This is a genomic window from Tropicimonas sp. (genome assembly GCF_047971885.1).
GTDB lineage: Bacteria > Pseudomonadota > Alphaproteobacteria > Rhodobacterales > Rhodobacteraceae > Tropicimonas.
The window spans coordinates 1-45,045 of record NZ_JBKEAE010000199.1; the positions used below are offsets into that span (position 1 = coordinate 1).

A 45,045-nucleotide genomic window follows, 5' to 3' on the forward strand; every position below is an offset into this window, starting at 1 on the left:
GATTGTCGGCGGCGAAGATCCGGTGGCAGGCAAGCGGAATCTCCAGCCCGATGCCAAGCGCCGTACCGGGCAGCGCCGCCGCGATCGGCTTGCCGCCGGCGTTGGTCCCGGGGGCCATCCCGGCGCGCTCGATCTTCCGCAGCAGACGGTGGGTCGCCATGATGCCGTCGAAAAGACCCCGGGCCGGATCGTTGCCGGCGCTGTCGCGCATCTGCGCGATCACGTTGAGGTCCATACCGCCGGCGAAGCTGCCCGGCTTGCCACTGGTGATGACCGCGCCCCGGATCGACTCGTCGCCAAGCACCCTGTCGATCAGCGCATCGAGGTCGCTGAACCCCTGAAGGCTCATCACGTTCATCGACCTGCCTTCGGTATCCCAGGTAATGACGGCAACACCGTCGGCGCCCACTTCCATGGAAAAATCGCTCATCCCGCGTTCTCCTTGATCCCTGCGCCCCTCGGGGCGGTCCTGTCGGTTGTGCGGTCAGACCCGCTCGATGATCGTCGCCGCACCCATACCCGAGGCGACGCAGAGCGTGGCAAGGCCAACGCCCTTGCCGGTCCGCTCAAGCTCGTCCAGCAGCGTGCCGAGAATGATGGCGCCGCTGGCGCCCAGCGGGTGCCCCATGGCAATTGCGCCGCCGTTCACATTGACCCGCTCGGGCGAAACGCCAAACGCCTGCAGGAAGCGCAGGACCACGGCGGAAAACGCCTCGTTGACTTCGAAAAGGTCGATATCACCGATCGACATCCCGCTTTCGCCAAGGATTTTCTCGGTCACCGGAACCGGGCCGGTCAGCATGATCGTCGGATCGGTGCCGATCTTGGCAGTGGCCCGGATGCGCGCACGCGGCCTCAGGCCGTTGCGGTCGCCAAAGGCTTTCGAGCCCACCAGAACCGCCGCCGCGCCGTCGACGATGCCCGAGGAATTGCCCGCGTGGTGGATATGGCGGATTTCCTCGAGGTGAGGATATTTCATGATCGCCACCTTGTCGAAGCCGGGCATCACCCTGCCCATCTGCTCGAAGCTGGGTGCAAGCGCCGCAAGCGCCTGCATGTCGGTGCCCGGCCGCATCGCCTCGTCGCGGTCGAGGATGGTCAGCCCGTTGCGGTCGAGCACCGGAACGACCGACCCGGCGAACCGCCCCTCGTCCCACGCGACGCCGGCCCGGCGCTGGCTTTCGACTGCCAGCGCATCGGCCTGTTCGCGGGTAAAACCGTATTCGGTGGCGATCAGGTCGGCCGAAATGCCCTGCGGGACAAAACAGGTCTCCATGGCGATGGAGGGGTCCACGGCAACCGCCGCGCCGTCCGATCCCATGGGGACGCGGCTCATCATCTCGACCCCGCCGGCGATGTAGCCGTCACCCGCGCCACCGCGCACCTGATTGGCGGCAAGGTTCACCGCCTCGAGCCCGCTGGCGCAGAAGCGGTTGATCGAAAGGCCGGGGATACGCTCGTCCAGATCCGAGGCCAGCACCGCGGTCCGGGCGAGGCAGCCGCCCTGTTCCTTCACCTGAGTGGCATTGCCCCAGATCACATCCTCGACAGCGTGGCCCCGCAGCCCGTTGCGCTCGCGGACGGCGTTCAGCATCTGCGCCGAAAGCCGCGCTGCCGTCACCTCGTGCAGCGATCCGTCCGGGCGGCCCTTGCCGCGCGGGCTGCGCACGGCGTCGTAGATATAGGCGTCGGTCATGGCGTTCCTCTCTCAGGCCCGGTCGGCGGGCGAGCCGGGCATCAGGTCGTAGGGATGTTTCCAGCCCGGCACGGCGGCGATACGGCCGAGCCAGGTGTCGATATTTGGCCATTCCCCGCGGTCGAAACCGAAGGGTTCGGGGTAGAAGAGATAGCCGCAGCAGGAAAGATCGGCGTTTGTGATCGCGTCGCCGACGATCCAGTCGCGTCCCGCAAGATGGCGGTCGAGCACCGCATAGGCGGCGGCCAGCCGGCCCTGCAACCAGCCGGTTACCGCCGGCTGGCGTTTGCCGGGCGGCAGGAAGTTCATCATGAACCGGCAGGCCCCGGCCTGCGAACTGAGCTTGTGGTTGTCCCACAGCACCCAGCGCAGCACCTCGCGCGCCTCGTCCGGCGTTTCGCCGCCGAAGCGGCCGGTCCGTTCGGTGACATAGCTCTGGATCACGCCCGATTGGGTCAGCCTGAGATTGCCGTCCACCAGCACCGGCGCCTCGCCCATCGCGTTCACGTCGCGCAGATAGGCCGGGCTGCGGGTTTCGCCGTTGAAGAAATCGACATGGACCGGCGCCCAGTCCATCCCCGAGAGCTGCAGCGCGAGCGCCGCCTTGTAGGAATTGCCCGATTCCCCGAAGCAATGGAGTTTCACCGACATCGCGCGCCCTAGTCGGACAGTTCCCGCATGGTACTCTGCGGCAGCACCAGACCGGCCAGATCGGGATAGACCTCGCCGACGAGTTGCAGGTGCTGGGGCGTTTCGAGGCGGATCAGATACCATTGCCCGCCATCCTCGACGGCAAGGGTGGTTCCGGTCGCCTCGATCCTCCGGCCGTCGGCCTTCATCACCGTGCGGCTGGGGATCAGCGCATAGTCGCGGCCGGCCGCGCTCGTCCCCGTCTCGGCGGCGCCGAGATCATAGCTCGCCTCCTCGAAGCTGATCTGCGTCATGACCTGCTCCATCTGCGAAACGACCAGTTGCTCCACCTCCTCGACGCTCATGCCCGACTGCCCGGCCATGTTTTCCAGAAACGCCGGCGGCATGACATCGAACACCCCCTGGTAATTGCCGCTCTGCGTATCGGACAGCATCCTGTCGTAGGCCGTGGCGATCGCGGCGCTGTCGGTATCGTCGAAGGCCAGCGAGGGCGCACCGGTCAGCGCCAGCGCCGCCGCAAGGGTAAGAGCAGTTTTCATCGGAATCGTCTCCTGTGCTGTAACCGCATCATACACGGTCTGAAGGAACCTGCGGAGGGGTTGCGCGGATCAGAACCGGTCCGCCGGCAGCGCCATCACAGGTGCGTCACCGCTGCGGATGCGGGCGAGGTGCAGCGCGGTGGCAGGCAGTTGCCGGGCCATGTAATAGCGCCCGGTCACCAGCTTGGCCTCGTGGAAGGCCGCATCCCCGGTACCGGAGGCCAGCGCCGCGGCCGACGCCCCGGCCATCCGCGCCCACATCAACCCGAGACAGACATGGCCGAAAAGGTGCATGAAGTCGTAAGAACCCGCCAGCGCCGCATTGGGGTTTTTCGCGCCGTTTTCCATGAAGAACATGCTGGCCGCCTGCAAATCCTTGCTGGCCGCCTTCAGCGGTTCGAGGAAGGCCTCCCTGAGCACCGCATCGCCCTCGTTCTCGGCGATGAAGCGCTTGACGAGATCGAAAAAGGCCATGATCGGCTTGCCGCCTTCCGCCGCCAGCTTGCGCCCGACGAGATCGAGCGCCTGAACCCCGTTCGCGCCTTCGTAGATCTGGGTTATCCGGGCGTCGCGCACGAACTGCGACATGCCGGTTTCCTCGATATAGCCGTGACCGCCAAAGATCTGCTGGGCGGCAACCGTCGCGTCGAAGCCCTTGTCGGTCAGGAAGCCCTTCAGCACCGGGATGAGCAGCGAGATCAGCCCCTCGGCCGCCGCGTCGTCGCAGCGCCGCGACCGGTCGATCAGCGACGCGCCCCACAGCAGGAAGGCCCGCGCCCCCTCGATAAAGCTCCGCTGGTCCATCAGGGCCCGCCGGACATCGGGATGGACGATGATCGAATCGGCCGGGCCGCCGGGGTTTTCGGCGCCGGTCACCGCCCGGCCCTGAAGCCGCTCGCGCGCATAATCCGCCGCGTTCTGACAGGCCGCCTCGGCCTGCGCCAGCCCCTGCATGGCAACCCCCAGCCGGGCCTCGTTCATCATGGTGAACATGGCCCGCATGCCCTTGTGCTCCTGCCCCAGCAGATAACCCTCGGCACCGTCGTAATTCATCACGCAGGTGGCATTGGCATGGATGCCCATCTTCTTCTCGACCTTGCCGACCGAGACGTTGTTGCGCGCGCCAAGGCTGCCGTCCTCGTTCACCAGCACCTTGGGCACGATGAAGAGGCTGACGCCCTTGATCCCCTCGGGCGCACCCGAGATCCGCGCGAGAACAAGGTGGACGACATTCCCGGCGAGATCGTGATCGCCGGCGGAAATGAATATCTTCTCGCCGGTGATCCGGTAGGTCCCGTCATCCTGCGGCACCGCCCTGGTGCGCATCAGGCCCAGATCGGTGCCGCTTTGCGGCTCGGTCAGGTTCATGGTGCCGGTCCACTCGCACGAGACCATTCTGGGCAGCCATTTCGCCTTTTGCGCATCGGTTCCGTGGGCATGGATCGCCGAATAGGCCCCGTGGGTGAGACCCTGATACATGGTGAAGGACTGGTTGGCGCCGGAGAACAGCTCTCCCACCGCGGTGCCCAGCAGCACGGGCATGCCCTGCCCGCCGTAATCCGGATCGCAGTCGAGAGCGGGCCAGCCGCCCGCCTTAATCTGTTCGAAGGCTTCCCTGAAGCCTTCGGGCGTGCGCACCACACCGTTCTCGAAGCGGACGCCCCGGCTGTCGCCCTCGAGATTGAGCGGCGCCAGAACGCCAGAGGCGATCTTGCCGGCCTCCTCGAGCACGGCTGCCGTGAATTCGGCGTCCAGTTCCTCGTATCCGGGAATGTCCTGCTCCGAGGCACCGAGCACCTGGTGCAGGACGAATTGAATGTCGTTCACGGGCGCCGTGTATGTCGGCATGCGCTCCTCCCTGAAGTGTCGTTTCTACTCCGCTGCCGACGTGGAACTCAGCGACGAGAGCATCTTTTCGCCCCAGGCCAGTTGCGACCTGAGTTCGTCGATTGCCTCGTCCAGTTCGTCGCGCTGACGTTCCATGTCGGCCAGCCGCTGGGTTCCCATTTCGTGGGATTTCGAAATCTGGGTCGCCTGCTGATCGCCGATGTCATAGAGGTCGAGCAGCTGCCGTATCTCTTCGAGACTGAAGCCGAAGCGCTTGCCGCGCAGGATCAGTTTCAGCCGGGCGCGGTCGCGGCGGGTGAACAGCCGCCTGGTGCCCTTGCGAATCGGAAACAGCAGCTCCTTCGCCTCGTAAAAGCGCAGGGTGCGGGGGGTCACCTCGAAGGAGTCGCACATCTCCCGGATCGTCATGAGTTCTTCGGTCGTAGCCATTTTCAGTCTTTCGTGCACTCGCATATCCGACCCCGGTCTGCACCTGGGCCATTACTAGGTTAAAATTGACGCGAACGTAAACGTAACGCTGCGTCGCGGGAAAACGCCCTGGGGATCCGGCCCTCCGGGGCATTCTCGGAGCAGGCAAAATTGCCTGTCGGGAACGGCTCGCTCCGCCCCCTCGTCGCGGCGCACCATGGTGCGACCGCAGATAAAATTCACGTCACGCAAGTGTGTTGACCGTTTCGTCCCTCAGTTTCTCAAGCTCCTGAATGGTCTGATCCAGTTCCATCCTGCGTCGGCGTAATTCATCCAATTGGCGGTCTGCCAATTCAATCCATGCTTCGAGTTGCGGTCCTGTTCCCTCCTCTTCGTATATGAGCAGCCACTGGCGAATTTCCTCGAGGCTGAACCCGAAACGCCGGCCGCGCAGGATCAGTGTCATCCGCGCCACCTCGCGCGCTGTGTACCACCTGCTCCGTCCTTCCTTCTCGGGTTGCAACAGTTCGATATATTCGTAGTAACGCAGCGTGCGCGGTGTTACATCGAATCTTGCACACATCTCCTTGAAGCTCAGCCGGTCGTCAGACACCACTCGCCCTCCGGAAAATCGGTTTACCGTCACGTAAATCTGTGGCGCGGCTCATTCAATGCCAAGTGTAGCAGTATTGTATGCTTGCCGCGCGATTGAGGGAAATGGATAACAAGTCGCAGACAGGCGGGAAACGCAAATGACAGATATGGAAACAATTGCCCGGCAATTGATAGAAGCGTTGCCATTTTCGAACGCATTGGGAATGCGGCTGGAAGCGGTTGGCGAGGGCTGCGCGACCATCTCGATGCCGTGGGATGCGCGATTCGTCGGCGATCCGCGCAGCGGGGTGATTCACGGTGGCGCCGTCTCGGCGCTGCTCGACACCTGCTCGGGCGCGGCGGTGGCGGCCCACCCGGACGGCACCGGCATTACCGCGACCATCGACCTGCGAATCGATTACATGCGCCCGGCAACCCCCGGGCGGGCGCTGCGCGGCGAAGCCGTCTGCTACCACGCCACACGAACGGTCGCCTTCGTGCGCGCCACCGCGACCGATGGGGAAACGGCAACCCCGGTCGCAACCGCCAAGGGCGCCTTCACCTTCGAAAAGAGGAAAACCGACCGATGAGCCTGCGCCGCCCGGAACCCGTTCAGGTCATCAAGGAGCGGCGCGACCGCGCATTGAGCGCGCTGGTCGGCGGAATACCCTACGTCACCTTTCTCGGCATCGTCTTCGATCGCAGGGGAGACGAGCTTACCGCGATCCTTCCGCACGACGAAAAGCACATCGGCAACCCGGCCCTGCCGGCGCTGCATGGCGGGGCTACCGCATCGTTTCTCGAGGTGACGGCGATTGTCGGGCTGGGCTGGTCGATCCTGTGGGAAGAGATCGAAAGCGGCAGGACCGATCCGGCGACAATCACGCCCGGGTCTATCCCGCGCCTGCCCAAGACGATCGATTTCACCGTCGACTACCTGCGCGTGGGTCTGCCGCGCGACGCCTATGCCCGTGCGCAGGTCAACCGTTCGGGTCGCCGCTATGCCAGCGTGCATGTCGAAGCCTGGCAGGACAACCGCGCCCGCCCCTTCGCCCAGGCGACCGGACATTTCCTGATGCCCGCACATGGCTGAGATTGCGGCGGCGCCCGCGCTGACCCATCGCCGCATCCTCGCCATCGCCGGGCCGATAGTCCTGTCGAACGCGACGGTGCCGATCCTCGGCATCGTCGATACCGGCGTGGTCGGGCAACTGGGCGAAGCCGCGCCCATCGGCGCGGTCGGCATCGGCGCCATCGTTCTCAGCGCGATCTACTGGGTCTTCGGCTTCCTGCGCATGGGCACCACCGGGCTGGTCGGGCAGGCGCGCGGCGCCGGCGATCAGGCCGAGGTCTCGGCGATGCTGGCGCGCGCGCTGATGATCGCGGCTGCCGGCGGCATCACGCTGATCGCGCTGCAAGGCCCGCTTTTCGCCGGGGCCTTCGCGCTGGCGCCGGCTTCGGAGGAGGTCGAATCGCTGGCACGCCGCTACATGTCGATCCGTATCTGGTCGGCACCCGCACCGATCGCCATCTACGGGCTGACCGGCTGGCTGATCGCGCAGGAACGCACGCGTGCCGTTCTGGCGATCCAGCTTGCGATGAACGGCATCAACATCGCGCTCGACCTGCTGTTCGTTCTCGGCTTCGGCTGGGGGGTCGAAGGGGTGGCGCTGGCGACGTTCATCGCCGAATGGTCGGGGGTCGCGCTGGCACTCTGGCTCTGCCGCGACGCTTTTGCCAACCCGGCCTGGAACGACCGTGCGCGCGTCTTCGACAGGGCCCGTCTGGCGCACATGGCGGCGGTCAATACCGATATCCTGATCCGGTCGCTGCTGCTTCAGGCGATCTTCGTCTCCTTCCTGTTTTTCGGCGCCGATTTCGGCGATATCACGCTGGCCGCCGATCAGGTGCTGCTGCAGTTTCTCGAGGTCACGGCATTTGCCATGGACGGCTTCGCCTTCGCCGCCGAGGCGCTGGTGGCCCAGGCGATGGGCGCGCGCCGGCGCGACCTGCTGCGCCGCGCCGCGATCATGACCAGCCAGTGGGGGCTGGGCTGCGGGATCGTACTGGCGCTGGCATTCGCGCTCGCCGGCGGCGCGATCATCGATCTGATGACCACCGCGCCGGAGGTGCGGAGCGTCGCGCGGAGCTACCTGCCATGGATGGTCGCCGCCCCGCTGGCCGGTGCCGCGCCGTGGATGCTCGACGGCATCTTCATCGGCGCTACCCGCACCCGCGACATGCGCAACATGATGGTGCTGTCGGCGCTCACCTATGCGCTGGCACTGGCGCTGCTGATGCCGGCTTTCGGCAACAACGGTCTCTGGGCGGCGCTGATCGTGTCGTTTGTCGCCCGGGGCGTCACGCTCGGCGCGTGTTACCCGGCGCTGGAACGCGCCACGACGGCGCGTTGACAGCCCGCACCCCGGGGACTAGGCCAATCGCGCCCTTTGATCTGCCGGAGACCAGCCATGACCGTTCAGGACAACACCGCCGAACTCCGCCTGACGTCGCTTTCCCACGGCGGCGGCTGCGGCTGCAAGATCGCGCCGGCGGTGCTGTCGGGTATCCTGAAGCGTACCACCGGCATGGCGCTGCCGGCGGAAATCCTCGTCGGCAGCGAAACCGCCGACGATGCCGCCGTCTACCGGCTGAACGACCGGCAGGCGCTGGTCGCCACCACCGATTTCTTCATGCCCATCGTCGACGATCCGTTCGATTTCGGCCGCATTGCCGCCACCAACGCCATCAGCGACGTCTACGCGATGGGCGCCACGCCGATCATGGCCCTGGCGCTGGTCGGGATGCCGATAAACGTGCTTTCCGAGGAAACGATCGCACGGATCCTCGAAGGCGGCAGCACCGCGGCGCGGGCAGCGGGCATTCCCGTGGTCGGCGGCCACTCGATCGATTCGGTCGAGGCGATCTACGGTCTTGTCGCGCTTGGTCTGGTCCACCCCGATCTGGTGAAGAAGAACGCCGGCGCCCGGCCCGGCGACGTTCTGGTGCAGGGCAAGCCGCTGGGCGCCGGGGTCATGTCGGCGGCGCTCAAGAAGGGCGAACTGGACGATGCCGGCTATGCCGCGATGATCGCGATGACCACCAAACTCAACACTCCCGGCCCCGAGCTTGCCGCGCTCGACGGCGTGCACGCCCTGACCGACGTAACTGGGTTCGGACTGGCCGGGCATGTGCTGGAAATGGCGCGCGGCGCCGGCTGCGACGCCCGCATCGACTGGTCCGCCGTTCCCTTCCTGCCCGGCGTGCGGGAACTGGCCGGACGGGGCTTCGTCACCGGTGCCTCGGGCCGCAACTGGGCCAGCTACGGAACCGAGGTCGGCCTGCCGGCAGGCTTTTCCGATCTCGACCGCGCCCTACTGACCGACCCGCAAACCAGCGGCGGGCTGATGGTCGCCTGTACACCCGGCGCCACCGATCAGGTTCTGGCGGTCTTCCGGCGCCACGGCTTCGGGCAGGCGGCAATTGTCGGCGAAATCGCTGCCACCGAGACATCCCCGCGCCTGCTGGTGGAATAGTCTTTTCCTTGGTCGCCGGCCCGCCCGAGCCCGGCGATATCGTTACGCGCAGGCGCGGGCCGGGCGGCCCGTCAGAGCCAGTCGCGCAGATGCGGGATCAGCGGGATATCGGCCGGCGGCATGGGATAGTCGCGCAGGTCGCCGGCGCGCACCCATTTCAACGCCTGCCCCTCCCTGGGGCGCGGTGTTCCCTGCCACTTGCGGCAGGCGAAAAGCGGCATCAGCAGGTGGAAATCGTCGTATCCGTGGCTGGCAAAGGTCAGCGGGGCGAGGCACGACGCCCAGGTGTCGATGCCAAGCTCCTCGTGCAACTCGCGGATCAGCGCCGCCTCGGGCGTTTCGCCCGGCTCGATCTTGCCGCCGGGAAATTCCCACAGGCCGGCCATCGACTTGCCGGCCGGGCGCTGCGTCAGCAGTACCCGCCCATCCACATCGACCAGCGCCACCGCCGAGACGAGAACGACCCTCAAGAGCGGTAATCCGCGTTGATCGAGATGTAGCCGTGGGTCAGATCGCAGGTCCACGCGGTAAAGGCCGCCGCACCGAGCCCCAGATCGACCGAAATCCGCAATTCGGGCAGCTTCATATAGGCCGCCCCCGCCGCCTCGCGGTAGCTTTCCGCCACCCAGCCGTTTTCGGCGACCAGAATGTCGCCGAAGCGAATCGACAGGCGGTCGCGGTCGGCGGCGGCACCGGATTTGCCCACCGCCATGACGACACGGCCCCAGTTCGGATCCTCGCCGGCGATGGCGGTCTTGACCAGCGGCGAATTGGCGATCGCCATGGCGACCCGTCTGGCGTCGGCATCGCTTTCGGCACCGGTCACGCATACCTCGACGAATTTCGTCGCGCCCTCGCCGTCCCGGACCACCTGCTGCGCAAGATCGCGCATCACCCCGTGCAGCGCCCCGGTGAACGCCCTGCCGGTGGCATCGGCAAGATCGTTCACCTCCGCGCCGCCGCAGCCGGTGGCGGCCAGCATCAGCGAATCCGATGTCGAGGTGTCGCCATCGACGGTGATGGCGTTGAAGGTCGTTCCGGTCAGATCGGAGAGCACCCCCTGCAACAGCGGCGCGGCGATCTTCGCGTCGGTGAAGATATAGACCAGCATCGTCGCCATGTCCGGCGCGATCATTCCCGACCCCTTGGCGATGCCGGCGATGCGGATCGCGCCGGCGGGGGTTTCGACAACCGCCCCCGCCCCCTTGGGGAAGGTATCGGTGGTCATGATGGCCGCCGCCGCGCCGCTGATCGCATCCGCCCGCAACCCGGCAACCAGTTCGCCCACCCTGGCGGTGATCCGGTCGTGCGGAAGCCGCTCGCCGATCACGCCGGTCGAGGCGGTGAAGACACGGGAAGCCGGCACCCCGGCGGCAGCCGACACCGCCTCGCAGATCGCCGCGACCGAACCGTCGCCGGCCCTGCCGGTAAAGGCGTTGGAATTGCCCGAATTGACGATGATCGCCGCGCCTGCCCCGGGGTCTGCCGCTGCTGCCAGTTTGGCCTGACAGTCGAGCACCGGGGCCGAGCGCGTCGCCGACCGGGTGAAGACCCCGGCGATGCCGCTGCCCGGTGCCAGCCGGACAAGCATCACGTCAGTGCGCCCGGCGTAGCGCACGCCGGCCTGCGCAGATGCGAATTCAGCCCCGGCGATTTCCGGAAGGTCCGGAAAGCGCCCGGGTGCAAGCGGCGAAACGGGAAGCGATCCGGCCATCTGCGTCTCCAGGGCTCAGTTTTCGATCAGGCCGGTATCGGTCAGGACTGACGGGTCGATGTCGAGCGCGGGCTTCTCGACCTCGGTCGCCTCCATCACCCGGGCAAGCTCTGCCTCGATCGCCGTGTTCTGGAGCTCGCCGGCGATCTCAACGCGCACTTCCTCCAGCGACGGTGCCTCGGCGATCCGGCTTTCGTTCAGCCTGATCACATGCCAGCCGAACTGGGTCTGTACCGGCGCCGAGATCTCGCCGTCTTTCAGCTCCATCACCGCGGTCTCGAACTCCGGCACCATCATGCCCTTGCCGAACCAGCCCAGATTGCCGCCGTCGGGGCCGGACGGGCCGGTGGATTTTTCCTTGGCAAGCCCGGCAAAATCGGCGCCGCCCTCCAGTTCGGTCACGATCGCCTTCGCCTCGTCCTCGGTCTCGACGAGGATGTGGGAGGCGTTGAACTCCGTTTCGGGCTCGGCGCCGGCGAAACGGGCCTCGTAGGCGGCAGCGATCGCCTCGTCGGTCACCGCACCCTTCAGCGCCTTGCCCAGCGCCTCGCCCGCCAGCAGGCCCGAGGTCTGGTTCTCGATCGCCAGCCGTGTCGCCTTCGACATCTCGCCGCCGAGCGATTGCGCCATCGCCGTCTGCTGGATCAGCTGGTCGAGAACCCCGTCCCAGAGGATCCCCGGTTCGAGTTGCTGGTATTGCGGCGGCAGCGAGCCGTGGGCGACGATCATGTTGCCCAGGGTGATATCGGTCCCGCCGACGGTGGCGACGACGGTCTCGGCGGTAACCTCCTGCGCCAGCGCCGGAGCGGCACCGGCGAACGCAAGGCAGATCAGCCCGGCCGCCCAGGTTTTATTGGATGTCGACATGTTGATGGCTCCCGTTCGGCCACGAACCCGCGTGGCGTTGACACTCATTGGACGCGCCCTTACATCGCACTTGGTCCGCGAAGGACGAGCGGCGCTTCGTTGATCGCTTGGTAACGCCGCTCGGAGTGTCCGGCAAGGGACCCTCTCTCACGAATTCGTAACGGCGGAGCGCACATGCTGGGAATTGGAACGATCGCACGCAAGGTCTTCGGAACGCCGAACGACCGCAAGATCAAGGCCACGCGTCCCGTCATCGACCAGATCAATGCCCTGGAGCCCGAGTTCGAGGCGATGAGCGACGCGGCGCTGATCGAAAAGACCCACGAATTGCAGACGCGCGCCCGGAACGGCGAGGATCTGGACGCCATGCTGCCCGAAGCCTTTGCCAACTGCCGCGAGGCCGCCAAGCGGGCGCTCGGGCTCAGGGCGTTCGACGTTCAGCTGATGGGCGGCATATTCCTCCACCGGGGCAATATCGCCGAGATGAAGACGGGCGAGGGCAAGACGCTCGTCGCGACTTTCCCGGCCTATCTCAACGCGCTTTCGGGCAAGGGCGTCCATATCGTCACGGTGAACGACTATCTGGCGCGGCGCGATGCCGAATGGATGGGCAAGGTCTATGCCCACCTCGGCCTGACCACCGGGGTGGTCTATCCCCAGCAGCCCGAGGAGGAAAAGCGCACCGCCTATCGCGCCGACGTGACCTATGCCACCAACAACGAACTGGGTTTCGACTATCTGCGCGACAACATGAAATCCGACCTGAAGGACATCAACCAGCGCTACCACAACTTCGCCATCGTCGACGAGGTGGACTCGATCCTGATTGACGAGGCACGCACGCCGCTGATCATCTCGGGGCCGAGCCAGGACCGCTCCGAGCTTTACCGCACTGTCGACAAGATCATCCCCGAACTGCACGACGAGCATTACACGCTGGACGAAAAGACCAAGAACGTCACCTACACCGATGCCGGAAACGAGTTTCTGGAGGAGCGGCTGACACGTTACGGCATCCTGCCCGAGGGCCAGCCGCTCTATGCCCCCGAGAGCACCACCGTCGTGCACCACATCAATCAGGGGCTGAAGGCGCACAAGCTGTTCCAGAAGGACAAGGATTACATCGTCCGCAACGGTGAGGTGATGCTGATCGACGAATTCACCGGCCGGATGATGCACGGGCGGCGGCTGTCCGACGGGCTGCATCAGGCGATCGAGGCCAAGGAAGACTGCGCCATCCAGCCCGAGAACGTGACGCTGGCCAGCGTGACCTTCCAGAACTATTTCCGCCTGTACGACAAGCTTGCCGGCATGACCGGCACCGCGCTGACCGAGGCCGAGGAATTCGAGGACATCTACAAGCTGGGCGTCGTCGAGGTTCCGACCAACCTGCCGGTGGCCCGCGCCGACGATCACGATCAGGTCTATCGCACGGCGAAGGAGAAATTCGGCGCCATCGTCGATGCGATCCGCGCCGCGCACGAACGGGGCCAGCCGGTACTCGTCGGCACGACCTCGATCGAACGCTCCGAGACGCTGAGCCAGCTGCTCACCGAGGCCGGGCTGGCGCATAACGTGCTCAACGCCCGCCAGCACGAGCAGGAGGCGCAGATCGTCGCCGATGCCGGCAAGCTGGGCGCGATCACCATCGCCACCAACATGGCCGGCCGCGGAACCGACATCAAGCTGGGCGGCAACGTCGAGTTCAAGGTGATGGAGGCGCTGGCCGCCAACCCCGAGGCCGACCCCGAAGAGGTGCGCGCCCGGATCGAGGCCGAACACAGGGGCGACGAGGAGGCGGTGAAGGCCGCCGGCGGGCTTTACGTGCTGGCCACCGAACGCCACGAAAGCCGGCGGATCGACAACCAGCTTCGCGGCCGCTCGGGCCGTCAGGGCGACCCGGGGAAATCGTCGTTCTTCCTGTCGCTCGAAGACGACCTGATGCGCATCTTCGGTTCGGAACGGCTCGATTCCATGCTGGGCCGGCTGGGCATGCAGGAGGGCGAGGCCATCGTCCACCCCTGGGTGAACAAGTCGCTCGAACGCGCGCAGGCCAAGGTCGAGGGGCGCAACTTCGACATCCGCAAGCAGCTGCTCAAGTTCGACGACGTGATGAACGACCAGCGCAAGGTGATCTTCGGCCAGCGGCGCGAGATCATGGAAGCCGAGGATCTGTCGGATATCGTGCAGGACATGCGGCATCAGGTGATCGACGATCTGGTCGATCAGTACATGCCGAAAAAGAGCTATGCCGACCAGTGGGAGACCGAAAAGCTCTATGCCGCCGCGATCGAACGGCTGGGCATCGACGTGCCGGTGATCGAATGGGCCGCCGAAGAGGGCGTCGACGACGTGGAAATCCGCGAACGCCTTTACCGGGCGTCCGACGAGTACATGGCGAAGAAGACCGCCGATTTCGGCGCCGAGAACATGCGGATGATCGAAAAGCAGATTTTGCTGCAGACGATCGATGCCAAATGGCGCGAGCACCTGCTGACGCTGGAACACCTGCGCTCGGTTGTCGGCTTCCGCGGCTATGCGCAGCGCGATCCGCTGAACGAATACAAGAACGAGGCCTTCCAGCTGTTCGAGAACCTGCTCGACAGCCTGCGCGAGGACGTGACGGCGAAACTGGCACAGGTCCGCCCGATGACCGAGGAAGAGCAGCGCGCCATGATGGAGCAGATGCTGGCGCAGCAGAACGCGCTCCAGCAACAGCGCGCACGGGCCAACGGCGCTGCGGCATCGGCAGGCGCCGCGGCGACGGCGCCGCTGATCGAGGGTTTCGACGAGAGCGATCCCGCGACCTGGGGCAACCCCGGCCGCAACGATCCCTGCCCCTGCGGTTCGGGCAGGAAGTTCAAGCACTGCCACGGCAGCTTCTGAGCCGGTTGCCCGGCGGAAATCAGGCCCTGCCGGCGAGCCGCCCGAGGATCGATTCCGCCGTGACCTGCCCGACAATGGCGCCCTGACGGGTAACGGCGATCCTGCGCTCGCAGGTGACCTGCCCGATCAGCGCGCGGACCGGTTCGGCCGCATCGACCTGCGCGGCAAAGGCCGCGCCGTTCGCCGGCACCATCACATCTTCCGCCCGCAGCACGCCCAGCGGATTCATGTGGGCGACGAAATCGGCCACATAGTCGCTGGCCGGGGCCGAGATGATGTCGCGCGGGGTGCCGCATTGCACGATCCGCCCACCGTCCATGATCGCGATCTGATCGCCCAGCTTGAACGCCTCGTCCAGATCGTGGCTGACAAAGATGATGGTGCGTTTCAGCTTGTGCTGAAGATCGATCAGTTCGTCCTGAAGCCGGGTGCGGATCAGCGGATCGAGGGCCGAGAACGGCTCGTCCATCAGCAGGATCGGCGCATCGGTGGCAAAGGCGCGGGCAAGCCCCACCCGCTGCTGCATGCCGCCCGAAAGCTCCGCCACCCGGCGGTCGCCCCAGTTCGCCAGCCCGACAAGTTCGAGTTGCGCATCCACCTTCGCGGCCCGCGTCGCGGCATCCTCTCCGCCCAGTTCGAGCCCGAGCCCGACATTCTCCCGCACCGTGCGCCACGGCAGCAACCCGAATTGCTGGAACACCATGGCGATATGATGCAGCCGCATCTGCCGGAGCGTGGATTTGTCGGCATGGGTGATATCGACCATGCCCGCCCCGTCGCTGACCAGAACCCTGCCGCGCGCCACCGGGTTCAGCCCGTTGACCGCGCGCAGAAGGGTGGATTTGCCGGAGCCCGACAGGCCCATCAGGACAAGGATATCGCCCTTGCGCACGCGAAGGCTGCAATCGTGAACGCCCAGTACCTGCCGGGTGTCCTGCTGGATCTCGGCCCGGGACATGCCGGCATCCATCAGCGGCAGCGCCTTTTCGGGATGGCTGCCGAAAACGATCGACACCTTGTCGAATTCGACCGCAACCGTCATCGCCGTTCCACCCTGAGCATCCGGTCGAGCATGATCGCGACCACCACGATGACGAACCCGCTTTCGAAGCCGAGCGCGGTGTTGACCTGATTGAGCGCCCGGACAACCGGTACGCCCAGCCCGTCGGCACCGACCAGCGCCGCGATGACCACCATCGACAGCGACAGCATGATCGTCTGGTTCAGTCCGGCCATGATCTGCGGCAGCGCGAAGGGCAGTTCGACCTTCCACAGCGTCTGGCGCGCGGTGGCGCCAAAGGCCTCCGCCGCCTCGAGCAGCGGTTTCGGGGTTGTCGAGATGCCAAGGTGGGTCAGCCGGATCGGCGCGGGCAGAACGAATATCACCGTGGCGATCAGCCCCGGCACCATGCCGATGCCGAAGAACACGATGGCCGGGATCAGGTAGACGAAGGTCGGCAGGGTCTGCATCAGGTCGAGCACGGGACGCATCCACTGGTAGAGGCGCGGCCGGTGTGCGGCGGCAATGCCGATGGGAACCCCCAGCGCCATGCAGACGAAACACGACGAGATCACCAGCGTCAGGCTTTCGGTCGTTTCCTCCCAGTACCCCTGGTTGATAATGAAGAGAAAGCCAACCAGAACCAGCAGGCAGGGCCGCCAGCTGCGTTGCAGAAGCCAGGTCAGAGCGACGAATCCGCCGATGATAACCAGCGGCGGCGGGGTTTGCAGCACCCAGAGGATCGCGTCGATCATCCGCTCCATGGCGGCGGCGAGCGCATCGAAGAAGAAGCCGCCATGCAGTTGCAGCCAGTCGAAAAGGCTCTTCGCCGTCTTCCCGACCGGCAGCTTGTCTTCGGTCAGCCAGTCCATCGGCACGCCCTCCGGCAATGCTGAATGGCGCCGGAGCCAAAGCCCGGGGCGATCGCGATGTCAAATGGCGACAAGCGGATCAGAGCCCCAGCGCGGAGTTGAGCGCCGCCGCCGCGTCGCCGCCATCGAGGGTGGTCACACCGTCGAGCCAGCCGAGCGCAACATCGGGATGGGCCTTCAGCCAGGCGGCCGCGGCCGCTTCCGGATCTTCGCCACCATCGAGGATCGCGCCCATGATCTCGTTTTCCATCGCCAGCGTGAAGTTCATGTTCTTCAGCAACACGCCCACATTCGGACATTCGTCGACGTAACCGGCGCGGGTATTGGTCAGCACCGTCGCGCCGCCAAAGTCGGGGCCGAAGAAGTCGTCGCCACCGCTCAGGTAGGTAAGCTGGAAATTGGCGTTCATCGGATGCGGGTCCCAACCGAGAAAGACGATCGGTTCGCCGCGCTTGTCGGCCCGGGCGACCTGCGCCAGCATCCCCTGTTCCGAGCTTTCCGCCACCTTGAAACCACCGAGGCCAAAGGCATCCTGCCCGATCATGTCGAGGATCAGCCGGTTCCCGTCGTTGCCCGGCTCGATACCATAGATCGTCGCGTCGAGCGCATCCGACTGCCCGGCGATATCGGCGAAATCGCGGATGCCAAGCTCCGCGCCGGCGGCATTGGTCGCCAGCGTGTACTTGGCGCCTTCCAGGTTCACGCGAACCGTATCGACCGTTCCCGCGTCGCGGTAAGGGGCGATGTCGGCTTCCATGGTCGGCATCCAGTTGCCAAGGAAAACGTCGATATCGTCGTTGGCCATCGAGGTATAGGTCACCGGAACCGACAGCACCTTGACGTCGGTGTCGTAGCCGAGCGCCTTGAGAACCGTCGTCGCCGCCGCCGTCGTTGCCGTGATGTCGGTCCAGCCCACATCCGAGAGCCGCACAGTGCCGCAATCGGCCGCCGCAAGGCCGGCTGAGGCTGCCAGAAAGCCTGCCGTCAGAGTAATCATCCTGTTCATGTAACCACCTTCCCTGTTCGCGCTGTTTTTTGATTGACGAGTCAATCAAAAACCGATTTATCGTTCGCCCAAGCAGAACCATGGAGTGCTCGCATGCCGAAAGTCGGAATGGAGCCGCTTCGTCGTGCCGCTCTGGTGGACGCTACGATAAAGGAAATCGGAGCGAAAGGCTCGCTTGACGTGACCGTGAGCCAGATCGCCCGGCGCGCGGGTGTCTCAAGCGCATTAGCCCACCACTATTTCGGCTCGAAGGAGCAGATGTTCCTTGCCACCATGCGCCATATCATGGCGCGCTACGGCGAAGATGTCCGTATCGCCCTGGCGATGGCGGAAACGCCGCGCCAGCGGGTCGAGGCGGTGATTCACGCAAGCTTCTCGCCCGGCAACTTCGACGACGCGGTGATTGCGGCCTGGCTGCAATTCTACGTTCAGGCGCAGCATTCGGACGACGCGCTGCGCCTGCTGAACATCTATCGCAGGCGGATGCGGTCGAACCTGATCCACGATCTGCGGCCATTGCTGGGCACCGGCGCCGGACGGGTCGCCGACGGCCTGGCCGCAATGGTCGACGGGCTCTACATCCGGCAGGCGTTGCATGGTACCGCCCCCGGTCGCGATACCGCCCAATCCCTGCTGGTCGATTATCTCGACACGCAGATCGCCGCACAAAAGGAGGCCCGATGATCGACCCGCGCCCAAGGGCCAGCCATTTCATCGGCGGCCAGTACGTCGAGGATACGGCCGGCATGCCGATCCCGGTGATCTTTCCGGCAACGGGGGAAGAGATCGCGCGCATCCACGCCGCAACGCCGGCAATCGTCGAAAGCGCGCTCAGGGCAGCCGACGCTGCCCGGGCGGGCTGGGCCGCGCTGAGCGGCACCGAACGCGGCCGCATCCTGCGCCGCGCCGCCGGCATCATCCGCGACCGCAATCGCGAACTGAGCGAGCTTGAGACTTTCGATACCGGCAAGCCGCTTCAGGAAACGCTTGTCGCCGACGCCAGCAGCGGCGCCGATGCGCTGGAGTATTTCGGCGGGCTGGCGGGCAGCCTGACCGGTGAGCATATCGCCATGCCGGATGGCAATTTCGTCTATACGATCCGCGAGCCGCTGGGGCTCTGCGTCGGGATCGGCGCATGGAACTATCCCACCCAGATCGCCTGCTGGAAGGGCGCGCCGGCACTTGCCTGCGGCAACACGATGATCTTCAAACCATCCGAAACGACGCCGCTCTCGGCCCTCAGGGTGGCCGAAATCCTGACCGAGGCCGGGGCGCCGCCGGGCGTTTTCAACGTGGTTCAGGGCATGGGCGAGGTCGGCGCGGCGCTGGTCGGCGATGCGCGTGTCGCCAAGGTTTCGCTGACCGGATCGGTGCCGACCGGGCGGCGCGTCTACGCCGCCGCCGCGGCGGGCATGAAACATGTCACCATGGAGCTTGGCGGCAAGTCGCCGCTGCTGATTTTCGACGACGCCGACGTGGAAAACGCGGTCAGCGGTGCGATCCTCGGGAATTTCTATTCCACCGGGCAGGTCTGTTCGAACGGAACGCGGGTCTTCGCGCAGAAGGGGATTCGCGAGGCGTTCCTGACCCGGCTGAGCGAACGGCTTTCGAATATCGTGCCCGGCGATCCACTGGACGAGAGGACGAATTTCGGACCGATGGTCAGCAAGGAGCAACTCGAGATCGCCGAACGCTACATCGCCGCCGGCATTGCCGAAGGCGCGCGGCTGGTCTGCGGCGGCAAGCGGCTCGACCGGGCGGGTTACTGGCTGACCCCGGCGGTCTTTGCCGATGTGACCGACGATATGACCATCGCGCGGGACGAAATCTTCGGCCCGGTCATGTCGGTGCTCGATTTCGAAACCGAGACCGAGGTCATGGCCCGCGCCAACGCCACCGAATTCGGGCTCGCCGCCGGTGTCTTCACCCGCGATCTGAGCCGGGCGCACCGGGTGGTCGCCGGTTTCGAGGCCGGAACCTGCTATATCAACACATATAACGACGCCCCGGTCGAGGCGCCTTTCGGCGGCTCGAAGATGTCGGGCGTCGGACGCGAGAACTCGAAAGCGGCGATCGGGCACTATTCGCAGCTCAAATCGGTTTTCGTGCGACTGGGCGATCTGGACGCCCCTTTCTGAGCGGAAGAACGGCGATGCGGATGCAGGCGGATTTTGTCATCGTCGGGGCCGGTTCGGCCGGTTGCGCCCTGGCCTGTCGCCTGGGCGAGGCCGGGGCAAGCGTTCTGGTGATCGAACACGGCGGTACCGATGCCGGGCCGTTCATCCAGATGCCCGGTGCGCTCTCCTATCCGATGAACATGCGCCGCTACGACTGGGGCTACCGGACCGAACCCGAACCGCACCTCGGCGGACGGCGGCTGGTCTGTCCGCGCGGCAAGGTGATCGGCGGTTCGTCGAGCGTCAACGGCATGGTCTATGTCCGTGGCCACGCGCGCGATTTCGACACCTGGTCCGAAATGGGCGCCACGGGCTGGAGCTTTGCCGATGTGCTGCCCTATTTCAAACGGATGGAAACATGGCACGACGGCGGCCATGGCGGCGATCCATCCTGGCGCGGCGGCGACGGGCCGCTGCATGTAACGCGGGGCCCGCGCCGCAATCCGCTCTACCACGCCTTTGTCGAGGCGGGGCGGCAGGCCGGCTATCCGCTGACCGGCGATTACAACGGCGCGCAGCAGGAGGGCTTCGGCCCGATGGAACAGACGGTCTGGCGCGGCCGGCGCTGGTCGGCGGCGAACGCCTACCTGCGGCCGGCGCTGAGGCGGCCGAACTGCGGCGTCGTTCGCGGCCTTGCCCGCCGCATCGTGATCGAACAGGGCCGCGCCGCCGGGGTCGAGATCGAGCGGCACGGCACAACCGAGGTGATCGCCGCCGCGCGCGAGGTGATCGTCGCGGCCGGCGCCATCAATTCGCCCAAGCTGCTGATGCTGTCGGGGATCGGCCCTGCGGCGCATCTGGCCGAATACGGCATTTCCGCAGTTGCCGACCGGCCGGGTGTCGGGCGCAACCTGCAGGATCACCTGGAGGTCTATTTCCAGATCGCCTCGAAGCAGAAAATCACGCTGTTCCGCTACTGGAACCTGATATGGAAGGGGATCATCGGGGCGCAATGGCTGTTCACCCATACCGGGCTGGGGGCGTCGAACAACTTCGAAAGCTGCGGCTTCATCCGGTCGGGCGCCGGGGTGGAATATCCTGACATCCAGTATCATTTCCTGCCCATCGCGGTCCGTTACGACGGGCGGGCCGCCGCCGAAGGGCACGGCTTTCAGGCCCACACCGGCCCGATGCGCAGCCCCTCGCGCGGGGCGGTCACGCTGCGATCCGCCGATCCGCACGAGGCACCGGCCATCCTGTTCAACTACATGTCGACCGAACGGGACTGGGCCGATTTCCGCGCCTGCCTGCGGCTGACACGCGAGATCTTCGCCCAGCCCGCCTTCGAGCCATTCGTGAAGTCCGAAATACAGCCCGGCGCGGCACTGCAATCCGATGACGAACTGGACGGTTTCGTGCGTGAACATGCCGAAAGCGCCTATCATCCCTGCGGTACCTGCCGGATGGGCGCGGCCGGCGATCCGATGGCGGTGGTCGACCCCGAGACCCGCGTGATCGGTGTCGACAGGCTGCGGGTGGCGGACAGTTCGGTCTTTCCGCAGATCACCAACGGCAACCTGAACGCTCCGTCCATCATGGTGGGGGAAAAGGCGGCCGATCATGTGCTTGGGCGCGAACCGTTGCCACAGGCGAACGCCGTGCCCTGGATCAATCCCGGCTGGCGAACCGCACAGCGCTGAATGCGGCAGGTCCGCCCACCGGGCGTGAAGGCGTTGCAATTCCACTTCGGCAGGCGCGAAGATGGCACCGGAATCTGGCAAGTCAGGCGCGCCCGGTGGCGGCAGGAGGGAATATCCATGGCTCGTGAATACGATACGCTCGAACGGCGTTCGGCAGACGAACGCGCGGCGGCGCTGGCCCGGGCGCTTCCGGCCCAGATCGCGGCCGCCCGGGCATTGCCGGGATATGAGAAATCGCTCGCCGATGTGGACCCGGCCACCATCACCGATGCCGCCGCGCTTGCCGCGCTGCCGGTTCTGCGCAAGTCGGATCTCGGCGGGGCACAGTCGCAGGACGAACCCTTCGGCGGCTACACGCCGCGCGCGGCAAGCGAATTCGACCAGATTTTCCAGTCCCCCGGCCCGCTTTATGAACCCGGCATGACCGGGCACGACTGGTGGCGGCTGGGGCGGTTCCTGTTCGCCGCCGGGATAGGCAGGGGCGATATCGTGCAGAACTGTTTCGGCTACCACCTCGTTCCGGCGGGGTTGATGTTCGAAAACGGGGCCCGCGCCGTCGGGGCCGCCGTCCTGCCGGGCGGAACCGGACAGACCGACCTTCAGGTGCGCGCCGCCGTCAATGTCGGGTCGACAGCCTATGCCGGCACGCCCGATTTCCTCAAGGTGATTCTCGACCGGGCGGCGGAAATGGGCGAGACGCTGCGGATCGCCCGCGCGGTCGTCTCGGGCGGGGCGCTGTTCCCGTCGCTCCGGCAGGAATATGCGGAGCGTGGCATCGCCTGCCTGCAATGCTACGCGACCGCCGATCTGGGCAACGTGGCCTACGAATCCGAAGCGATGGAGGGGATGATCACCGACGAGGGGGTGATCGTCGAAATCGTCACCCCCGGCACCGGCGATCCCGTCGCTCCGGGCGAGGTCGGCGAGGTTCTGGTGACGACACTCAACTCCGATTACCCGCTGATACGCTTCGCCACCGGGGATCTGAGCGCGGCGATGGAGGGAAACAGCCCCTGCGGCCGGACCAACATGCGTATCCGCGGCTGGATGGGCCGCGCCGACCAGACCGCCAAGGTGCGCGGCATGTTCATTCGCCCCGAACAGGTGGCGCAGCTTGTCGCCCGTCATTCCCACGTTCACCGGGTCCGGGTGATCGTGACCCGCGAGAACGAAATGGACCGGATGCAGGTTCTCATCGAGGCCGAGGGCGGCGACTGGACCGTCTATCCGCATTCCATCCACGAGGTTCTGAAGCTCAGGGCAAACGGAATCGAGGTGGTCGCCCCGGGCACCCTGCCGCGCGACGGGATGGTGATCGAGGATCGCCGCGACTACGGCGGCGACGCTATTTGATAACATGCCCCGCTGCCATAGGTTCCGGTCGGGGAATTCCGGTTGGGAGGAACACAATGGGCAGGTATGCGGCAGCGATTCTGTTTGCCACGAGCATGGGCATGCTGGCGGGCGAGGTGCAGGCCGACAGGGCGCTGGCAATCGGACCACCCCTGCCAGAGGCCGGCTCCACCGAAGCGCTGCGGCAGGCGGGATTCAGCGTCATCACCGCCGATCCCGCCTCGGCGCCCGCGATGCGGGCGGCGCTTTCGCAATTCATGGAGGGTATCGGGCGTGAGCCGCGGATCGTGGTGCATCTGTCGGGCCGCTTCGTGCATGCGCACGGGCGAAGCTGGCTGCTGCAATCCGGTGGCACCGACCCGGTGCCCGACCTTGCAACGATCGAGGATGCGGCGCTGTCGGTCCGGACCGTGCTCGATATCGCCGGGCGGGTGCCCGGCAGCGCCATTGTGGCGCTCGGCGAAAGCACGTCCGAAGAAGAGCCCGGCCCCGGCCTCAGGCCGGGGATCGCGATTTCCGATATCCCGCAGGGGGTGACGGTCCTGTCGGGCAGCGATGGCGATATCGCCCGGTTCGTCGCCGCCGACCTCATGGCCCGGGGCAAGCCGCTGGCAGGGATGGTCGCCGACGCGCGGGAGATCAGGGGCAGGGGGTACCTGCCGCGGCGCATGTCCTTCCTGCCAGCGGACAGCAAGGCACCTGCCGCCGCGCCCGAAGCACAGCCCGCCGAGCGCGCCCTGTGGGAGGCGGCGCTGGCAAGGGACAGTATCGAGGCCTACGGGATGTATCTGGCAACCTATCCGCAGGGCGTCTTCGCGGACGGGGCAAGGGCGGCGATCGCGGCCATCGGGGACGAGCCCGCGCGCGCGGCGCGGCAGGCCGAGGACAGGCTTGGGCTTTCGTCCGGCGACCGCCGGCGCATTCAGGACCAGCTTGCGCTGCTGGGCTTCGAACCGGGCGGGGCGGACGGGGTTTTCGGGCCGGCCAGCCGCGCCGCGATCGCCCGCTTTCAGGCGCGCAACGGCTTTGCCGGAACCGGGTTTCTCGATTCGCTTCAGATCGAACGACTGACGCTGGAGGCCGAAAGGCGCGACAGCGAGGTCTGGGACGCGCTGGGGGCGACGCCCGACGAAGCCGGATTGCGGACCTATCTGGCGCGTTTTCCGCAGGGAAAATTCGCCCCGGTCGCTCAGGAACGGCTGGCGCGGATCGAGGCCGACAGGCAGGCGCTGGCCGGGGCGCAGGATCGTCGCGACTGGGCGGCGGCAGACAGCGCCGGTACCGTCGAAGCCTATAACGCCTATCTTGAAACGCACCCAGACGGCGCCTTCGCCGCCGAGGCGCGGCGACGGATCGACGCCGCCGCCGAACGCAGCCAGCAAAGGGAAGCCGCCCGGGCCGAGGCCAGGGAAACCGAAGCCGCACTTGGCATGGGCGTGACGGCCCGGTCGCTGATCGAGCAACGGCTCGAACAACTCGGCCTTGCGCCCGGAGCGGTCGATGGAACCTTCGATGCCGACACGCGCAAGGCGATCCGCGCCTTCCAGAAATCGCAGGGACTGGCGACGACCGGATTCGTCAGCCGCGATACGCTCATCGCGATGCTGGGCGGTATCGGCCAGATTCCGGGCCAGATTCCGGGCCAGATTCCGGGGCTGACCCTGCCTGACTGAGCCGGAGCGCCGGGGGCGATTCCGCTGCCACAGACCGGGGTCCGGCGCCGTGCGCGCCGGACCCTTCCGTCAGGCCGCCAGCGCCGCCTCGGGGTCGGTGTAATCGTAGCCCAGCGCCTCGGCGACGGCCGCGCAGGTGATCCTGCCGTCCCACACGTTGAGGCCGGCGCGCAGATCGGGGTCGCGGCGCAGCGCCTCCTTCCAGCCCAGATCGGCCATGCGCAGCGCATGGGGCAGGGTGACGTTGTTCAGCGCATAGGTCGACGTGCGCGCCACCGCACCGGGCATGTTGGCGACGCAATAATGCACGATGCCATCGACCTCGTAGGTGGGATCGGCATGGGTGGTGGGGTGCGAGGTTTCGAAACACCCGCCCTGATCGATGGCCACATCGACCAGAACCGCGCCTGTCTTCATCCCGGACAGGTCGGCCCGGCTTACCAGCTTGGGCGCCGCCGCGCCGGGTATCAGCACCGCCCCGATCACCAGGTCGGCGTCCGAGATCAGCTCGCGCACCCGCGTTCCGGTGGAATAGGCGGTCTTGGCACGGCTTTCGAAGTGAATGGCAAGCCGTTCCAGCACATCGGTGCTGCGATCGAGGATCGCCACATCGGCCCCCAGCCCGACCGCCATCTGTGCCGCGTTGAGGCCGACGACACCGCCGCCCAGCACCACCACCTTGGCCGGGGCAACCCCCGGAACGCCGCCCAGCAGCACGCCGCGCCCGCCATGGGCCTTTTCCAGCGCGGTGGCGCCCGCCTGAATCGACATTCGGCCGGCGACCTGGCTCATCGGCTTCAGCAGCGGCAGCGAGCCGCCCGGCCCGGTGACGGTCTCGTAGGCGATGGCGGTGACACCCGAGGCGATCAGCGCCGCGGTCTGTTCAGGGTCGGGCGCGAGGTGAAGATAGGTGTAGAGAAGCTGCCCGGGGCTCAGCATCGCGCATTCCTGCGGCTGCGGCTCCTTGACCTTGACGATCATGTCGGCGGCGGCGAAGACATCGGCCGCAGCGCCCGCGATATCGGCCCCCGCCGCACGGTAGGAATCGTCATCGGCACCGATTCCCAGCCCCGCGCCGGTCTCCACCAGCACGGCATGGCCATGATTCGCAAGTTCCGACACCGATTCCGGTGTCAGCCCGACACGGTATTCGTGGTTCTTGATTTCCCTGGGTACGCCAATCTGCATATGGTTCTCCTCCCTGAGCGTTCGGCACTTTTCACCAGACCGAACTGCCGGGGATTTTATTCTTGCGTGCCAGTCCGGGAAACCCCGATAATTTCCTGCCGACCCCATGGAACCGGAAAGAAATGCTCGACCGATTCGATGCCCAGATCCTGCGCGAGATGCAGCGCGATTCCGCCGTTCCGATCGCGGTGCTGGCCGACCGGATAGGATTGTCGACATCCGCCTGCCACCGGCGGGTGAAGCTGCTCGAGAAAGGCGGCCTGATCGCCGGCTATTCGGCGCGGGTCGATCCGCGTGCGCTGGGGCTCGACCTGGAAGCTTTCGTCGAGATCACGCTGACCTCGCAAAGCCAGGAGGCGCTGGATGCCTTCGAGCGGGCGGTGATGCTCTACGACGAAATTCTCGAATGCATCCTGACCACCGGAACGGCGGATTACATCCTGCGGATCGTGGCCCGGGACGTTGCCGATTACGACAACATCCACCGCAACTGTCTTGCCCGTCTTCCCGGCGTTTCGGGCATGCAGACGAGCTTTGCACTGCGCGCGATCAAGCAGCGGCGCGGCTATCCCGTGCCGGGCTAGCCGGCCAGCATCCACAGCGCGACCAGTGCAAGGATCGTTCCGAACGCGGCGTTCAGCCGGCGCGCGCCGCCCGCATCGCGGAACCGTGCACCCAGCCGGCTGCCGATCACCGTCCAGACGGTAAAGGCGACGAGGTTGTTGAGCGTGAAGACCGTTGTGATCCACAGCACGTCCGCCACCGCGCCACCGCCTGGCGCCGTCAGGAACTGCGAGAACAGCAGCACGATGATGACATAGGCCTTGGGGTTCAGCAAAAGCAGCATCGCACCGTCGACAAATCCCGCCGGCGCCGCCTCGGGTCCGCCCGCGCTTGCGCCCGCGCGCAGGAATCGCCATGCGATCAGGAACACGTAGCCGGCACCGAGCCAGCGGATCGCGACGAGAAAGCCGGGCACCAGGTCGGCCGCAGCGGCAAAGCCGAAGCCGGTTGCGGCGGTCACGGCCCAGGTTGCGGCGTGATAGCCCGCCGAGGCCGGAACGGTCGCCGCCAGCCCGAACCGCGCCCCGTTCGCCGCAAAGAACATGTTCCCTGGGCCGGGACTGTAGGCCAGCGGAAACAGGAACGCGACCAGCGCAAGCGACATTTCGAACATCCGGCAATCCTCCTGCCGCCGACAAGAGCCCGGCACCGCCCTTGTGGTCGACCCGGATCCTGCGCATCCGGCACCCGGATGCCGGAAAACGAAGAAGCCGCGGAAAACCGCGGCCCCCCAGATGTCTGCTTGTGTACGCTGATCAGCCCTGGCGGGCCTTGTAGCGGCGCTGGGTCTTGTTGATGACGTACACGCGGCCCTTGCGGCGCACGATACGGCAATCCCGGTGCCGGTTTTTCAGCGAGCGGAGAGAGTTACGGACTTTCATGTCTTTCCCCTTTGCCTCTTGCTCTGGCGCTGAAGGGCGCCGTTGTTTCGCCGAAGGCCACAATGGCCCTGATCCATGGTGGGCGGTACTGGGATCGAACCAGTGACCCCTACGATGTCAACGTAGTGCTCTACCGCTGAGCTAACCGCCCGGTCTTCCGCCTTGCGCCCAGGTGCGCCCCTTTCGCCAACGAAAAGGACGCAGAGCGATTCCGCGTCAGTGGAGCGCCGTATAAAAGGATCGGCCGGGGTGTTCAAGGACTTTCGGCGCGTGAAATTCTGTCGCTATATGGCAGAAGAAGGAGCGTTCATGGACCACCTGCCCTACAGACTGGAAATGCCCGCGCAGCGCGAATCCTGCGTTGTCTTTTCCTCGCCCCACAGCGGCAGCGCCTATCCGGAGGAATTCCTGCGCACCTCGATGCTTGACGAACGCTCGATCCGCTCCTCCGAGGACGCCTTTGTCGACCGCCTCTTCGCCATCGCCCCGTCGCTTGGCGCGCCGCTGCTCGCCGCCACTGCGCCGCGGGCCTATGTCGACCTGAACCGCGGCGCGGACGAGCTTGATCCGGCGGTGGTCAGGGGGGTTCGGGCCACCGGCCACAATCCGCGCATCTCGTCGGGTCTCGGGGTGATCCCGCGCGTGGTCGCCAACGGGCGCGAGATCTATCGCGGCAAGATCGACCACAAGACGGCACAGGCCCGGCTCGACCATGTATGGTGGCCCTATCACACGGCGCTCCAGGGCCTGCTCGACGGCAGCAGGCAGGCATTTGGCAGGGCAATCCTGATCGATTGCCATTCCATGCCGCACGATGCGGTGCGCGCCCTGCCCGGCACGTCTGGGCACAAGCCGCAGGTTGTGCTGGGCGACCGTTTCGGCGCTGCCTGCGCGCCCGATCACCTCGAACGGATCGAGGCCGCCTTTGCCGGCGCCGGGCTGCGCGTCGCCCGCAACGTGCCCTTCGCCGGCGCCTATATCGCACAGCGCTATGGCCGCCCCTCGCGCGGGCAGCATGTGGTGCAGGTCGAAATCGACCGGGCGCTTTACATGGACGAGGCCGAGATTCGCCCCGGCAGGGATTTCGAGACATTCCGCGGCCTGCTCGGCGGTATCGTGGCCGAGATTGTCGCCATCGGCCGGCCGGCCGCGCTCCCGCTCGCCGCCGAGTGATCCGCCGGCCTGCGGACCTCAGCGCAGGGCGCGCCCCTTGATGATCGCATCGGCGCCGAAGCGTGCGCGAATGGCGTCGGCGGCGCGTTCGGCCCTGGCACGAACCCCTGCCTGCGGATCGAGCAGATCGCCCGAAAGATCGCCACCGGAAGCCGGACAAAGCTCGCTCAGGCCGACACCGATCAGGCGGAACGGCCCCGGATCGCGCACCTGCGCCATCAGGCCGGCCGCCGTGCGGTAGATCCGGTCGGCCATCTGGGTCGCATCGTCGAGCGATATCCGGCGGGTCAGCAGCGCATGGTTGGCCCGCTTCAGTTTCAGCGTCACGACCCGCCCGGCGATGTCCCGCGCCTTGGCGCGGTCCGAGACCTTTTCGGCCAGCCGCCAGATATGGCCGTCGAGGATGTCGGCATCGGCGGTGTCCTCGAAAAAGGTCGTCTCGTTCAAGATCGATTTCATCGGCGCATCGCGCTGCACGCGCCGCCTGTCCTCGCCCCGGGCCAGGTGCCACAGCCGGTCGCCGGACGTGCCGAACCGGGCGTGCAACTCCTTGCGATCCCAGCGCCGCAGGTCGTCGAAGGTGCGAATCCCCGCGCGCTCGAGCGATTCCTGAAAGGCCTGCCCGACCCCCCAGATCAGCCGCACCGGCCGGTCGCGCAGGAAATCCGCCGTCTCGGCCCGGCCGATCACCGAAAAACCGCGCGGCTTGTCGATATCCGAGGCGATCTTGGCAAGAAACTTGTTGTGGCTGAGCCCGATCGAGCCCGAGAGGCGCAGTTCCCTCTCCATCCGCCGGACCAGCCCGGCCAGCATCACCGCCGGCGGCGCATGATGCAGTCGCGCCGTACCGGTCAGGTCCAGAAACGCCTCGTCGAGCGACAGCGGCTCGATGACCGGCGTCAGTTCCTCCATCATCGCCCGGATATGGCGCGAGGCCGCAGCATAGGCCGATCCGCGCGGCCGGATGACCACCGCCCCGGGGCAAAGCTTCAGCGCCCGGAACATCGGCATTGCCGAATGCACGCCGTAGGTGCGGGCGATGTAGCAGGCGGTGGAAACCACCCCGCGTTTCGCCCCGCCGACGATGACGGGCTTGTCGGCAAGCTCGGGATTGTCGCGCTTCTCGACCGATGCGTAGAAGGCATCGCAGTCCATATGCGCAATCGACAGGTCGAACAGCTCGGGATGCGCGATCACCCGCGGCGACCGGCAGGCCGGGCAGCGGGCAGCACCCTCGAAGGCGGTCAGACAGTCACGGCAGAGCGCAGGCATGCCGCCATTCTAGCGCCGGGGGCGGGCGGGAAACAGATGCAACGTACCGGACGGCGGACGGCATGACGCAGCCGGCCATCTCATCAATATCTGCACAACTTCGCAGCTTCGTCTGCACATCCGCCTGCGAGATCTCGCGGCATGATGTTCTTGCCGATACGTCCCGCCCCGCTTCTTTTCGCCGCCGCCTCCGCGACGCTGGCCTGGCATCCGGTGCTCTGGCTTGCCAACAGCTGGACCGACGCGGCTTACGATTCGTCCGGCTTTGTCTTTGCCATCGCCATCGTCGCACTTGTTCTGCGCAGCCTGGCCAGCGGCCCGGCGCGACCGGGCGGGTCCGGGGCGCTGGTCTGCCTGCTGCTGAGCGCGGCCGGCCTGCGCTTTCTGTCGCAGACCCTGGCGATAAATATCGTCGGCGGGGCGGCGCTGGCCGTCGATGTCGCGGCGCTCGCGTTGCTTGCCCGGGTCGACCGGCGGCCGCTGGCCCTGTCGCCCCTGTGGCTCGCGGTGCTGTTCCTGTTCTCGCTTCCGCTAGAGGCAGTCCTGGAGCGTCTGCTGGGTTTCCCGCTGCAGATGATCTCGGCCCGGCTTTCCTGCGGCCTGCTGGGACTGATCCACGACGGCACAAGCTGCGAAGGTATCAGGATCGGAATTGCCGGGCAGGATGTTCTGGTCGACCTGCCCTGTGCCGGCGCTGCGGGGCTGATGCTGCTGATGGCATTTCTCGCCGGGCTGAACGCCGTGCAGCGGCCGGCGCCGGCAACCGCACTTCTCCGGGGCGTGATCGCGCTGGGGCTGGCGGTGGCGGGAAACAGCCTTCGCATTGCCCTGCTTGCGATGGGGTTGGTACACGGTTTCGACGTGATGGCCGAGCCGGCGCATTCGCTGATCGGTCTTGCCACGCTTGCGCTTGCCGCTGCGCCGCTCGCCTTTTTGGGCCGCCCGCATCCGGGCTCTGCCACCCGCGCCGGCTCCCCCTCGTGGCACCTGCCTGCGGCCCTTCACCTGCCGGGCGGGCTCGCATGCCTTGGCCTCGCGCTGTGGATCGTCACACAGCCGGCGCGGCCGGTGGACATCTCGCATCCGGTTGCGCCCGCGCCGCTGCCGGCCTCGCTCGGTGGCCATGCCGGGGTGCCCGTGGCCCTCAGCCGGCTCGAGGAACGCTATTTCCGTGCCTATGGCGGGGCGGCGGCCAAGGTGCAGTACGGTCCGTTCGGGATCAACCGGGTGCAGACAACCTCGCCGCTGCGCCACCTGCACAGCCCCGAGGACTGCCTGCGCGGGCTGGGCTATCGCGTCGCGTTTCTCGGCACGCGCCACGCCGGCGCGCCATCGTCGGTCTATCGCGCCACGGCGCCGGACGGACGCACATGGCAGGTCGCCGTCACCTATGTCGCGCCGGACGGGCGGATGGTGCCGAGCGTGGCCGAGGCCGTCTGGCTCTGGCTCGGCGGCCGCAGCGGTACCTGGACCAGCCTGCAACGGATCACCCCGGCCGGGCTCGACGCGCCGGCGCGGGGGGCCATGGAAGCCGCGATCTTCGCGGCGCTCGATATCCCGATTATCAACAAGGAGCCGACGTCATGATCAGTCTTTCCTTCCGAACCCTGCTGTTCGCCTGTCTGGTCGCGGGCAGCAGCGCCGCCGCGCAGACCGGTGACCGCCCGGTCGCCGGGCAGATCATCGGCGAAACCGCCGGCGCAAGGGTGGCACTGCCGCTGCTGCGGTCGGACTACCGGGTCGAGATCGACGGAGATCTGGCCGATGTGACGGTGACCCAGGTCTTCGCCAACCCCCATGTCGTGGCGATGAGCGCGGAATACCTCTTTCCCCTCAACCGGCAGGCGGCAATTCACGCCATGAAGATGACGGTAGGCGACGAGGTCATACGCGAAACGATCCGCAAGAAGTCGGAATCCGAGGAAACGTTCGAGACCGCCGAGGCCGAAGGCAAGGCGGCGGCCCTGCTGACCCAGCACCGCCCCAACATGTTCACCCAGCGCGTCGCCAACCTGATGCCGGGCGTACCGGTCACGGTCGAGCTGAGCTATGTTCAGCCCGTTCCGCGCATCGACGGCGCCTATGAACTGGTGGTGCCGCTGCTCGTCGGCCCGCGCTACCAAAGCGCCCCGGAACCGGCGGAGGACAATTTCGCCGTGCTTCACACCGACGCGGCCGGGTGGGAGATGTCGGCACTGCCGGACTATCCGCCGGTGGCCGGGCTCGACCTGCCGGACGAGATCGCGCCCGAACGTGTCGGGCTCGACCTGCGGCTCACCTCTGCGGTGCCGGTCCTGTCGCTCAGCAGCGCCACCCACGATCTGGCGATAAGCGAGGATGGCAACAGCCAGCGCGCGGCCTTCGCCGATGGCCGGGTGATCGACAACCGCGATCTTGTGGTCCGCTACATCCTTGGCGGTGACACGGTAACGGCGGGCGCGTTGACCCACCGGGACGCGCGCGGCGGTTTCCTGTCGCTGCTGATCGAACCGCCGGCCGCACCCGAGGCGGTTCCGTCCACCCCGCGCGAGGTCGTGTTCGTGCTCGACACCTCGGGCTCGATGGACGGCGAGCCCATTGCGGCCAGCAAGCGCTTCATGGCGGCGGCGCTGGACGGCCTCAGGGAAGGCGATTATTTCCGCATCCTGAGCTTCTCCGACGCCACCAGCCAGTTCGCCGGCGACGCGCTGCCCGCCACGCCGGCCAATCTGCGCCGGGGATCGCGCTATGTCCGGGCGTTGCGCGCCGGCGGCGGAACCGAGCTTGACGCGGCGCTCGCCGCCGCCTTCGCCACCCGCCCGCCCGGGGATGCGCTGCGTCTGGTGGTGTTCCTGACCGACGGCTACATCGGCGACGAGGCGAGCGTGCTCGAACGCATCCGCCGCGATATCGGGCAGGCGCGCATCTACGCCTTCGGGGTGGGAACCTCGGTCAACCGCTACCTGCTCGACGGGATGGCCGACGAGGGGCGCGGCTATGCACGCTATGTCGATCCCGGCAAAGACGCCGGAGAGATCGCCGAACAGCTTGCCGCCGACCTGCGTACACCGCTTCTGACCGATATCGCGATCGACTGGGGCGATCTGAAGGTGACCGAGGTGACCCCGGCCCGCATCCCGGACCTGTTCGCCGGCAACCAGCTTCGCGTGCTGGCCCGTTACGAGGGCGACAGCGGCGCGCTGCGCGTCAACGGGCAGGTTGCCGGCCACCGGGCATCGCTTCCGGTGACGGTTGCCCCGGCCGGCGATGACGGCGGAACGGGCGAGGCGATTGCGCTGATCTGGGCACGGGGCCGCATCGCGGATCACGAGCGCGCGCTTGCCGTGCGCGCCGGCAATGCCACTGCCCACGAGGAAGCGATCACCCGCCTCGGGCTGGATTTCGGCCTGCAAAGCCGCTTTACATCCTTCGTCGCGGTGTCCGAACAGGTGATGAATCCCACCGGTGCCGCACAGCAGGCGAGCGTCGCACTGCCGCAGGGGGTGGGCGTACCGGCAACCGCCTATCCGGGTTTCAGCGGCTCGTCCACACCCGAACCGCAGGCGTTCCTTGGCCTGATCGTGCTGGGCGCCCTGACGGCGGTACGGCTTCACCGCCGCCGGCGGGCCTGCTAAGGCTGGCGCCAGAGAGGGACCGGGCATGAACACCACCCCATTGCATGTGCTGATCGTCGACGACGATCCGGGCATTCGCCAGGTGATCGCCTTCGCGCTGGAGGATGCCGGCATGCGCACGACCGAGGTCGACAGCGGCCAGCGCGCCGTGGCCGAGTTGCGCAGGCTGGACCCCGATATGGTGATCCTCGATATCGGCATGCCCGGTATCGACGGGTTCGAGACCTGCCGCGCCATCCGGCAGATCTCGGGCGTGCCGGTCCTGTTTCTCACCGCCCGCGACGAAGAGATCAACCGCGTGCTCGGCTTCGAGCTCGGCGCGGACGATTACGTGACCAAACCCTTCAGCCCGCGCGAGCTTGTCCTGCGGGTAAGGGCGATCCTGACCCGGCTGCGCGGCGGACGTCAGGACGAGGAGATCCTGCGCCACCATGCGCTCGAAATGGTGCCCGCCCGGCATCGCTGCACGCTCGGCGGGGTGGCTGTCGATCTGACAGCCACCGAATTTCAGGTACTCGCCGCGCAGCTAAGGGCGGGCGCGCGGGTGCTGTCGCGCGACCGGCTCATCCGGCTGATCTATGGCGACAGCGCGCAACATTCGGGCCGCACCATCGACAGCCACATCCGCAACGTGCGCCACAAGGCCGCCGCGATGGGGTATCCGGATGTCATCGCCACGGTCCATGGCGTCGGTGTAAAGCTGGGCACATGCCGGAACTGAGGGTGGCAAGAAAGTGGCGCCCGCCGCTGTGGCTGCTGATCGCGGCGCTGGTCTGCCTGCTGCTGTCGCTTCCGCTTGCCGGGCTGGGGATTGCGCGGCTGGCCGACGATCAGTTCGTGCGCGAGACCGAACGCAGCCTGATTTCCCAGTCGGCAGTTCTGGCCGAGGTCTATGCCGGCGCGCTCGACCTGGCCGACCCGGCTCTTGGGGCAGCGCTTCCCGTTTCGCCGGCGGCGGGGGAACGCGATGCCGAGACCTTCCACCCAATCGAGCCGGTACTTTCCCTGACCGGCAGCGAAATCGCCGAGCCGGCACCCGAGGGCAGGGTGGCGCCACATCCGCCGGCCGCCGCCTATCTGCAGGTCGCCAGGCACCTGTCGGCACTTGCGCAACGCTCGCAGAAGACAACGCTGGCCGGCTATCGCTTCACCGACGCGAGCGGGCAGGTCATCGCATCGAGCGGTGCCGGAATCGGGACATCGCTGCGCCACCTGCCCGAAATCGAGACGGCGCTTTCCGGCCGGGTGGCAAGCAGCCTGCGCTATCGCGAGCCGCTGGAGGAACGGCATACGCTCGATTCGATCAGCCGCGACACCACCTTCCGCGTCACCGTCGCCCATCCGGTGTTCCTGAACGGGAGGATCGCCGGCGTGGTCGTGGTTTCGCGCACCCCTGACGGGCTGCGAAAGTTCCTCTATCGCGAGCGGCACTATCTGGGACGGATCTTCGCGCTGACCGCCGGGGCGGCGCTGCTGATCGGCTTTGTCTTCTGGCGCGCCATCTCGTCGCCGATCCGTGCACTCAGGACACAGAGCCAGGAGGTCGCCAGCGGCCGGCGGCCGGCGCCCGAACCGCTGGCCCACTACGGCGTGCGCGAGTTGGCCGAGCTTGGGCAGAGCGTCCTGTCGATGGCCGGAACGCTGTCGGAACGCTCCGAGGCGATCGGCACCTATACCCAGCACGTCACTCACGAACTGAAATCGCCGGTCACGACCATCGTCGGCGCCGCCGAACTGCTCGAAACGGCGGGCGACAGGCTCGATCCGGCACGCCGCGCCCGCCTGCTGGCCCAGATCGGCGCCGAGGGGCACCGGATGGACCGGCTGCTGTCACGGCTGCGCGAACTGGCGCGGGTGCGCACCTTCTCGGGCGAGGAAACCACCGATCTTGCCGGGGCGGTCTCGCTGCTCGCTCCGCGGTTTCCCGCGCTCGATATCCGTGTCGCGGCGCCCGGAGGCTGGCAGGCCGGCCTTTCGGCGGACGAGTTGGAAATCGTGCTGACACAGCTTCTGCAGAATGCGGCGGAACATGGCGCCGGCCGGGTAGATCTGGCCGCCGACGCCGGTGCGCGGATCCTGTCGGTCGGCGACGACGGCGCGGGGATTCCGCCCGGGCAGCGCAATCGGGTGTTCGACCCGTTCTACACGACCCGCCGGGCCGAGGGCGGCACCGGGATGGGCCTCGCCATCGTCGCCGCCATCATCGAACGGCGGCGCGGGCACGTCCGGGTGGGCGACGTGGCGTCCGGCACCGAGATCCGCCTGTTCCTGCCGGGATCGCACCCCGCACCTGCGGAATCGTCGTAAGACCCCGCAGCCGGGATCAGACCAGCGCCTCGACCTTCGCATCCGGGAACTGCGCCACAATCGCCCCGGCGCGATCCGCTTCGACCAGACAGCAGGCGGTCGACAGGCCATCGGCCAGCGCCGCATCCGGCGCACTGACCGAAACCAGTGTCCGGTCACCGGCCGGGTCCCCGCTGCGCGGGTCTATGATATGGCCGATCCGCCCCTGCGGGTCGAGAACCGTCCCGAGCGGCGACGACGTGGCGAGCGCCCGGTCGGTCAGCGTGATCCGGTGCAGGATCGTGCCGTCGTTGCCGGCGATCCCCGCCACCCACGGCTCACCGCCCGTCTTGTGACCGGTCGCCAGAACCTCGCCCATATCGACGACCGTATTTCCGAACCCCCGCCGCGCCAGCAGGCGCGCGATGCGGTCGGTGATGTAACCCTGGGCGATGCCGTTGAGCGTCAGCGCCATGCCCGGCCGGTCGAAACCGATAGCGCCGGCATCGAAGCGCAGATGCTGCCAGCCGGTGCGTTCGAGCGCCGCCTCACGCTCGGCCGGAGTGACCTGACGCCCTTTGGTCGCCGCTTCCGCGTGGGCGTGCCAGAGAACCTGCACCGTCGGATCGAAGGCGCCGGCGCTTTCGCGATGGAGCGTGTCGCACAGGCTCAGCACTTCCAGCAGTTCCGCCGGCGGTGCCGTCAGTTGCCCGTCGCGGTTGAGCGCCGCCAGCGACGAACCCGGGCGGAACAGGCTGAAGATGCCCTCCAGATGCGAAAGCTCCGCCTCGACCGCCGAAAAGACCGGCTGCGCGGCGGCGGGCGAAACGCCCTCCAGCCGGATCGATGCCGGCGCCCCCAGCGCCATACCCTGCCATGTCGCGCCCCCGCCGGAGGCCAGCGCGGGTGTGGCGCATATCGCGGCGGAGATGCACAGGAAGCGGCGGCGGGAAAGCGGCAGGGTCATGAAGGTTGCTCCAGCACAATTTCGAGATCGACGGGGCCGATGGCGGCATCGGCGGGGATGGTGTCCAGCTGCAGAATCTCTCCACCATAGCGCACGGCAAAGGTCTCTGCATCCTGTTGTCGGGCGAACGGCACGATTTCCGGCGCCCCCATGCCGCCGGCAACCCCCGCACCGACGACGAAATACGCCTGATGGGCATCGATCCAGTTGGCGGTGCCCGGCCGGGCCCAGCTCGGCGCCGCCCCCATGTCGCTGACATAGACAGCGATCACCGGCGCATCGCGCTCCGGACTCTTGAGAAAGGCCACCAGATCGCGAACCTGGGCGAAAAAGAGCGGCGCCGGGAAGCCGTCGAGGTGAATCTGGCCCTTGGGGCCGCCGTGATCGGCAACATTCATCTGGCAGAAATAGCTCAGCGCGTCCTCAGTCATTTCGACCGGGGCCGGGGCCTCGGCTGCCTCTTCGCGGCAGGCAGACAGCAGGACGGCAAGCAGAAACGGAAGATACGCTCTCATGGCTCCAGCCTCCGGAAAGCGGCCAGCGCCAGCGCAAAGCCGATGAACAGCCAGGCCAGAACCGAAAGCGGCGCCGCCCAGGGCGGCAGGCTGGCAGCCACCCCGGTCATGCCGGTGGCCAGCGCCACGCCCTCGGTCGAGGCGATATTCCACAGCCGGAAGGCATCGGCCGGATTGGCGACCATCACCCAGGGAAAGAAGCTGGTGGTAAAGGTGCCGCCGCTGTCGATCACCACCGCGCCGAGCAGGCCCAGATCGTAAAGCACGACGAAAACGAGCCAGAGCGCCGCCGCGCCGCCGGCCGCCGCCGTCGGGCTGCCGGAAGCGGCCGAGATCATGTAGCCGAAGGCGAGGAAGACCGCCCCAAGCAGGATCGAGGTGCCGATCAGCCGCAGCAGTGCCAGCACGCTCTCCGGCCCCGCGCCGCCGGTCGCCGCCGCCGCCGCGCCGGCCAGCCCGAAGCCCACGACAAGCGCGATGGCGAGCGCCGCGAGATGGGCGAGGTACTTGCCCAGCAGGATCTCGCCCCGCCCGGCCGGGTAGGACAGCAGCAGCGCCAGGCTGCCGCGTTCGACATCGCCGGCGATGGCGTCGAAGCTCATCATCAGCGCCAGCAGCGGCGCCAGATAGACCGACAGCGTCGTCATCGAGGCCACCGAGACGGTCAGCCGGTCCACCCCGAGCGAGCCGGTGGGTGCGGAGCCCGCGAAGCTCAACGCCAGCGCGAAAAGCACCATGATCAGCGTGGCCATGAACAGCCAGCGGTTGCGGCGGGCAATGGTCATTTCCATCCGCGAGATGGCGAGAATACGGGTGCTCATGCCGTCCCCTCCTGCGAATAATGGCGATAGAGATCCTCAAGGCGCGGCGGCGTCATCTCGATATCCTCGATCTGCTCGCCCATCGCGGCGAGACGGCGCAGCGCCTCCATCTTGGCATCCGGGGCGCAGTCGATCTCCACCGAAGCGCCATTGATCCGCACCCCTCCGGTCTCGCTGGCCAGCCTTTCGGCCTGCCCCTCGCGCGCCACGATACGCAGCCGCGTCGGCAGGCCGGCCTTGCGCGACAGGTTGCGCAGCGTGTCATCGGCAACCAGCCGGCCCTGCCGCAGGATGGCGATCCGGTCGGTGCGGGCCTCGACCTCGGTCAGGGCGTGGGAGGCGATGAGCACGGCAGTGCCCTGCGCGGCCATCTCGTCGATAATGGCGTAAAGCTCCTGACGCGAGGCCGGATCGAGCCCGCTTGTCGGCTCGTCGAGCAGCGCCAGCGTCGGCCGGCCCAGCAACACCTGCGCCAGCCCCAGCCGCTGGCGCATACCCTTGGAATATGTGCCGACGCGCCGGTCCGCGGCACGGGCCAGTCCGACGCGCTCCAGCAGGGCGGGAACCGGCGCGGTCCCGGTCCCGGCGAGCCGGGCGAAAAAGGCGAGCTGTTCGCGGCCCGTCAGCTTGGGGTGGAAGCTCACCGCCTCTGGCAGGAAGGCCGTCGCCCGGCGCGCGGCGGCGCTGCCCGGGGCGGCGCCCGCGATGCGGATGCTGCCGGAGGAGGCCGGCGTCAGCCCGAGCGCGATCTTCATCAGCGTGCTCTTGCCCGCACCATTATGGCCCAGAAGCGCCACCCGCTGCCCGGCGGCGACCGCAAGCGTCACATCGCTCAGCACCGGCACGCGGGCGCGCAGCTTGCCCAGGCGCTCGACGATCAGGATGTCAGTCGTCATCTGGTATCTCCCGGCCGTTCAGCCCGATTTCGGGCGGCTGCATCAGCGGATGGCTGTCGATGACACCGCCCGGCAGCAGCGCCGGAAAGGCCGATTGCGACCATCGCACAAGCTGCACCGCCGGCGAGCCAAGCAGCAGCTTGGCGGCAGGCTGGGTCCACAGCACATGGTCCATGCTGTCGTTGGGCCGGTAGGGCGCATCGGCAAGCCCGTCGCCGTTGAGGTCGTAGCCCACGAAATCGCTCCAGTAGTTGCCGCGCCCGTCCTCGGACCATTCCACCCAGCGCGAGGAGACGAATTTCACCTGCGTCCGGTTGCCGATGAAGGCATTGCCGGCAATCCGGTTGCCCTCCGACCCGGCGGTGAAATGCAGCCCGATGCCACAGCGCTCGAAGTGGTTGTCATGGAAGTGGTTCTTGTTGGCATTATAAAGGAAAGTGCATTTTTCCTGCGTCTCGCGGACGTAATTGCCGCTGACCTCGCCATGATTGGCGTAATTCATCATCACGCCGTGCTCGCGGTCGCGGATCGAGATATTGTCCAGCACCCGCACCCGGTTGGAGAACATCACCGCATAGCCCAGATCATTGCCGATCGAGATATTGCCCGAGACCTCGGAATCGTTGGCATACATGTAGTGGACGGCAAAGCGCAGGTCGCGGAACCGGTTGCCGCGGAAGATGTTGCGCTTGGAGGTGTTGACGAAGATGCCGTCGCGTCCGAAGCGGATGTCGTTGTTCTCCACCACGCTGCCCGGCGCGTTCCAGACATAGACGCCATTGCCACGATCGTTCATCCGCCGGTCCTGCCGGCCCTCGATGGTGTTGCCGGCAACCACCGCGTCCGTCGCACCGTGGATGTCGATACCGTAGAGGTTGCCGGTCAGAATATTGTCCCGGATCTCGGCCCGCATTGCGCCACCGGTCAGCTTGATACCGGCATCGATGGTCTCGTGCGAGGAGCCCGACCCCACCACGGCAAGCCCCGTCACCGAGACATCCGGCCCGGTGACGGTGATCACGCTTCCCTGCCCGCCACCGTCGATGGTGGCGCCTTCGCCCGTCAGGTGAACCGGACGGTCGAGCAGCAGGGTCTCGCGATAGGTGCCCGGGCCCAGGCGCACGACATCCCCGTCGGCCGCCAGCGCCAGGGCTTCGGCAATCGCCCCGGGCCGCACCGCAACCACCCACTCCGCCGCCGAAAGCGGCGATGCGAGGCAGGCAAGGAAGCAGAGCGCCCGGGGCAACCGCATGGATCAGGCCTGACGCGGTTCGACGAACATGCGGCCGCGCATCTCCATGTGGAGCGCGTGGCAGAACCACTGGCAATAGTACCAGTGCACGCCCGGCCGGTCGGCGGTAAAGGTGACCGAGGCGGTGGCCTGCGGCGCAAGCTCCATCGCGACACCGTAGTTCGAGATGGTGAAGCCGTGGGTCAGATCGTCGATATCGTCCATGTTGGTGATATAGACGGTCACCTCGTCGCCCTGCCTGACGGTGAATTTCTCCATCGAGAATTCGGGCGCCACCGAGGACATGTAGACCCGCACCTTGTTGCCGTCGCGGATCACCTCGTCATGACCCCAGTCGAGATCGACGCCATCGGCCTCGGCCTGCCGGCGCGCATCTTCCCACATCGGATCGTTGCGATCCCACGAGTTGCGGGGATTCACGATGTCGCGGCGGACGATGATGCAGTCGTGCGGCTCGGCGAATGTCGGGCCGTCGTGCACCAGATTCATCGAGCCACCCGAAATGTCGATCAGCTGATCGTTCTCGGGCTTGAGCGGGCCGACATTGATGAACCGGTCCTTTGAGAACTTGTTCAGCGAAATCAGCCATTTGCCATCTGCTTCCTTGGTTTCGCCCATGGACGAATGGTTATGGCCCGGCTGATAGTGCACGTCGATCTTCTGGACGATCGGGTCCACTTCCGCGCCGCCATATTGCTCGATCGCCCTCTCGATGTTCCACATCACCATCTGGCTGTCGAGGAAAAGCGTGGTATAGGCGTTGCCCTTGCCGTCGAAGGCGGTGTGAAGCGGCCCGAGGCCGAGCTGGGGTTCGGCGACGATGCAGGAGCGCGGCTCGGCGCCTTCATAGAACACCGCGTCGAGTTTCTCGACATCCATCACCGAAACGGTGGGCGAGAGCTTGCCGTTGATACAGACATGTTTCATGTCCGGCGCGGTGTTGATGCCATGCGGCGAGTTGGGGATCGGGATGTAGCGGGTATAGTTCTTGCCCGAATCCTTGCGCCCGTCGAACACCTTGACGCCGTTCAGCTCCTGGAAATCGCCCGCCTCGATGCCGGCCTCGATCTCCTTGATGTTGAAGACCACGACATGATCCATCTCGGTTGCCGTCATCTCGGCCAGGTTCATGCCCATTTCCGAGTTGTAGCAGGTCGAGAAGGCGTATTTGCCCTGATAGTCGCAATCAGTGTTGTCGAGGTTGCCCGAAACCATTACCTGCCACGCCACCTCCATTGTATCGCCGTCGACGGCGGTGAAGATGTTCACATATTGCGAGGGATCGTCGAGCACCGTGCCGTCGTTGACCAGCGGCGCCTCGTGCTCGCCATTGGCAAAGATATAGCCGGTGCGCGGGAATTTCTGCGGCCGCAGGCCGTGGATGTCATGCGCGTTGGGGATCTCGGTGATCTTGTCGCATTTCATCACGTCGCAGCGGATGCGGGCCACGCGGGTATTGGCCTTGTCCTGCATGAACAGATAGCGCCCGTCATAGGTGCCGTCGGTGAAGGACATGTGCGGATGGTGTAGGTCCCCGTTGTCATAGGTCACGCGGCCCTTCTTGGCGAGGAAGGCCCTGGTATCCTCGGTCAGACCCTCGGTCAGCACCTTGAGGCTCTCGTTGGTCTGGCCCCAGCCGGTGGCGGAGCAGCGGTTGAACACAGGCACGCGCATCAGCTCGCGCATCGACGGTACGCCGATGATGCGCAACTCGCCGCTCTGGCCCGAGGACCAGAAGCCGTAGTAATCGTCCAGTTCACCGGGCGCGAGGTTGACATGCGCCTCCTGCGCGCGGGCGGGTTTGCCGGCCATCAGCGCGCCGCCGACCCCGGTCGAGGCGATCACCGCGCCCGTGGCAGTTGCGCCGAGCATTCCGCGGCGCGTCATCGCGAGTTTCTTGAATTCCTCAGACATGGGCGGTTCCCTCCTTAAGGTTATCCTTTGGTTTTCTTGCGTTGGGGTGGCTTGCGGGCGGCCGGGCAAGCGGCGTTCCGGTTCGCTCCCGGCGCTTCATCCTGCGGATGACCACCGGGCATTTCGCTGTCGACTGATAGAGCACCTGGCAATGCAGGCAGTTCACGCATTCGTTGGGATTGATCTCGCCGGTCGGGTGGATCGCCTGGACCGGGCATTCGTTGGCACAGGTCTGGCATGGGCTGCCACAATCGGGATAGCGGCGCAGCCAGTCGAACATGCGCATCCGTGCCGGAATCGCCAGCGCTCCGCCGAGCGGGCACAGGTAACGGCAATAGAAGCGCTCGACGAACAGCCCGGCCAGCAGGAGGATCAGCGCATAGACGACGAAGGGCCAGTCGCGGACGAATTTCAGGATGATCGCGGTCTTGAACGGCTCGACCTCGGCCAGATGCTCGGCCTGCGGGATGGAGACCAGCGAGATGCCGAAAAGCCCCAGGAAGAGCATGTACTTGATCGGCCAGAGCCGTTCGTGCAGGCCCCAGGGCAGTTCCCATTGCGGCACTTTCAGCGCGCGGGCGATCTGGTTGGTCAGTTCCTGAAGCGCACCGAACGGACACAGCCAGCCGCAATAGGCGCCGCGCCCCCAGAATATCAGCGAGGCAGCGACGGCGAACCACTGGATGAAGACCAGCGGATCCATCAGGAAGGCATCCCAGGTGAAGCCCTCGCGCAACTGGCCGGCCAATGCCATCAGGTTGACCACCGAAAGCTGCGCATTGGCATACCAGCCGATGAAGACCAGCGTCATGGTCAGATATCCGATACGGAACCAGTAGAAGACACGTTCGTTCGCCGTGGCCTGGAACTGGAAGAAGAAGGTCGTGGTCAACACCAGAAGCATGCCGCCGAGAACGGCGATCTCGGTCGTCCGGTCGCGCCAGATGCGCTGCCAGAGCGCCGTCTTGGCCGCCGCCTCGTCGTCGTCGGTGGCAACGGCCTGCGGGGCGGGGGCCAGCGGCAACAGGTAACGTTCGGGCAGTTGATAATCCAGATCGAAGGTCAGGAAGGTCTTTTCCACCGCGCCGATGGCACGCTGCACCAGCAATTGCAGGCGAAAGGGCTCGGCCGGATCGAAATCGGCCTCGGCCGGAATCCTGAAGATATCGACTTCGGTGAAGGATGGCGCGTCCGGCGTCGCCAGACTGCCCAGACGCCGGTGCTGCTTGTCGGTGAAACGAACCGACTGGTCGCCCTCGATCAACTGGATCCGGTCGAAAATCCCGCCACGCACGTAGCCCGAGCCCTTGAACGAATAGCGGCCGCGGCCAAGCACGAGGATCGCATGCTCCCCCTCGCCCAGCCAGGCGGTGAGGTTGGCGTATTCGGCCTCGCCCAGCAGGCTGCGGCCGATCGACGGAACGCTGACCAGCGCCATGTACATGTCGATGAAGGTCTCGTCCGGCGAACCGGGTTCGGGCCGGGCGATGGCGCGCGCGTCGCCGGTCGCCTCGAAGGCGGCATTCACCTGACCGATGTCGAGCGACAGGCGGCGGACCGAGCCGTCGCCGGCAAGCGTCTGCCAGCTTGCGATTTCGTCCATCGACGGGTCGAGTTCGCGGCGCGGCCCGGTTTCGACCGGCGCAAGGCCGCCCAGACCCAGCGCGCGCGCAACCTTGAGCCCGGCGCGGACAAGCGAATCGTCGATCACCATGATGGTGACGGTCGCGCCCGAGATGATATCGAGATCGTGCGCCGAGCCGCCCGCCGCCGCCTCCGCCTTCAGGTCGAGCCCGGCGTAGGAGGCCGTCAGCGCCTTGACCCTGGTATCGGGGATGCCGATCAGCACGATGGGTTCGGAATGCTTGACCAGCTTGACCCCGGTCAGCACCGCATCGTCGTCGATCGCGGCAACGACATGGATCGGCTTGCCGGAATATCCGGTCGTGCCGACAAAATCCGATGTCAGAAAGGCCCAGGCAACCCGTTCGCCTGACCTGAGGACAGATGCGGCGGGAATGTCGTCGCGCAGCGGGCCAAAGGCGTCGGCGTCAGGATAAAGCTCGGACGGCGCCACGTCGGGCAGGAAGCTGGCGAGCGTGTCGGCGGTCGCACCGCCCGTCCCCGCCAGCAGAAGCGTCAGGGAAACCCCGATCGCCGCAAACCAGAGATTGAGTGTTCGCCTCAGATCCATGACACCCTCTTGGCTGGAAATGCCGGCGTCAGGATCGCGGTCTTGGTCGTTTCGATCGCTTTGCTGCCGCCCGGTGGGCCGCGCGTTTCCGGCCAGAGACCGCGCTGACTGACGACGTGCTGCGTCAGGCCAAAGTCGACCGGTACGGCAGCCACCGTTTCCGGCCGGTCCGCACCCTGGGAAACCGGCAGATCGAATGCGCCGAGACTGATGCAGAACGCGCAATCGGCGCAACCGCCCTGCGCCGGCCCGACGGGCACATCGACGTTTCCGGCCGCGTCCATCCGCACCACGACCACGCCGACACCGCTGCAGATTTCAACCAGCGTGCCCGAGGCACGACCCTGGCAACAGATACCGGATTGCATCAGGACCAGCGCGGCACACAGAACCACGCCGAGAAACGGCAGGCCACGCGGCCTCGACGTCTGGCGATTGGGTCCGTGCGGGCGCACTACAACAAGTCTCCGGTTCGATTCGGGCAGAGGGTATCGAACCGGTGCGGCGGGTTTCTTGACTTTGGTCAGGTGGTGACGTGCCGTCAGATGTCGTTTTTTGTCGCTCCTGTCGCCCGGGCAGACAATGGCCGGAGAACCGGCGCCGGTCAGCCGCAGCGGCCCGTTCGGCGCCGAATGGCGGCGTGCGAATCGCGACGGCGATGAAGACACGTCGAAAGACCGGAGGACAAGGGCCTGCATCCACGGCCGGAATGCCGGCGAGGCGCCCATCGAACGCCACAGGCACCGATACGAATGTCGCAACATGTCCGGCATCCCGTTCCGATCAGTTTATATCCGGCTCGACAACAACTCCACAAAAACCATATTATTGTTTACATATCCGAGACGTTTGCATGACGAAACGGAACGGTCAAGCCCGACCGACCGACCCGGTACACTGGAACGGCCGGATTGCGGCCGAATAATACTATAGCGCGGCGCTGCCTGTTGGACGTTCCGCGCAGATTCCGTGGACACGGATGAGCGTGGCGCGCTTAACTGGACGGATGGAAGTTCGCGATCAGCAGTTCGCGCGCCGGCTGGCTGCG

Annotated in this window: 40 protein-coding genes, 1 tRNA gene and 1 pseudogene; 16 read left to right on the plus strand and 26 right to left on the minus strand. The window is 66.5% G+C overall.

What is annotated here, in order from left to right; all coding sequences use genetic code 11:
• The 7 genes and pseudogenes from ACK5IR_RS16490 to ACK5IR_RS16520 form a co-directional block, all read right to left on the minus strand.
• Positions 1 to 430: pseudogene (locus tag ACK5IR_RS16490) on the minus strand (3-hydroxyacyl-CoA dehydrogenase); the annotation flags it as partial.
• 54 nt (positions 431 to 484) lie between these two features.
• Positions 485 to 1,696, minus strand: coding sequence for an acetyl-CoA C-acetyltransferase (locus ACK5IR_RS16495; RefSeq protein ID WP_416930430.1), 1,212 nt, complete (start codon positions 1,694 to 1,696; stop codon positions 485 to 487).
• Positions 1,697 to 1,708: 12 nt separating this feature from the next.
• Positions 1,709 to 2,347 (minus strand): glutathione S-transferase family protein, encoded by a 639-nt coding sequence (locus ACK5IR_RS16500; RefSeq protein WP_416930432.1) that lies wholly within the window; start codon positions 2,345 to 2,347, stop codon positions 1,709 to 1,711.
• Positions 2,348 to 2,355: 8 nt separating this feature from the next.
• Positions 2,356 to 2,886: a hypothetical protein gene (locus ACK5IR_RS16505; RefSeq protein WP_416930434.1), complete on the minus strand. Its 531-nt coding sequence runs from the start codon at positions 2,884 to 2,886 to the stop codon at positions 2,356 to 2,358.
• Positions 2,887 to 2,955: 69 nt separating this feature from the next.
• Positions 2,956 to 4,734, minus strand: coding sequence for an acyl-CoA dehydrogenase C-terminal domain-containing protein (locus tag ACK5IR_RS16510; protein ID WP_416930436.1), 1,779 nt, complete (start codon positions 4,732 to 4,734; stop codon positions 2,956 to 2,958).
• Between the two features lie 24 nt (positions 4,735 to 4,758).
• Entirely contained in the window at positions 4,759 to 5,163 is a 405-nt protein-coding gene (locus ACK5IR_RS16515) for a MerR family transcriptional regulator (RefSeq protein ID WP_416930438.1), read from the minus strand.
• A 223-nt stretch (positions 5,164 to 5,386) separates the two neighbouring features.
• The gene (locus ACK5IR_RS16520) at positions 5,387 to 5,755 is read right to left on the minus strand and encodes a MerR family transcriptional regulator (RefSeq protein ID WP_416930440.1); all 369 of its coding nucleotides are present in this window, start codon (positions 5,753 to 5,755) and stop codon (positions 5,387 to 5,389) included.
• A gap of 139 nt (positions 5,756 to 5,894) precedes the next feature.
• Here ACK5IR_RS16520 and ACK5IR_RS16525 point away from each other — a divergent pair, with 139 nt between their 5' ends.
• The 4 genes from ACK5IR_RS16525 to selD are packed head-to-tail and all read left to right on the plus strand — an operon-like array spanning position 5,895 to position 9,272.
• Positions 5,895 to 6,326: a PaaI family thioesterase gene (locus tag ACK5IR_RS16525; RefSeq protein ID WP_416930442.1), complete on the plus strand. Its 432-nt coding sequence runs from the start codon at positions 5,895 to 5,897 to the stop codon at positions 6,324 to 6,326.
• The gene (locus tag ACK5IR_RS16530) at positions 6,323 to 6,829 is read left to right on the plus strand and encodes a PaaI family thioesterase (protein WP_416930444.1); all 507 of its coding nucleotides are present in this window, start codon (positions 6,323 to 6,325) and stop codon (positions 6,827 to 6,829) included. The genes ACK5IR_RS16525 and ACK5IR_RS16530 overlap by 4 nt, the downstream gene beginning before the upstream one ends.
• Complete coding sequence (locus ACK5IR_RS16535; RefSeq protein WP_416930445.1) at positions 6,822 to 8,150, plus strand: MATE family efflux transporter; 1,329 nt, start codon at positions 6,822 to 6,824, stop codon at positions 8,148 to 8,150. Before ACK5IR_RS16530 ends, ACK5IR_RS16535 begins: the two co-directional genes overlap by 8 nt.
• A 57-nt stretch (positions 8,151 to 8,207) precedes the next feature.
• Positions 8,208 to 9,272 (plus strand): selenide, water dikinase SelD, encoded by a 1,065-nt coding sequence (selD, locus tag ACK5IR_RS16540; protein WP_416930447.1) that lies wholly within the window; start codon positions 8,208 to 8,210, stop codon positions 9,270 to 9,272.
• Between the two features lie 71 nt (positions 9,273 to 9,343).
• Here selD and mutT read toward each other — a convergent pair whose 3' ends face one another.
• From mutT to ACK5IR_RS16555, 3 genes are read right to left on the minus strand one after another with little or no spacing between them, the layout of a single operon-like run.
• The gene (gene mutT / locus ACK5IR_RS16545; protein ID WP_416930449.1) at positions 9,344 to 9,742 is read right to left on the minus strand and encodes an 8-oxo-dGTP diphosphatase MutT; all 399 of its coding nucleotides are present in this window, start codon (positions 9,740 to 9,742) and stop codon (positions 9,344 to 9,346) included.
• The gene (argJ, locus tag ACK5IR_RS16550; protein ID WP_416930451.1) at positions 9,739 to 10,986 is read right to left on the minus strand and encodes a bifunctional glutamate N-acetyltransferase/amino-acid acetyltransferase ArgJ; all 1,248 of its coding nucleotides are present in this window, start codon (positions 10,984 to 10,986) and stop codon (positions 9,739 to 9,741) included. Before argJ ends, mutT begins: the two co-directional genes overlap by 4 nt.
• Before the next feature lie 15 nt (positions 10,987 to 11,001).
• Positions 11,002 to 11,853, minus strand: a complete 852-nt coding sequence (locus ACK5IR_RS16555; RefSeq protein WP_416930453.1) for a peptidylprolyl isomerase — start codon at positions 11,851 to 11,853, stop codon at positions 11,002 to 11,004.
• A 174-nt stretch (positions 11,854 to 12,027) separates the two neighbouring features.
• Between ACK5IR_RS16555 and secA the strand changes: the two genes are divergently transcribed.
• The gene (gene secA / locus ACK5IR_RS16560) at positions 12,028 to 14,739 is read left to right on the plus strand and encodes a preprotein translocase subunit SecA (RefSeq protein WP_416930455.1); all 2,712 of its coding nucleotides are present in this window, start codon (positions 12,028 to 12,030) and stop codon (positions 14,737 to 14,739) included.
• Between the two features lie 19 nt (positions 14,740 to 14,758).
• Here the strand turns inward: secA and choV are convergent, their stop codons facing one another.
• From choV to choX, 3 genes are all read right to left on the minus strand, one after another.
• The gene (choV, locus tag ACK5IR_RS16565; RefSeq protein ID WP_416930457.1) at positions 14,759 to 15,781 is read right to left on the minus strand and encodes a choline ABC transporter ATP-binding protein; all 1,023 of its coding nucleotides are present in this window, start codon (positions 15,779 to 15,781) and stop codon (positions 14,759 to 14,761) included.
• Positions 15,778 to 16,611: a choline ABC transporter permease subunit gene (gene choW / locus ACK5IR_RS16570; protein ID WP_416930459.1), complete on the minus strand. Its 834-nt coding sequence runs from the start codon at positions 16,609 to 16,611 to the stop codon at positions 15,778 to 15,780. The genes choV and choW overlap by 4 nt, the downstream gene beginning before the upstream one ends.
• 79 nt (positions 16,612 to 16,690) lie before the next feature.
• Complete coding sequence (gene choX / locus ACK5IR_RS16575; protein ID WP_416930461.1) at positions 16,691 to 17,617, minus strand: choline ABC transporter substrate-binding protein; 927 nt, start codon at positions 17,615 to 17,617, stop codon at positions 16,691 to 16,693.
• Between the two features lie 93 nt (positions 17,618 to 17,710).
• Between choX and betI the strand changes: the two genes are divergently transcribed.
• From betI to ACK5IR_RS16600, 5 genes are all read left to right on the plus strand, one after another.
• Positions 17,711 to 18,301 (plus strand): transcriptional regulator BetI, encoded by a 591-nt coding sequence (gene betI, locus ACK5IR_RS16580; protein WP_416930463.1) that lies wholly within the window; start codon positions 17,711 to 17,713, stop codon positions 18,299 to 18,301.
• On the plus strand, positions 18,298 to 19,755 hold the full coding sequence (betB, locus tag ACK5IR_RS16585; RefSeq protein WP_416930465.1) for a betaine-aldehyde dehydrogenase: 1,458 nt from the start codon (positions 18,298 to 18,300) through the stop codon (positions 19,753 to 19,755). Before betI ends, betB begins: the two co-directional genes overlap by 4 nt.
• A 20-nt stretch (positions 19,756 to 19,775) precedes the next feature.
• Positions 19,776 to 21,434, plus strand: a complete 1,659-nt coding sequence (betA, locus tag ACK5IR_RS16590; protein ID WP_416930505.1) for a choline dehydrogenase — start codon at positions 19,776 to 19,778, stop codon at positions 21,432 to 21,434.
• 117 nt (positions 21,435 to 21,551) lie between these two features.
• Positions 21,552 to 22,787, plus strand: a complete 1,236-nt coding sequence (locus tag ACK5IR_RS16595; protein WP_416930467.1) for a phenylacetate--CoA ligase family protein — start codon at positions 21,552 to 21,554, stop codon at positions 22,785 to 22,787.
• A 56-nt stretch (positions 22,788 to 22,843) separates the two neighbouring features.
• Positions 22,844 to 24,460 carry a peptidoglycan-binding protein gene (locus ACK5IR_RS16600; protein ID WP_416930469.1) on the plus strand — a complete coding sequence of 539 codons (1,617 nt, stop codon included), beginning with the start codon at positions 22,844 to 22,846 and terminating at the stop codon, positions 24,458 to 24,460.
• 69 nt (positions 24,461 to 24,529) lie between these two features.
• Here ACK5IR_RS16600 and ald read toward each other — a convergent pair whose 3' ends face one another.
• Entirely contained in the window at positions 24,530 to 25,648 is a 1,119-nt protein-coding gene (ald, locus tag ACK5IR_RS16605; RefSeq protein WP_416930471.1) for an alanine dehydrogenase, read from the minus strand.
• Between the two features lie 122 nt (positions 25,649 to 25,770).
• Between ald and ACK5IR_RS16610 the strand changes: the two genes are divergently transcribed.
• Complete coding sequence (locus ACK5IR_RS16610; protein ID WP_416930473.1) at positions 25,771 to 26,232, plus strand: Lrp/AsnC family transcriptional regulator; 462 nt, start codon at positions 25,771 to 25,773, stop codon at positions 26,230 to 26,232.
• On the opposite strand, the gene ACK5IR_RS16615 is transcribed toward ACK5IR_RS16610, so the two are convergent.
• The 3 genes from ACK5IR_RS16615 to ACK5IR_RS16625 all read right to left on the minus strand — a co-directional run bounded on the left by ACK5IR_RS16615 (position 26,229) and on the right by ACK5IR_RS16625 (position 27,244).
• Positions 26,229 to 26,825 carry a LysE family translocator gene (locus ACK5IR_RS16615; RefSeq protein WP_416930475.1) on the minus strand — a complete coding sequence of 199 codons (597 nt, stop codon included), beginning with the start codon at positions 26,823 to 26,825 and terminating at the stop codon, positions 26,229 to 26,231. The genes ACK5IR_RS16610 and ACK5IR_RS16615 overlap by 4 nt on opposite strands.
• Positions 26,826 to 26,967: 142 nt before the next feature.
• Positions 26,968 to 27,093: a type B 50S ribosomal protein L36 gene (gene ykgO / locus ACK5IR_RS16620; protein ID WP_367807635.1), complete on the minus strand. Its 126-nt coding sequence runs from the start codon at positions 27,091 to 27,093 to the stop codon at positions 26,968 to 26,970.
• A gap of 76 nt (positions 27,094 to 27,169) precedes the next feature.
• Positions 27,170 to 27,244 (minus strand) — tRNA-Val (locus tag ACK5IR_RS16625).
• Positions 27,245 to 27,402: 158 nt separating this feature from the next.
• Here ACK5IR_RS16625 and ACK5IR_RS16630 point away from each other — a divergent pair.
• Positions 27,403 to 28,266, plus strand: coding sequence for an N-formylglutamate amidohydrolase (locus ACK5IR_RS16630; protein ID WP_416930477.1), 864 nt, complete (start codon positions 27,403 to 27,405; stop codon positions 28,264 to 28,266).
• 18 nt (positions 28,267 to 28,284) lie between these two features.
• Here the strand turns inward: ACK5IR_RS16630 and ACK5IR_RS16635 are convergent, their stop codons facing one another.
• Complete coding sequence (locus tag ACK5IR_RS16635; protein WP_416930479.1) at positions 28,285 to 29,538, minus strand: DNA polymerase IV; 1,254 nt, start codon at positions 29,536 to 29,538, stop codon at positions 28,285 to 28,287.
• Between the two features lie 150 nt (positions 29,539 to 29,688).
• Between ACK5IR_RS16635 and xrtT the strand changes: the two genes are divergently transcribed.
• Genes xrtT through ACK5IR_RS16655 form a run of 4 tightly spaced genes read left to right on the plus strand, consistent with a single transcriptional unit; the run spans position 29,689 to position 35,459 of the window.
• Complete coding sequence (xrtT, locus tag ACK5IR_RS16640) at positions 29,689 to 31,125, plus strand: exosortase T (protein ID WP_416930481.1); 1,437 nt, start codon at positions 29,689 to 29,691, stop codon at positions 31,123 to 31,125.
• On the plus strand, positions 31,122 to 33,152 hold the full coding sequence (locus ACK5IR_RS16645; RefSeq protein ID WP_416930483.1) for a VIT and vWA domain-containing protein: 2,031 nt from the start codon (positions 31,122 to 31,124) through the stop codon (positions 33,150 to 33,152). The genes xrtT and ACK5IR_RS16645 overlap by 4 nt, the downstream gene beginning before the upstream one ends.
• Positions 33,153 to 33,177: 25 nt before the next feature.
• Positions 33,178 to 33,873 (plus strand): response regulator, encoded by a 696-nt coding sequence (locus tag ACK5IR_RS16650; protein ID WP_416930485.1) that lies wholly within the window; start codon positions 33,178 to 33,180, stop codon positions 33,871 to 33,873.
• Positions 33,874 to 33,875: 2 nt separating this feature from the next.
• Positions 33,876 to 35,459 (plus strand): ATP-binding protein, encoded by a 1,584-nt coding sequence (locus ACK5IR_RS16655; protein WP_416930487.1) that lies wholly within the window; start codon positions 33,876 to 33,878, stop codon positions 35,457 to 35,459.
• Between the two features lie 16 nt (positions 35,460 to 35,475).
• On the opposite strand, the gene ACK5IR_RS16660 is transcribed toward ACK5IR_RS16655, so the two are convergent.
• The 8 genes from ACK5IR_RS16660 to ACK5IR_RS16695 are packed head-to-tail and all read right to left on the minus strand — an operon-like array spanning position 35,476 to position 44,761.
• Positions 35,476 to 36,405, minus strand: coding sequence for an FAD:protein FMN transferase (locus ACK5IR_RS16660; RefSeq protein ID WP_416930489.1), 930 nt, complete (start codon positions 36,403 to 36,405; stop codon positions 35,476 to 35,478).
• Positions 36,402 to 36,920: a nitrous oxide reductase accessory protein NosL gene (locus ACK5IR_RS16665; RefSeq protein WP_416930491.1), complete on the minus strand. Its 519-nt coding sequence runs from the start codon at positions 36,918 to 36,920 to the stop codon at positions 36,402 to 36,404. Before ACK5IR_RS16665 ends, ACK5IR_RS16660 begins: the two co-directional genes overlap by 4 nt.
• Positions 36,917 to 37,741, minus strand: a complete 825-nt coding sequence (locus tag ACK5IR_RS16670; RefSeq protein ID WP_416930493.1) for an ABC transporter permease — start codon at positions 37,739 to 37,741, stop codon at positions 36,917 to 36,919. Before ACK5IR_RS16670 ends, ACK5IR_RS16665 begins: the two co-directional genes overlap by 4 nt.
• Positions 37,738 to 38,637: an ABC transporter ATP-binding protein gene (locus ACK5IR_RS16675; protein ID WP_416930495.1), complete on the minus strand. Its 900-nt coding sequence runs from the start codon at positions 38,635 to 38,637 to the stop codon at positions 37,738 to 37,740. The genes ACK5IR_RS16670 and ACK5IR_RS16675 overlap by 4 nt, the downstream gene beginning before the upstream one ends.
• The gene (locus ACK5IR_RS16680; RefSeq protein WP_416930497.1) at positions 38,627 to 39,889 is read right to left on the minus strand and encodes a nitrous oxide reductase family maturation protein NosD; all 1,263 of its coding nucleotides are present in this window, start codon (positions 39,887 to 39,889) and stop codon (positions 38,627 to 38,629) included. Before ACK5IR_RS16680 ends, ACK5IR_RS16675 begins: the two co-directional genes overlap by 11 nt.
• Positions 39,890 to 39,892: 3 nt before the next feature.
• Positions 39,893 to 41,803 (minus strand): TAT-dependent nitrous-oxide reductase, encoded by a 1,911-nt coding sequence (gene nosZ, locus ACK5IR_RS16685; RefSeq protein ID WP_416930499.1) that lies wholly within the window; start codon positions 41,801 to 41,803, stop codon positions 39,893 to 39,895.
• A complete protein-coding gene (locus ACK5IR_RS16690; RefSeq protein WP_416930501.1) occupies positions 41,796 to 43,997 on the minus strand; it encodes a 4Fe-4S binding protein in 2,202 nt (733 codons plus the stop codon). The genes nosZ and ACK5IR_RS16690 overlap by 8 nt, the downstream gene beginning before the upstream one ends.
• Complete coding sequence (locus ACK5IR_RS16695) at positions 43,988 to 44,761, minus strand: hypothetical protein (RefSeq protein WP_416930503.1); 774 nt, start codon at positions 44,759 to 44,761, stop codon at positions 43,988 to 43,990. The genes ACK5IR_RS16690 and ACK5IR_RS16695 overlap by 10 nt, the downstream gene beginning before the upstream one ends.
• Between the last annotated feature and the right edge of the window lie 284 nt (positions 44,762 to 45,045).

Excerpts from the sequence above, each read along its gene's own strand:
- ACK5IR_RS16495 (WP_416930430.1), bottom strand. The coding sequence starts at position 1,696 with ATGACCGACGCCTATATCTACGACGCCGTGCGCAGCCCGCGCGGCAAG.
- ACK5IR_RS16500 (WP_416930432.1), bottom strand. The coding sequence starts at position 2,347 with ATGTCGGTGAAACTCCATTGCTTCGGGGAATCGGGCAATTCCTACAAG.
- ACK5IR_RS16505 (WP_416930434.1), bottom strand. The coding sequence starts at position 2,886 with ATGAAAACTGCTCTTACCCTTGCGGCGGCGCTGGCGCTGACCGGTGCG.
- ACK5IR_RS16510 (WP_416930436.1), bottom strand. The coding sequence starts at position 4,734 with ATGCCGACATACACGGCGCCCGTGAACGACATTCAATTCGTCCTGCAC.
- ACK5IR_RS16515 (WP_416930438.1), bottom strand. The coding sequence starts at position 5,163 with ATGGCTACGACCGAAGAACTCATGACGATCCGGGAGATGTGCGACTCC.
- ACK5IR_RS16525 (WP_416930442.1), top strand. The coding sequence starts at position 5,895 with ATGACAGATATGGAAACAATTGCCCGGCAATTGATAGAAGCGTTGCCA.
- ACK5IR_RS16530 (WP_416930444.1), top strand. The coding sequence starts at position 6,323 with ATGAGCCTGCGCCGCCCGGAACCCGTTCAGGTCATCAAGGAGCGGCGC.
- ACK5IR_RS16535 (WP_416930445.1), top strand. The coding sequence starts at position 6,822 with ATGGCTGAGATTGCGGCGGCGCCCGCGCTGACCCATCGCCGCATCCTC.
- selD (WP_416930447.1), top strand. The coding sequence starts at position 8,208 with ATGACCGTTCAGGACAACACCGCCGAACTCCGCCTGACGTCGCTTTCC.
- argJ (WP_416930451.1), bottom strand. The coding sequence starts at position 10,986 with ATGGCCGGATCGCTTCCCGTTTCGCCGCTTGCACCCGGGCGCTTTCCG.
- ACK5IR_RS16555 (WP_416930453.1), bottom strand. The coding sequence starts at position 11,853 with ATGTCGACATCCAATAAAACCTGGGCGGCCGGGCTGATCTGCCTTGCG.
- secA (WP_416930455.1), top strand. The coding sequence starts at position 12,028 with ATGCTGGGAATTGGAACGATCGCACGCAAGGTCTTCGGAACGCCGAAC.
- choV (WP_416930457.1), bottom strand. The coding sequence starts at position 15,781 with ATGACGGTTGCGGTCGAATTCGACAAGGTGTCGATCGTTTTCGGCAGC.
- choW (WP_416930459.1), bottom strand. The coding sequence starts at position 16,611 with ATGGACTGGCTGACCGAAGACAAGCTGCCGGTCGGGAAGACGGCGAAG.
- choX (WP_416930461.1), bottom strand. The coding sequence starts at position 17,617 with ATGAACAGGATGATTACTCTGACGGCAGGCTTTCTGGCAGCCTCAGCC.
- betI (WP_416930463.1), top strand. The coding sequence starts at position 17,711 with ATGCCGAAAGTCGGAATGGAGCCGCTTCGTCGTGCCGCTCTGGTGGAC.
- betB (WP_416930465.1), top strand. The coding sequence starts at position 18,298 with ATGATCGACCCGCGCCCAAGGGCCAGCCATTTCATCGGCGGCCAGTAC.
- betA (WP_416930505.1), top strand. The coding sequence starts at position 19,776 with ATGCAGGCGGATTTTGTCATCGTCGGGGCCGGTTCGGCCGGTTGCGCC.
- ACK5IR_RS16595 (WP_416930467.1), top strand. The coding sequence starts at position 21,552 with ATGGCTCGTGAATACGATACGCTCGAACGGCGTTCGGCAGACGAACGC.
- ACK5IR_RS16600 (WP_416930469.1), top strand. The coding sequence starts at position 22,844 with ATGGGCAGGTATGCGGCAGCGATTCTGTTTGCCACGAGCATGGGCATG.
- ald (WP_416930471.1), bottom strand. The coding sequence starts at position 25,648 with ATGCAGATTGGCGTACCCAGGGAAATCAAGAACCACGAATACCGTGTC.
- ACK5IR_RS16610 (WP_416930473.1), top strand. The coding sequence starts at position 25,771 with ATGCTCGACCGATTCGATGCCCAGATCCTGCGCGAGATGCAGCGCGAT.
- ACK5IR_RS16615 (WP_416930475.1), bottom strand. The coding sequence starts at position 26,825 with ATGTTCGAAATGTCGCTTGCGCTGGTCGCGTTCCTGTTTCCGCTGGCC.
- ykgO (WP_367807635.1), bottom strand. The coding sequence starts at position 27,093 with ATGAAAGTCCGTAACTCTCTCCGCTCGCTGAAAAACCGGCACCGGGAT.
- ACK5IR_RS16630 (WP_416930477.1), top strand. The coding sequence starts at position 27,403 with ATGGACCACCTGCCCTACAGACTGGAAATGCCCGCGCAGCGCGAATCC.
- ACK5IR_RS16635 (WP_416930479.1), bottom strand. The coding sequence starts at position 29,538 with ATGCCTGCGCTCTGCCGTGACTGTCTGACCGCCTTCGAGGGTGCTGCC.
- ACK5IR_RS16645 (WP_416930483.1), top strand. The coding sequence starts at position 31,122 with ATGATCAGTCTTTCCTTCCGAACCCTGCTGTTCGCCTGTCTGGTCGCG.
- ACK5IR_RS16650 (WP_416930485.1), top strand. The coding sequence starts at position 33,178 with ATGAACACCACCCCATTGCATGTGCTGATCGTCGACGACGATCCGGGC.
- ACK5IR_RS16660 (WP_416930489.1), bottom strand. The coding sequence starts at position 36,405 with ATGACCCTGCCGCTTTCCCGCCGCCGCTTCCTGTGCATCTCCGCCGCG.
- ACK5IR_RS16665 (WP_416930491.1), bottom strand. The coding sequence starts at position 36,920 with ATGAGAGCGTATCTTCCGTTTCTGCTTGCCGTCCTGCTGTCTGCCTGC.
- ACK5IR_RS16670 (WP_416930493.1), bottom strand. The coding sequence starts at position 37,741 with ATGAGCACCCGTATTCTCGCCATCTCGCGGATGGAAATGACCATTGCC.
- ACK5IR_RS16675 (WP_416930495.1), bottom strand. The coding sequence starts at position 38,637 with ATGACGACTGACATCCTGATCGTCGAGCGCCTGGGCAAGCTGCGCGCC.
- ACK5IR_RS16680 (WP_416930497.1), bottom strand. The coding sequence starts at position 39,889 with ATGCGGTTGCCCCGGGCGCTCTGCTTCCTTGCCTGCCTCGCATCGCCG.
- nosZ (WP_416930499.1), bottom strand. The coding sequence starts at position 41,803 with ATGTCTGAGGAATTCAAGAAACTCGCGATGACGCGCCGCGGAATGCTC.
- ACK5IR_RS16690 (WP_416930501.1), bottom strand. The coding sequence starts at position 43,997 with ATGGATCTGAGGCGAACACTCAATCTCTGGTTTGCGGCGATCGGGGTT.
- ACK5IR_RS16695 (WP_416930503.1), bottom strand. The coding sequence starts at position 44,761 with ATGTTGCGACATTCGTATCGGTGCCTGTGGCGTTCGATGGGCGCCTCG.